General features: G+C 70.5%; 30 protein-coding genes and 1 riboswitch. Of the genes, 7 read left to right on the forward strand and 23 right to left on the reverse strand.

Annotation, left to right across the window (positions count from 1 at the left end; all coding sequences use genetic code 11):
* Positions 1-68: 68 nt before the first annotated feature.
* The 3 genes from ACFP2V_RS21885 to ACFP2V_RS21895 form a co-directional block, all read right to left on the reverse strand.
* Complete coding sequence (locus ACFP2V_RS21885; protein ID WP_381215016.1) at positions 69-842, reverse strand: M23 family metallopeptidase; 774 nt, start codon at positions 840-842, stop codon at positions 69-71.
* Positions 843-854: 12 nt separating this feature from the next.
* Positions 855-1,017, reverse strand: a riboswitch (cyclic di-AMP (ydaO/yuaA leader).
* Positions 1,018-1,261: 244 nt separating this feature from the next.
* Positions 1,262-2,650 carry a M16 family metallopeptidase gene (locus ACFP2V_RS21890; RefSeq protein WP_381215018.1) on the reverse strand — a complete coding sequence of 463 codons (1,389 nt, stop codon included), beginning with the start codon at positions 2,648-2,650 and terminating at the stop codon, positions 1,262-1,264.
* On the reverse strand, positions 2,647-4,041 hold the full coding sequence (locus tag ACFP2V_RS21895) for a M16 family metallopeptidase (RefSeq protein ID WP_381215021.1): 1,395 nt from the start codon (positions 4,039-4,041) through the stop codon (positions 2,647-2,649). The genes ACFP2V_RS21890 and ACFP2V_RS21895 overlap by 4 nt, the downstream gene beginning before the upstream one ends.
* Positions 4,042-4,458: 417 nt before the next feature.
* Between ACFP2V_RS21895 and ACFP2V_RS21900 the strand changes: the two genes are divergently transcribed.
* On the forward strand, positions 4,459-6,915 hold the full coding sequence (locus tag ACFP2V_RS21900; RefSeq protein WP_381215024.1) for a DNA gyrase/topoisomerase IV subunit A: 2,457 nt from the start codon (positions 4,459-4,461) through the stop codon (positions 6,913-6,915).
* Here the strand turns inward: ACFP2V_RS21900 and ACFP2V_RS21905 are convergent.
* Complete coding sequence (locus ACFP2V_RS21905; RefSeq protein ID WP_381215026.1) at positions 6,912-8,006, reverse strand: CobW family GTP-binding protein; 1,095 nt, start codon at positions 8,004-8,006, stop codon at positions 6,912-6,914. The genes ACFP2V_RS21900 and ACFP2V_RS21905 overlap by 4 nt on opposite strands.
* Before the next feature lie 406 nt (positions 8,007-8,412).
* On the opposite strand from ACFP2V_RS21905, the gene ACFP2V_RS21910 reads away from it, so the two are divergent.
* Entirely contained in the window at positions 8,413-9,351 is a 939-nt protein-coding gene (locus ACFP2V_RS21910; RefSeq protein WP_381215030.1) for a sucrase ferredoxin, read from the forward strand.
* A 377-nt stretch (positions 9,352-9,728) separates the two neighbouring features.
* Here the strand turns inward: ACFP2V_RS21910 and ACFP2V_RS21915 are convergent, their stop codons facing one another.
* The 3 genes from ACFP2V_RS21915 to ACFP2V_RS21925 all read right to left on the reverse strand — a co-directional run bounded on the left by ACFP2V_RS21915 (position 9,729) and on the right by ACFP2V_RS21925 (position 14,176).
* Entirely contained in the window at positions 9,729-11,321 is a 1,593-nt protein-coding gene (locus tag ACFP2V_RS21915; RefSeq protein WP_381215033.1) for a solute symporter family protein, read from the reverse strand.
* A complete protein-coding gene (locus ACFP2V_RS21920) occupies positions 11,318-11,950 on the reverse strand; it encodes a DUF485 domain-containing protein (protein WP_381215035.1) in 633 nt (210 codons plus the stop codon). Before ACFP2V_RS21920 ends, ACFP2V_RS21915 begins: the two co-directional genes overlap by 4 nt.
* Positions 11,951-12,052: 102 nt before the next feature.
* Positions 12,053-14,176 carry a DNA gyrase/topoisomerase IV subunit B gene (locus ACFP2V_RS21925; RefSeq protein WP_381215038.1) on the reverse strand — a complete coding sequence of 708 codons (2,124 nt, stop codon included), beginning with the start codon at positions 14,174-14,176 and terminating at the stop codon, positions 12,053-12,055.
* Between the two features lie 443 nt (positions 14,177-14,619).
* Here ACFP2V_RS21925 and ACFP2V_RS21930 point away from each other — a divergent pair, with 443 nt between their 5' ends.
* Positions 14,620-14,850 carry a DUF7455 domain-containing protein gene (locus ACFP2V_RS21930; RefSeq protein WP_381215041.1) on the forward strand — a complete coding sequence of 77 codons (231 nt, stop codon included), beginning with the start codon at positions 14,620-14,622 and terminating at the stop codon, positions 14,848-14,850.
* A gap of 176 nt (positions 14,851-15,026) precedes the next feature.
* Here ACFP2V_RS21930 and ACFP2V_RS21935 read toward each other — a convergent pair whose 3' ends face one another.
* The 7 genes from ACFP2V_RS21935 to ACFP2V_RS21965 all read right to left on the reverse strand — a co-directional run bounded on the left by ACFP2V_RS21935 (position 15,027) and on the right by ACFP2V_RS21965 (position 26,298).
* Entirely contained in the window at positions 15,027-15,899 is an 873-nt protein-coding gene (locus ACFP2V_RS21935; protein WP_381215043.1) for a S1 family peptidase, read from the reverse strand.
* Between the two features lie 146 nt (positions 15,900-16,045).
* Positions 16,046-17,569: an RNA polymerase sigma factor gene (locus tag ACFP2V_RS21940; protein WP_381215046.1), complete on the reverse strand. Its 1,524-nt coding sequence runs from the start codon at positions 17,567-17,569 to the stop codon at positions 16,046-16,048.
* Between the two features lie 429 nt (positions 17,570-17,998).
* Positions 17,999-18,877 (reverse strand): FadR/GntR family transcriptional regulator, encoded by an 879-nt coding sequence (locus ACFP2V_RS21945; protein WP_381215049.1) that lies wholly within the window; start codon positions 18,875-18,877, stop codon positions 17,999-18,001.
* Between the two features lie 163 nt (positions 18,878-19,040).
* A complete protein-coding gene (locus ACFP2V_RS21950) occupies positions 19,041-20,909 on the reverse strand; it encodes an ABC transporter ATP-binding protein (RefSeq protein ID WP_381215052.1) in 1,869 nt (622 codons plus the stop codon).
* A 170-nt stretch (positions 20,910-21,079) separates the two neighbouring features.
* A complete protein-coding gene (locus tag ACFP2V_RS21955; RefSeq protein WP_381215055.1) occupies positions 21,080-21,838 on the reverse strand; it encodes an NUDIX hydrolase in 759 nt (252 codons plus the stop codon).
* Between the two features lie 351 nt (positions 21,839-22,189).
* The gene (locus ACFP2V_RS21960) at positions 22,190-23,851 is read right to left on the reverse strand and encodes a DUF4192 domain-containing protein (RefSeq protein WP_381215058.1); all 1,662 of its coding nucleotides are present in this window, start codon (positions 23,849-23,851) and stop codon (positions 22,190-22,192) included.
* Positions 23,852-24,138: 287 nt separating this feature from the next.
* A complete protein-coding gene (locus ACFP2V_RS21965; protein WP_381215061.1) occupies positions 24,139-26,298 on the reverse strand; it encodes a RecQ family ATP-dependent DNA helicase in 2,160 nt (719 codons plus the stop codon).
* A gap of 883 nt (positions 26,299-27,181) precedes the next feature.
* Here ACFP2V_RS21965 and ACFP2V_RS21975 point away from each other — a divergent pair.
* The gene (locus tag ACFP2V_RS21975) at positions 27,182-27,796 is read left to right on the forward strand and encodes a hypothetical protein (RefSeq protein ID WP_381215064.1); all 615 of its coding nucleotides are present in this window, start codon (positions 27,182-27,184) and stop codon (positions 27,794-27,796) included.
* A 149-nt stretch (positions 27,797-27,945) separates the two neighbouring features.
* Here the strand turns inward: ACFP2V_RS21975 and ACFP2V_RS21980 are convergent, their stop codons facing one another.
* The 3 genes from ACFP2V_RS21980 to ACFP2V_RS21990 all read right to left on the reverse strand — a co-directional run bounded on the left by ACFP2V_RS21980 (position 27,946) and on the right by ACFP2V_RS21990 (position 30,050).
* Positions 27,946-28,575, reverse strand: a complete 630-nt coding sequence (locus tag ACFP2V_RS21980; RefSeq protein WP_381215067.1) for a hypothetical protein — start codon at positions 28,573-28,575, stop codon at positions 27,946-27,948.
* A 68-nt stretch (positions 28,576-28,643) separates the two neighbouring features.
* Complete coding sequence (locus ACFP2V_RS21985) at positions 28,644-29,345, reverse strand: ribonuclease HII (protein WP_381215070.1); 702 nt, start codon at positions 29,343-29,345, stop codon at positions 28,644-28,646.
* Positions 29,346-29,426: 81 nt separating this feature from the next.
* Positions 29,427-30,050, reverse strand: coding sequence for a TetR/AcrR family transcriptional regulator (locus tag ACFP2V_RS21990; RefSeq protein ID WP_381215073.1), 624 nt, complete (start codon positions 30,048-30,050; stop codon positions 29,427-29,429).
* Positions 30,051-30,238: 188 nt separating this feature from the next.
* Here ACFP2V_RS21990 and ACFP2V_RS21995 point away from each other — a divergent pair, with 188 nt between their 5' ends.
* Positions 30,239-31,786, forward strand: a complete 1,548-nt coding sequence (locus tag ACFP2V_RS21995) for an MFS transporter (protein WP_381215076.1) — start codon at positions 30,239-30,241, stop codon at positions 31,784-31,786.
* Positions 31,787-32,164: 378 nt separating this feature from the next.
* Here ACFP2V_RS21995 and ACFP2V_RS22000 read toward each other — a convergent pair whose 3' ends face one another.
* The 3 genes from ACFP2V_RS22000 to ACFP2V_RS22010 all read right to left on the reverse strand — a co-directional run bounded on the left by ACFP2V_RS22000 (position 32,165) and on the right by ACFP2V_RS22010 (position 34,454).
* Positions 32,165-33,070, reverse strand: coding sequence for an ADP-ribosylglycohydrolase family protein (locus ACFP2V_RS22000; RefSeq protein WP_381215079.1), 906 nt, complete (start codon positions 33,068-33,070; stop codon positions 32,165-32,167).
* A gap of 12 nt (positions 33,071-33,082) precedes the next feature.
* Positions 33,083-33,742, reverse strand: coding sequence for a histidine phosphatase family protein (locus ACFP2V_RS22005; protein ID WP_381215081.1), 660 nt, complete (start codon positions 33,740-33,742; stop codon positions 33,083-33,085).
* Between the two features lie 106 nt (positions 33,743-33,848).
* A complete protein-coding gene (locus ACFP2V_RS22010) occupies positions 33,849-34,454 on the reverse strand; it encodes a YdbC family protein (protein ID WP_381215084.1) in 606 nt (201 codons plus the stop codon).
* 159 nt (positions 34,455-34,613) lie between these two features.
* Here ACFP2V_RS22010 and ACFP2V_RS22015 point away from each other — a divergent pair, with 159 nt between their 5' ends.
* Positions 34,614-35,147 carry a TerD family protein gene (locus ACFP2V_RS22015; protein WP_381215088.1) on the forward strand — a complete coding sequence of 178 codons (534 nt, stop codon included), beginning with the start codon at positions 34,614-34,616 and terminating at the stop codon, positions 35,145-35,147.
* Between the two features lie 159 nt (positions 35,148-35,306).
* On the opposite strand, the gene ACFP2V_RS22020 is transcribed toward ACFP2V_RS22015, so the two are convergent.
* Both ACFP2V_RS22020 and nrdR read right to left on the reverse strand, forming a co-directional pair.
* A complete protein-coding gene (locus ACFP2V_RS22020; protein ID WP_381215090.1) occupies positions 35,307-38,204 on the reverse strand; it encodes a vitamin B12-dependent ribonucleotide reductase in 2,898 nt (965 codons plus the stop codon).
* 162 nt (positions 38,205-38,366) lie between these two features.
* A complete protein-coding gene (nrdR, locus tag ACFP2V_RS22025) occupies positions 38,367-38,915 on the reverse strand; it encodes a transcriptional regulator NrdR (protein WP_381215094.1) in 549 nt (182 codons plus the stop codon).
* Between the two features lie 707 nt (positions 38,916-39,622).
* On the opposite strand from nrdR, the gene lexA reads away from it, so the two are divergent.
* Positions 39,623-40,402 carry a transcriptional repressor LexA gene (gene lexA / locus ACFP2V_RS22030; RefSeq protein ID WP_381215098.1) on the forward strand — a complete coding sequence of 260 codons (780 nt, stop codon included), beginning with the start codon at positions 39,623-39,625 and terminating at the stop codon, positions 40,400-40,402.
* Positions 40,403-40,610: 208 nt separating this feature from the next.
* On the opposite strand, the gene ACFP2V_RS22035 is transcribed toward lexA, so the two are convergent.
* Positions 40,611-42,617, reverse strand: coding sequence for an ATP-dependent DNA helicase (locus ACFP2V_RS22035; RefSeq protein WP_381215101.1), 2,007 nt, complete (start codon positions 42,615-42,617; stop codon positions 40,611-40,613).
* Between the last annotated feature and the right edge of the window lie 607 nt (positions 42,618-43,224).

Consider the following 43,224-nt stretch of genomic DNA (forward strand, 5'->3'; position numbering starts at 1 on the left):
ACTCCTGGGGCGTCAGGAAATCACGCGGACACCGAGGTGCACACGGAGGCCAGGGGGCACGTGCCCGGTCAGAGGTTCGCGCCGTGCGCGCGGAGGTACGCGACGGGGTCGATGTCGGAGCCGTACTCGGCGGTGGTGCGGACCTCGAAGTGCAGATGCGCGCCGGTGACGTTGCCGGTGGCGCCGGAGACACCGATCTGCTGCCCCGGGGTGACCTGCCGGCCCACCGAGACACCGACGGACGACAGGTGGCCGTACTGGGTGTACGTGCCGTCGTGCATCTTGATCACGACCTGGTTGCCGTAGGCGCCGCCCCAGCCGGCCTCGACGACGGTGCCCATGCCGACCGAGAGCACGGGGGTGCCGCTTGCGGCGTGGAAGTCGACACCGGTGTGGCTGCCAGAGGACCAGACGGCGCCGCCGGACAGGTAACCGGTCGAGACGTAGGAGCCCGCGATCGGGGACACCAAGGTGGTGAGGCGCTTGCGCTCGGCCTCCCGCGCGGCGCGCTCCTCGGCTTCGCGTGCCCTCTCGGCCTCGTCGGCCGCCCTCTCCCGCGCGGCTTCTTCGGCGGCTTCGCGGGCGGCGGCCTGGGCCGCCTCGCGTGCGGCCTCGTGCTGGGCGGCCGCCTGGGCGTCGACCTGGGCGGCGGCCTCGTCGCCCAGGGTGATCACGGGGGTGAGGCCGGTCTGTTCCGCAGCGGATTCGGCGGCGAGCGCCGGAGCCGTGAGGGAGCCGATGACACCGGTGGTGGTGAGGGCCGCGACGCCCGCCGCCCTGGCGGTGCCGCGGTGCACACGGCTGGGACGACGGTGCTTCCCGGGGGCGCGGGTGAACGCCATGTACAGGGTGGTCCTTTCCTTCCCTCTCGCCTACCGGGTTAGCTGACAGGTTCGGAGCAGGAAGGTCTCCTACGGGCCCCCTCGCGGCACGCGCGGGCGTCCGATTCACCTCAGGGACGGTTGGGTCCCCGGCTCCCCTGGCTCGCGCCGTACGGGGACTCGGCGATGACTGTCCGGTGCCGCGGGTGCGGCGCACTGCCCGACGAACAGACCGCATGACGCTAAGCGGGGCGTGTTTCAATTCCCAAACGAATCCCGGCTTTTGTAGCGCATCCCACAGGGCAGACGGGTATCTCCCGTTCCAATTCGGGCATAAGTGGACCCTGGTGACGTTCCCGTCACCAGGGTCACGCGCGTGTGCGCTTCGCCGGGGGACCGCCGACTGCCTCTCAGTGGTTTCCCGGCCTTTGACGGGCCGCCTACTCGGCGGCCACGACGGTGACTTCGCCGATGCCGAGCGCCTCGACGGGCTCCTTGATCTTCGCCGCGTCACCGACCAGGACGGTCACGAGACGGTCCACCGGGAAGGCGTTCACCACCGCCGCGGTCGCCTCCACGGTGCCGGTGGCGGCGAGCCGCCGGTACAGCTCGGCCTGGTAGTCGTCGGGCAGGTGCTGCTCCACCTGGTCGGCCAGGGTGCCGGCGACGGCTGCGGCGGTCTCGTACTTGAGCGGCGCCACACCCACCAGGTTCTGCACGGCGACGTCGCGCTCGGCGTCGGTGAGGCCCTCGGCGGCGAGGGTGCGCAGCACCGTCCACAGGTCCTGCAGGGCGGGGCCGGTGTTCGGGGTGTCGACGGATCCGCTGATGGCGAGCAGCGACGCGCCGGTGCCGTCCGGGGCGGACCTCAGAACCTGGGCGAACGACCGTACGCCGTAGGTGTAGCCCTTCTCCTCGCGCAGGACGCGGTCCAGCCGGGAGGTGAGGGTGCCGCCGAGGCAGTAGGCGCCGAGCACCTGCGCGGCCCACACACGGTCGTGCCGGTCCGCTCCGACACGGCCGATGAGCAGCTGCGTCTGCACGGCGCCGGGGCGGTCCACGATCACGACCCGGCCGGAGTCGTCGGCGACCACCGGCGGAACGGGCCGCGGCTGGGCGGACGATCCGGTCCAGGCACCGAGGGTGTCGCCGAGCAACTCGTCCAGGTCGGTGCCGGTGAGGTCGCCGACGACCACCGCGGTGGCGGTCGCGGGGCGGACGTGCTTCTCGTGGAAGGCGCGTACGGCCGTCGAGTCGATGCCGGCGACGGTCTCCTCGGTGCCCTGGCGCGGGCGGGACATGCGCGACGTCGCCGGGAACAGCTCCTTGGAGAGTTCCTTGGCCGCGCGGCGGGACGGGTTGGCCAGCTCGTGCGGGATCTCGTCGAGGCGGTTGCGGACGAGACGCTCGATCTCGCTGTCGGCGAACGCGGGTGCCCTGAGGGCGTCGGCGAGCAGCCCGAGCCCCTTGGCGAGCCGTGAGGCCGGCACCTCGAGGCTCAGGCGGATGCCGGGGTGGTCCGCGTAGGCGTCCAGGGTGGCGCCGCAGCGCTCCAGTTCGGCGGCGAACTCCTCGGCGGAATGCTTGTCGGTGCCCTCGGAGAATGCCCGCGCGGTGATCGTGGCAACACCGTCGAGCCCGGCCGGCTCGGCCTCCAGGGGCGCGTCGAGCAGCACCTCGACGGCGACGATCTGCTGGCCGGGGCGGTGGCAGCGCAGCACCGTCAGACCGTTGCCGAGGGCGGTGCGCTCGGGGGCCGGGAAGGCCCAGGGCCGGGCCTCGCCCGCCTGCGGCTGGGGGTGGAAGTCCATCGTGGCGAGCTCGGTCACTTCGCCGCCTCCTCGTTCTCGTCGGTGCCGGCGGCCGCGGCTTCTTCGGTGCCGGCGGCTGCGGCTTCTTCGGACTCCCCGGCCCCGGGGGCAACGGGCTCGTAGACGAGCACCGCGCGGTTGTCGGGACGCAGGCGGGCCTTGGCGACCTCCCGGACGTCCTCGGCGGTCACGTCGAGGATGCGCCCGACGGCGGTGAGGGCGAGCTGCGGGTCGCCGAACAGGACGGCGTACCGGCACAGCTCGTCGGCCCGGCCGGCGACGGTGCTGAGCCGGTCCAGCCACTCGCGCTCCAGCTGCGCCTGGGCGCGCTCCATCTCCTCGGCCGTGGGGCCCTCCTCGGCGAACCGGGCGAGCTCCTCGTCGATCGCGGCCTCGATGACGGGTACCTCCACGTCACCGGACGCCTTCACGTCCAGCCAGCCCAGGGAGGGCGCCCCGGTCAGCCGCAGCAGGCCGAATCCGGCTGCCACGGCCGTACGGTCCCGTCGCACCAGCCGGTTGTAGAGCCGCGAGGACTCACCGCCGCCGAGGACGGTGAGCGCCAGGTCCGCCGCGTCGCTCGCGCGCGTGCCGTCCTCGGGCAGCCGGTAGGCGGCCATCAGCGCACGCGCGGGGACCTCCTCCTCGACGAGCTCACGCAACTCCTCACCGATGATCTCGGGCAGCGAGCCGTCGCGGGGCGCGGGCTTGCCGTCGTGGGACGGGATGGAGCCGAAGTACTTCTCGATCCAGGCGAGCGTCTGCTCCGGGTCGATGTCACCGACGACGGAGAGCACGGCGTTGTTCGGCGCGTAGTACGTGCGGAAGAAGGCGCGGGCGTCCTCCAGGGTGGCCGCGTCCAGGTCCGCCATCGAGCCGATGGGCGTGTGGTGGTACGGGTGGCCCGCCGGGTAGGAGAGGGCGGTCAGCTTCTCGAAAGCCGTGCCGTAGGGGACGTTGTCGTAGCGCTGGCGGCGCTCGTTCTTGACGACGTCCCGCTGGTTCTCCATGGACTCCTCGTCCAGGGCGGCCAGCAGGGAGCCCATGCGGTCGGCCTCGAGCCAGAGGGCGAGTTCCAACTGGTGGGTCGGCATGGTCTCGAAGTAGTTGGTCCGCTCGAAGCTGGTGGTGCCGTTGAGCGAGCCTCCGGCGCCCTGGACCAGTTCGAAGTGACCGTTGCCCTTCACCTGCCCGGACCCCTGGAACATGAGGTGCTCGAAAAGGTGAGCCAGGCCGGTGCGGCCCTTGACTTCGTGACGCGAACCGACGTCGTACCAGAGGCACACCGCCGCGACGGGGGTCAGATGGTCCTCGGAGAGCACCACGCGCAGGCCGTTGGACAGCCGGTGCTCGGTCGCTGTCAGGCCGCCGGTGCCTGCCTGGGCGGTGGCCGTGTGACCCATGGGCATGTACGTCCCTTCGATCGCGGAGGCGGTCGTCGCATCCGCCGTTTGTGCCGGTCCTGCCACTGTATGCAAGCGTGCGGAACACTGGCGAAGTTCCCGGACGGGACCGGGTACGCCGAGAGCGAGAACCGCGGGTACGGATGGGACGGCACGGTACGCACGGGGTTCGTGGGGCGTACGGGACCACGGTACGTACGGAATCACGGGGCGTACGGAATCACGGGGCGTACAAGGTGCGCACCCGGTGCCGGCCCGCCCCGCCGGAGACGCTGGCGGGAGGTGCGCGTAGCCTGCCGGCACCCCGCGCCCCGGCCCCCGACGGAGGGCGGCGGCGGGGGTCATGGTCCCGGTTGTCGGTGCGGCGGTCCACAATGGTCCGCGTCAGATCCCGTCCCACGCTTCAGCAAGGAGCCGGCAGCGATGGCCCGCCGCAGCACGAAGACCCCGCCGCCCGACGACTCGTACGAGGAGCGGATCCTCGACATCGACGTCGTCGACGAGATGCAGGGCTCCTTCCTCGAGTACGCGTACTCGGTCATCTACTCCCGCGCCCTGCCGGACGCGCGCGACGGCATGAAGCCGGTGCACCGCCGCATCGTCTACCAGATGAACGAGATGGGCCTGCGCCCCGACCGCGGCTATGTGAAGTGCGCGCGCGTGGTCGGCGAGGTCATGGGCAAGCTGCACCCCCATGGCGACGCGTCGATCTACGACGCCCTGGTGCGCATGGCGCAGCCCTTCTCGATGCGGGTCCCCCTGGTCGACGGCCACGGCAACTTCGGCTCCCTGGGCAACGACGACCCGCCGGCGGCCATGCGGTACACCGAGAGCCGGATGACCGAGGCCACGAGCCTGATGACCGAGTCCATCGACGAGGACACGGTCGACTTCGCGCCCAACTACGACGGCCAGGAGCAGGAGCCGACGACCCTGCCCGCCGCGTTCCCGAACCTCCTGGTGAACGGTGCGTCGGGCATCGCGGTCGGCATGGCCACCAACATGCCGCCGCACAACCTCCGCGAGGTGATCGCGGCCGCCCGCCACCTGATCCGGTATCCGAACGCGGACCTCGACGCCCTGATGCGCCATGTGCCGGGCCCCGACCTGCCCACCGGCGGCAGGATCGTCGGCCTCCCGGGCATCCGGGACGCGTACGAGAAGGGCCGCGGAACCTTCAAGATCCGCGCGACGGTCACCGTGGAGGAGGTGACCGCCCGCCGCAAGGGCCTGGTCATCACCGAGCTGCCGTTCACGGTGGGCCCGGAGAAGGTGATCGCCAAGATCAAGGATCTGGTCGGTTCGAAGAAGCTCCTGGGCATCGCCGACGTCAAGGACCTCACCGACCGCGCCCACGGTCTGCGTCTGGTCGTCGAGATCAAGAACGGCTTCGTGCCGGAGGCGGTCCTGGAGCAGCTCTACAAGCTGACGCCCATGGAGGAGTCCTTCGGCATCAACAACGTGGCCCTGGTGGACGGCCAGCCGCTCACCCTGGGCCTCAAGGAGCTGCTGGAGGTCTATCTCGACCACCGCTTCAACGTGGTCCGCCGCCGCTCGGAGTTCCGCCGCGGCAAGCGGCGCGACCGTCTGCACCTGGTCGAGGGCCTGCTCACGGCGCTGCTGGACATCGACGAGGTCATCCGTCTGATCCGCTCCAGTGACAACTCCGCGCAGGCGAAGCAGCGTCTGATGGAGCAGTTCTCGCTGAGCGAGATCCAGACCCAGTACATCCTGGACACCCCCCTGCGCCGCCTCACCAGGTTCGACCGCATCGAACTGGAGGCGGAGCAGGAGCGGCTGAACACGGAGATCGAGGAGCTGACCCGCATCCTGGAGTCGGACGCGGAGCTGCGCAAGCTGGTCTCGTCCGAACTGGCAGCGGTGGCCAAGAAGTTCGGTAACGACCGCCGTACGGTCCTGCTGGACGCGTCCGCCACCCCGGTCGTCGCCGTGCCGCTTCAGGTAGCGGACGACCCGTGCCGGGTGCTGCTGTCCGACACGGGCCTGCTCGCCCGTACGGCGGACGCGAAGCCGTTCCCCAAGGGCGCGCACGCCAAGCGGGTCAAGCACGACATGATCCTCTCGGCGGTGCCGGCCACCGCCCGGGGCGAGGTGGGCGTGGTCACCTCGACGGGACGTCTGCTGCGGGTGAACGTCGTCGACCTCCCGCAGCTGCCGGAGTCGATGCCGACCCCGAACCTCTCGGGCGGGGCGCCGGTTTCGGAGTTCGTCCCCCTGGAGGAGGGTGAGCGGGTGATCTGCCTGACGACGCTCGACGAGTCGTCGCCGGGCCTCGCTCTCGGCACGGAACAGGGCGTCGTCAAGCGGGTGGTGCCCGACTATCCCTCCAACAAGGAGGAGCTGGAGGTCATCACCCTCAGGGAGGGCGACCGGATCGTCGGTGCCGTCGAGCTGCGCACGGGCGAGGAGGACCTGGTCTTCATCACCGACGACGCGCAACTGCTGCGCTATCAGGCCTCGCAGGTCCGTCCGCAGGGGCGTCCCGCCGGCGGCATGGCGGGCATCAAGCTCACCGAGGGCGCGAAGGTCATCATCTTCACGGCGGTCGATCCGGGGGCGGACGCGGTGGTGTTCACGGTCGCCGGCTCGCGCGGCACGCTGGACGAATCCGTCCAGACGACGGCCAAGCTGACCCCCTTCGACCAGTTCCCGCGCAAGGGCCGGGCCACCGGCGGGGTGCGCTGCCAGCGGTTCCTCAAAGGCGAGGACTGCCTGTCCCTGGCCTGGGCCGGCCCCACCCCGGCCCGCGCCTCCCAGAAGAACGGGACGCCGGTCGACCTGCCGGAACCCGACCCGCGCCGCGACGGCTCGGGAGTGTCCCTGCCGAAGACGGTGGCGGTGGTGGCGGGGCCGATCTAACCCTGCTGGTCCTCCCGGCCCGGCGGATCCTCCCGGCCCGGGTCGTCGGGCTCCTGTACGTACCGCAGCACGCCCCACATGCCCTGCTCGTCGGCGTGTGGGGCGCCGGGGACGCCGTCGGCGCAGGCCCCCTCCAGCTCCTTGCGGAGGGCGGCGGTGTCGATGCCGGTCCCGATGAGCACCAGCTGCGTGAGCCGCTCCGCACCGGCCGGCCAGGGCTCCGGGTAGAACCGCAGGAACCGCCCGACGGCATGCACGGCGTACCGGTTCCCGGTGTCGTAGGGCCCGAAGTCGACGTATCCCTTGATCCGGTAGAGCCCTTCCGGGCGGCTGTCGAGGAACCGGATGAGCCGCCGAGGATCGAGCGGCACGGCGGAGGCGAAGGACAGGCTGTCGTACCGGGCGTGCAGATGCCCGGCGTGCTCGTCCGCGTCGGGGCCGTGCCGGTGCAGGTCGTCGAAGGAGAGCTGCCCGACGCGCTCCTCACCGGGCCTGCGGTCGAAGAGGAACGTCGGATCGACGCGGCCGTGCGTGGCGGGAACGACGGCGGCCCGGTCGACGAGCGACCGCACGACGTCGAGCACACCGTCCTCGTCCGCCACCCGGTCGAGCTTGTTCACGACGACCAGATCGGCGAGGCCGAGGTGCCGGTCGATCCCGGGGTGCCTGGCCCGGATCTCCCCGAACTCGGCGGCGTCCACGACCTCGACGAGCCCGCCGTACACGATCCGGGGATGTTCGCTGGCGAGCACCATCCGCACGAGTTCCTGCGGCTCGGCGAGACCGCTGGCCTCGATGAGGATGACGTCGATCCCGGCGGACGGCCGCGCCAGCCGCTCGAGATACACGTCCAGCTCACTGCCGTCGACGGCACAGCACAGGCACCCGTTGCCGAGCGAGACGGTCGAGTCGCCGAGCGCTCCGGCCACGGCCATGGCGTCGATCTCGATGGCACCGAAGTCGTTGACGACGGCCCCGATACGGCTGCCGCCGCTGTGATGAAGGAGGTGGTTGAGCAGGGTGGTCTTCCCGGATCCGAGGAATCCGGCCAGGACGACGACCGGAATCTGCCGACCGCTGCTCCACTCCACCGCGCGACCCCTCTCACACCTACGCGTACCCCGGCTCACGCCTCGGCGTACGTCCGGGAATTGACCGACTCCCCAGGATACGAGCGGTGAGAACCATGGCGAAGTGAACGATTGTCAGCAGCATGCGCGGGGCAGACGTTGGACAAGGCGCCGGATTGTGCGACCCTCGCTTCCCTCCGTGCGCCGCCTCTCCGCCTTCCCGTCGAGCAGAGCCGCTCGGCACCCTGGAAGGCGGCAAGCGCCGCCCACCGCTCGCCGGTCCTCCACCGTCGATCCGCGCCCCGACGACCGGCGGAGGGCTGCCTGGGGGAATCGATGATCAGGAACGTTTGGGGTCGCTTACGGCGGATCACACCACGGGCATGCCGCTCGGCACTCAGGAGCAACTCAGGTTAGGCTCACCTCTGTGAGTACGTGCTCAACCGCCTCCCGCGAGCTCGACGAGCCCATCACGGGAACAGCGGCCACCGCGAGGACCTGGCTCCTGCTGGAACAGCCCGGTCCATGGGGCCCCAAGGCGCTCACGTCGAGCCACCTCGACCCGGCGCTGGGCCGCGCCCTGGAAGCCGCCGCGTCGGGCACCGGGGTGCGTATCGCCCTCATCAGGCGCCCCGGACGTCACGCGGACCGCCGGACGCCCGTCACCCGCCAGGTGTACGCGGCCCACACCGTGCCCGGCAGCACATGGCTGCACGCCGCCACGACCACGGACCCGGAGTCCCTGCTCGGCCTCGACTTCGCCGCCCTCGGCAGGGGACACAGCGGCTCCTTCGCCACGGCACTCGGCGGGCGGCCGTACGAGGGCGACCCGCTCGCCCTCGTCTGCACCAACGGCAGGCGCGACCGCTGCTGCGCGCTCCTCGGCCGGCCCCTGGCGGCCGAGCTCGCCGCCTCCGGCGTCGAGGGCGTCTGGGAGGTCACTCACCTGGGCGGACACCGCTTCTCGCCCACGGTGCTCGTGCTGCCCCACGGCTACGCGTACGGCAGGGCCGAGGCACATACCGTCCAGGAGGCGCTGCACGGCGCGCAGGAGGGCCGGATCGTTGTGGAGGGGTGCCGCGGGAGCTCCGCCTGGGAGCGCCCCGGCCAGGCGGCCGAGCTGGCCGTGCGCACCTCGGTGGGCGAGTACGCCGCCGAGGCGCTGACCGTCGTACGGACGGACGGCGCGGCCCCGCGCTGGGAGGTGCTCGTCGCGCACACCGACGGGCGCCGCTGGCGGGTGGAGGTGGCCCAGGGGTCGTCCCTGCCGCCCCGCGCGGAAAGCTGCGGGTCGGTGCTGGGCTCGCCCGCGCGGATGGACGTGGTGGCGATCCGCGAGGTGACCATGGCGGCGCTCGCGAGCTGACCGGCCGCGCGCGATCCCTCGCGGGCACCGGCTCCTCCTCGCGTGTGCGAGGCGGCACACGGCACGGCCGGGGCACTCGGCCCGCCAAAGACGCTGCTCCGGGCTGGATCCGATGCTCCTGGACCACTGTCCGCCCGACCGGACGGGGCTCGCGGTCGTCCAGGGGAGCGCCGAGCGCACGGGGGTGAGCCGCCAGAGCGCCCCGCACTGCCCGAAGCTTCCGGAGCGCACGGGCCGGGCCACACTGACCCTGAAGTACGGCGACGACCCTGAAGTACGGCGACGCGGGCCGACCGGAACACCGTTACGTGTCGGCGGCCCGCACCTGAACGTCGTCGCACGGCCCACGCCACACGACCCGAGTCACACGACCCGAGTCACACGGCCCCCGCGCCCGTCAGCGACCGCACCTCGGCCTCCGCGTGCTTGGCCTCGTCGGGGACCTCTGCCGAGGTGACCGTGCCGAGCCAGCCGGCGAGGAAGCCGAGCGGGATGGAGACCAGGCCGGGGTTCTGGAGCGGGAAGAGGTGGAAGTCGACACCGGGGAGCAGGGATTTCGGGTTGCCGGAGACCACCGGGGACAGCATGACCAGCACCATGGCCGGGATCAGCCCGCCGTAGACGGCCCACACGGCGCCCCTGGTGGTGAATCCGCGCCAGAACAGGGAGTAGAGCAGCACGGGCAGGTTGGCGGAGGCGGCCACGGCGAAGGCCAGCCCGACGAGGAAGGCGACATTGAGATCCCGGGCCAGCAGGCCGAGCGCGATCGCCAGCACGCCGATACCGAGCGCGGCCACCCGGGCCACGGCCACCTCGCTGCGCGGCTTTCCACCGCGGCGCCGCAGGGACGCGTACAGGTCGTGGGCGACGGACGCCGACGAGGCGAGCGTGATCCCGGCGACGACGGCGAGGATCGTGGCGAAGGCGACCGCGGCGACGATCGCGAACAGCACCGTTCCACCGGTGGAGCCGGCGCCGCCGCCGAGGTCGAGCGCCAGCAGCGGAACCGCCGTGTTCCCGGCCGCGTTGGACCCGCGCACGGCATCCGGTCCGACGACGGCGGCGGCACCGAACCCGAGCACGATCGTCATCAGGTAGAACCCGCCGATGAGCCCGATCGACCAGACGACCGAGCGCCGGGCCGCCCGCGCGGTCGGGACGGTGTAGAAGCGGGACAGGATGTGCGGCAGTCCGGCCGTGCCCAGCACCAGCGCGAGCCCCAGGCTCATGAAGTCGAACCGGGACGTCCAGTCCCCGCCGTAGGCGAGTCCGGGGGCCAGGAACGCCTCCCCGTGACCGCTGCGCTCGGCAGCCGTGAGCAGCAGCCGGTTGAAGTCGCCGTGGAACCGCAGCAGGACGAGGACGGTCAGCGCGATGGTGCCGCCGAGCAACAGGACCGCCTTGACGATCTGGATCCAGGTGGTGGCCCGCATCCCTCCCATCGACACGTAGATCACCATGAGCGCCCCGACGCCGACGACGGTCCAGGCCTGCGCCGCCTCGCTCCGGCCGCCGAGCAGCAGCGCGACCAGGCTGCCCGCACCCACCATCTGCGCCACCAGGTACAGCACGGACACGGTGACCGACGACGTTCCCGCGGCGATGCGGACGGGCCGCTCCCGCATCCGGGCCGCCACCACGTCGGCGAGGGTGAACCGGCCGCAGTTGCGCACCAGTTCCGCGACCAGGAGCAGCACCACGAGCCAGGCCACCAGGAAGCCCACCGAGTACAGCATCCCGTCGTAGCCGAAGAGGGCGATCAGTCCGGAGATGCCGAGGAAGGAGGCGGCGGACATGTAGTCGCCCGCGATGGCAAAACCATTCTCCATCGGCGAGAAGAGCCGGCCGCCGGCGTAGAACTCCTCGGCCGAGCCCTGCCGTCGGCGGCTCACCCAGGTGGTGATCCCCAGAGTGACCGCGACGAACGCGCTGAACAGCAGCAGTGCCAGTGCCTGGTGATCGACCGTCATGAGGCACCGTCCCGGCCGCGCGCCAACTCCTGTGTGTCCCAGCGCAGTTCCAGCGCCGCCCGGTCCCTGCGCAGTCGCGCGTGCCGTGCGTAGGCCCAGGTGAGCAGGAACGTGGTCAGGAACTGACCGAGCCCGGCGAGCATCCCCACGTTCACGGCGCCGGCCACTGGCTGCGCCATCAGGTCCGGCGCGGTGGTGGCGGTCACGACGTACGCCACGTACCAGGCGCAGAAGACGACGACCGCCGGGACCACGAACCTCCGGTAGCGGCTGCGCACTTCCTGGAAGGCGGCGCTGCGCTGGACCTGGAGGTACACGTCTGCCACTGCCACGGCGCCTTCCCGCCCGCGCGCGGCCGGTACGACCGCGGCCTGCGCCGGCGGTGTCCGCACCGCCGTGGGTGCTCCGGTGCCCTTGCCTGTGCCCTCGCCCCAGCCCGAGGCCAGGGCGTCGTACCAGGGGTCGTCGTAGCTCACGACGCCGGACGGTCCGCCGGGGGGCGGGACATGGCCGCCGACGAGCTGTCCGGGAGAGCTTTCCCCGGGAGGTGCGGAGCGTCTTTCGGCATATCCGGCGGGACTCTCGGGACCGCCTCCGCCCGGGTGGGGGCGGCCATCGCTTTGCTGCATGCCCAAGGATGGACAGAACGGGAAGATCCCCGGCTCTTCTTCCCGTTCTGCTTCACTCCATCAGGTGACCGCGGGGCCCCCTACGCGTCGATCACACGGCGGTCACGCGTCGATGCGCGACCGGTCCAGTGTCGCCGCCGAGCTGGAGATGAACTCCTTGCGCGGAGCGACGTCGTTGCCCATGAGCAGATCGAAGACCTGCTCGGCGGCCTCCAGATCGGTGAGGTTGATCCGGCGCAGGGTGCGGTGGCGCGGGTCCATGGTCGTCTCGGCCAGCTGGTCGGCGTCCATCTCGCCGAGGCCCTTGTAGCGCTGGATCGAGTCCTTGTAGCGGATGTTCCCGGTCTGGAACTCCATCAGCTTGTCGCGCAGCTCACGGTCCGAGTACGTGTACACGTACTTGTCCTGCCCCTTCTTGGGCTGGACGAGCTCGATACGGTGCAGCGGCGGCACCGCGGCGAACACCCGGCCGGACTCGACCATGGGCCGCATGTAGCGGTGGAACAGCGTCAGGAGCAGGGTGCGGATGTGGGAGCCGTCCACATCGGCGTCGGTCATCATGATGATCTTGCCGTAGCGAGCCGCATCAATATCGAACGTCCGTCCGGACCCGGCCCCTATGACCTGGATGATCGCCCCGCACTCCGCGTTCTTCAGCATGTCCGTCACGGACGACTTCTGAACGTTGAGGATCTTGCCCCGGATCGGCAGCAGCGCCTGGAACTCTGAGTTCCGCGCGAGCTTCGCCGTACCGAGTGCGGAGTCCCCCTCGACGATGAACAGCTCGCTGCGCTCGACGTCGTCGCTGCGGCAGTCGGCCAGCTTGGCGGGCAGCGAGGAGGACTCCAGGGCCGTCTTGCGGCGCTGAGCGTCCTTGTGCTGACGGGCGGCGATGCGGGTCCGGGCCGCGGCGACCGCCTTCTCCAGGACCACACGGGCCTGCTGGGCGGCGTCGCGCTTGGTGGAGGTCAGGAAGGCCTTGAGTTCCCGGGAGATCACGGTGTTGACGATGCGGCGGGCCGCCGAGGTGCCGAGGACCTCCTTGGTCTGGCCCTCGAACTGCGGCTCGGCCAGGCGGACGGTGACGACCGCCGTGAGGCCCTCCAGGGCGTCGTCCTTGACCACGTCGTCCTCGGCCACGCGCAGCATCTTCTTCGTGCGCAGCACCTCGTTCACCGTCTTGGCGACGGCCTGCTCGAAGCCGGCGACATGGGTGCCCCCCTTGGGGGTGGCGATGATGTTGACGAACGACCGGAGCGTCGTGTCGTAGCCGGTCCCCCAGCGCATCGCGACGTCGACGCCGAGCTCGCGGGTCACCTCGGTGGGTGTCATCTGTCCGTACTCGTCCAGGACCGGGACCGTCTCCTTGAAGGTGCCCTGCCCCGTGAAGCGGAGGGTGTCGCAGACGGCCTTGTCGGTGGCCAGGAACTCGCAGAACTCGCTGATGCCGCCGTCGAAGCGGAAGGACTCCTCGCCCTTGCTGCCACCGTCGCCGAGCCCGAGCTCGTCACGGACGACGATGGTCAGTCCGGGCACCAGGAACGCGGTCTGGCGGGCGCGCTGGTGCAGGTTCTCCAGGGACGGCTTGGCGTCCTTGAGGAAGATCTGGCGGTCGGCCCAGTAGCGCACACGCGTGCCGCTGCGGGTCTTCGGGATCTTCTTGGCCCTGCGCAGTCCGCTTCCGGCCTCGAACTTCGCGTCGGGACCCAGGGCGGCGAAGGCGCCGGGGACGCCGCGGCGGAAGCTGATCGCGTGGGTGTGCCCACCGCGGTCCACCTCGACGTCCAGCCGCGCGGAGAGCGCGTTGACGACGGACGCGCCGACGCCGTGCAGTCCGCCGGAGGCGGCGTACGAACCACCGCCGAACTTGCCGCCGGCGTGCAGCTTGGTCATGACGACCTCGACACCGGAGAGGCCGGTCTTGGGCTCCACGTCGACCGGGATACCGCGGCCGTTGTCCCGGACCTCCACCGAGCCGTCGTCGTGGAGGATCACATCGATGTGGTCGCAGTGGCCCCCGAGGGCCTCGTCTACCGAGTTGTCGATGATCTCCCAGAGGCAGTGCATCAGACCGCGGCTGTCGGTTGATCCGATGTACATCCCGGGGCGCTTCCGCACGGCCTCGAGCCCCTCGAGGACGAGCAGGTGCCGCGCGGTGTAGTTGGAACCGTCCCGGTCTGCTCCTGCCAGCAGCGCTGTGGACGGCACGGACGTCTCGGCGGTCACGCGGTTCGCTCCTCGCTGAATTTCAGATGGGGCCCTCATGGGTAAGGGCGCGTCACTTGTCACCGGTGAGAGAGTACCGAGGCCTGGTAGAGCCGTTGTCACGCCACCCTCGCCTGAAACCTAGACTAGTCGAGAGTCGCATGTCTGTTCGATCCCTCGATGGAGTGAAGCACACATCACGTTCCCTTCCAGGCATGAACCATTTAGGCTCCGGGCACGTCCTCAAGAACAACCGGCAACCAGCCGGGAGGGCCGACCACCACCGATCCGACGCGAATCCGTACGACGACACAGACACGTGATACGGCACATTCGCCGCCAACCGGCAACACCCAGCCGCCTCGGAAAGATTTTTTCGAGAAGAAGCCACGAGCGGGAACGTTTTGGGGCTGGTTGGATGTTGACCCTGGTACGACAGCTCGTCGAGCTAGAGAAGAGGCGACGTGACTACTGTTCTGACCCCCGCGAGCCCCATGACGGCCGCCGACCGCTGCGACCGCTGCGGCGCCCAGGCATATCTGCGCGTCGTCCTGCTGAGCGGCGGAGAACTGCTCTTCTGCGCCCACCACGGCCGCAAGTTCGAGCCGGAACTCAAGAAGATCGCCGCCGAGATACAGGACGAGACTCAGCGGCTGACCTCCCCGTCGGCCCCTGCCGCCGAGGAAGAGCGCTGATCACGGGGACACGCTGACATCTCGCGCACGACGACGAGCCAGACCGGCACAGGCCGGCGGGAGAGGCGGTTGCCTCCACTGCGGAGACAGCCGTCTCTTTCTCGTGCGCTCTCACTCCTGGGCCTTCGGTCCCTGGAGAGGCCCTGGAGCGGCCCGGGAGAGGCCCGGGAACCTGCTCAGGGCCCGCCGGGCGCCTTTCTGGTCTGTCGGGCCGGAGCCCCGTCGAGCGTTCGCATGACATCGGACACGCGCGTGTAGACCCCGGGAGTGTCCGCCCAGCCGCATCCGCTGCCCCAGGACACCAGGCCGATCAGTCGCCCCTGGGCCACCAGTGGGCCGCCGCTGTCCCCCTGGCAGGCGTCTGGCCCGCCGGCCTGCTCACCGGCGCACAGCATGGTCCCGGCGCGGTACGTGCCCTCATTGCCGCCCGGATAGGCGTCCTCGCACAGGGTGTCGCGCAACACATGCACCCGCGCCGCGTGCAGGCTGCCGGCGTAGGTTCCTGAGCCCGTGGTGTCCCCCCAGCCGTAGACGGTCGCGGGGGTGTCGGCACGGTACCCGGGGTCGCCTGTGCCGGCCATGTCGATCACCGAGCCGGAGGGCAGCGGTGCGGCCAGGGTGAGCACGGCGAAGTCGCCGGAGTTGCTGAGCGGGTCGTAGCCCGGATTCACCCAGGTCTCGCGCACCTCTATCTCTTCGCCCTGACCCGAGAGCAGATCCGTACGGCCCGAGATCACTCTGAGGTCGGGCACCCGCTCCGGTGGCGCTCCCAGGACCTCCTCGTTCATGCAGTGGGCGGCGGTGAGCACCGTGGTCCGGCCGACGGCCACACCCCCGCAGAACTGTCCCGCCCTGGTACCCCCGAACCGGTCACGGCTGGACAGCGCCACGGTCCACGGACTCTGGGCCACATCGACCGGGAACCCGCCGACGACGATGCGGTCCGCGACCGCCGGAGCCGCGGGAGCGGCCGCTGCCAGCGGTATCGCGGTCGTGGCGGCGGCGAGGACCAGTGGCCGGGCCAGGACCCGGGCTAGGCGACGACGCATGCGCCCTCCTCACACTGAGGCGTTGACAGGACACCCAGAGTGATCCACCCCGTCGCGCCCCGCACCCGCGGAGCAGCACCGAGGCCCGGCCCCGCGAAGGGGACCGGGCCTCGGTTCGGCCTTGTGGGACTGTCGTGATCGCCGTCCTAGTCGAGGTAGTCGCGCAGGACCTGGGAGCGCGACGGGTGACGCAGCTTCGACATGGTCTTGGACTCGATCTGGCGGATGCGCTCGCGCGTAACGCCGTACACCTTGCCGATCTCGTCGAGGGTCTTCGGCTGACCGTCGGTGAGACCGAAGCGCATGGAGACGACGCCCGCCTCGCGCTCGGACAAGGTGTCCAGGACGGAGTGCAGCTGCTCCTGCAGAAGCGTGAAGCTGACCGCGTCGGCCGGGACGACCGCCTCGGAGTCCTCGATGAGGTCACCGAACTCGCTGTCGCCGTCCTCGCCCAGCGGGGTGTGCAGGGAGATGGGCTCGCGACCGTACTTCTGGACCTCGATGACCTTTTCCGGGGTCATGTCGAGTTCCTTGGCCAGCTCCTCCGGGGTGGGCTCGCGGCCCAGGTCCTGGAGCATCTGGCGCTGCACACGCGCGAGCTTGTTGATGACCTCGACCATGTGCACCGGGATGCGGATGGTGCGGGCCTGGTCGGCCATCGCGCGGGTGATCGCCTGACGGATCCACCAGGTGGCGTAGGTGGAGAACTTGTAGCCCTTGGTGTAGTCGAACTTCTCCACCGCACGGATCAGACCGAGGTTGCCCTCCTGGATGAGGTCCAGGAAGAGCATGCCGCGTCCGGTGTAGCGCTTGGCCAGGGAGACCACCAGACGGAGGTTGGCCTCCAGGAGGTGGTTCTTGGCGCGGCGCCCGTCCTCGGCGATGATCTCCAGCTCGCGCTTGAGCTTCGGCGCCAGCTTGTCGGAGTTGGCCAGCTTGTCCTCGGCGAACAGACCGGCTTCGATCCGCTTGGCGAGTTCGACCTCCTGCTCGGCGTTGAGCAGGGGCACCTTGCCGATCTGCTTGAGGTAGTCCTTGACCGGGTCGGCGGTGGCACCGGCGGCGGCCACCTGCTGGGCGGGCGCGTCGTCCTCGTCCTCGTCGGAGAGGACGAAACCGGCGTTCTCCGTGCCCTCCGGCTCGTCCGTCGCCTTGGTCTCCTCGACGGCCTCTTCGTCCGTGGCCTCGGGGTCGTCCTTCTTGGCCGCGGTCTTCTTGGCGGCCGTCTTCTTCACCGCGGTCTTCTTGGCGGCCGTCTTCTTCGCGGTGGTCTTCTTGGCAGCCGCCTTCTTGGCGGGTGCCTCCTCCTCGGCGGCTGCGTCGGGTGCGGCCGGTGTGGCGCTGGCGCTGGCCTTCCGGGTGGTCGTCGCCTTCGCCGCGACCGTCCTGGTCGCGGTGCGCTTGGCGGGACTCTTCGCTGCGACGCTCTTTCGGGTGCGCTTGGGCTCCGCGGCACTGACCATCAGCGTCACACCCTCTTCCTCGAGGATCTGGTTGAGGCTGCGCAGTACGTTCTTCCACTGAGTGGCCGGAATCTGGTCAGCTTCGAAGGCCCGACGCACGTCATCGCCGGCGATCTGCCCCTCAGCCTTTCCCTGCTCGATGAGCGCCATGACAGAGACGGATTCGGCGATCTCCGGCGGGAGCGTACGGGATGTGCTGGCCGACACGAACAACCTCTCGGGACGTTGAGAAAACGGCTTCCGGCCCCGTCCACGACGGACAGGAGCCGACCGCCGGCTTGGGGATGGGCCGACGATGCGGGCGGGGGCCGGGGAGTTCCACAGCGCCGTGAACGGCGTCCGTATTCCCTCCGCGACTGCCACCTCTTAGGTCATCGCGTTCTTTCCAGGAGCGTTACGCCCAATCCACGTGGCCCGAGTCACACCCCGTAAGTGTCCACAATCGATCAGATCGGCACAAATAAGGTCACTCGGGGGTGACAGCGGCATCATGCCGGACGTTACGGCCCCTTCATCACTGTAGGACCCCGCGGGATCGAAGGCGATCCCGCGGGGTCCTACAGCGGGCGGCTCACCGGTCGAGGATGCCACAGGAGGGGGATGGCAGGCCGGGCCGTCCGCGGAACGCGGTCGGCGCTAGCGCGGGCCGGGCACCACTCGCTCGACCTCGGGGTGGATCATCAGCAACTGACGCATGGCCGCCTCGGCCGCCGCGCCGTCGCCGCCGGCGAGCGCGTCGACGATCCGGCCGTGGTGCGTGAGCGACGCTTCGTTCGGCCGCTCACAGCCCGCGACCGGCCCGCCCGAGACCTGCAGCGCGGCGGACACGATCCCGGAAAGATGCTCCAGCATGCGGTTGCCGGCGATCTGAGTCAGCAGCGAATGGAATTCGGAGTCGGCGCGGGCGAAGGTCAACGCGTCCCCCTGCCCCATGGCGTGCCCCATGATCTCCACCATGTCGGACAGACGCTGCTGGACGTCCTCGCGCCCGTGCCCGGCGGCGAGCCGGGCGGCCAGCGGCTCGATCGTCCAGCGCAGCTCGCTGAGCTCACGGCGCTGGTCGTCGCGCTGCGGTCCGAAGGCCCTCCACTCGATGATGTCCTGGTCGAGCAGATTCCAGTCGCTGACCGGGCGCACGCGCGTGCCGACATTGGGCCGGGCGCTGACCAGACCCTTGGCCTCCAGGACACGGAGCGACTCGCGGACGACGGTGCGGGAGACCTCGAAGCGCTGGCCGATCTCCTCGGGAACCAGGGGCCGGTCGGCGCCCAGATCGCCCGAAACGATCATCTGACCCAGCTGCTGGACGAGTTGGCCGTGCAGCCCGCGGCCGCGGTTGCCCGCGCTGCGGCGGCCCCCACGGCCCAGCTCGGGATCGGCGTCCCAGACAGGGGGCCCGACACGGCCGCCGACGGGCGCGTCGGCATAGGGGTAGCGGTCGAGTTCGCCCGGACCCGCGAGGCCGGAGTCTGCGGAGCGGGCGGTGGTCATCATGGTGTGCGCAAGGGTACTCACGCATCTTTTGTCGGCGCGGCTCCCAACCCCCTTGAGGAGTTTGGTGAAAAGCACACGAAAGGGTGATCGCTCACCCCGTCGCAATTGACGCCTTATCGGAAAGAAGCGGGCTTCCTCCGGGGAGTTGCAGGCATGGACGGACCGATCGAGACACCGTCGGTCATCATAGGGTCCTGTTCCGCAAAGATGTGAGCAGATACGCGCAGAGCAGCACCACGAGGGACAACGCCAGCGCGCCACCCACCGGTTGGGCGATCATCCGTAGCGCCCCCTCCAGATACCGTTCGCCCCCGAAGGACCGGAGCGGGAGTACCTCACGCATCCGCAGGGGCGCCCCGGCCGCGGTCCGTACCGACGGCCCGTCCGTCAGCTTGCCCACGAGGGGCACGACGAGGAGCGGAACGGCGACGACCGCGGCGAGACCGGCGGTGGTGGACCGGAAGATCCCTGCGGCCAGCACCCCCACCCAGGCGCACCCGGTCACGAGTCCGAGCCAACTCGCTCCGAGCGGAAACCAGTCGGCGGGGACCTCGACGAGCTCCCGCCCGTAGACGAGATGGAGCAGCTCGGCATCGCACCCGATCGTCAGGACGGCCAGCACGAGCGCGATGACCGAGGCCACGAGGAGTTTGGCGGTGAGCAGCCCCAGCCGCCGGGGCACACCGCCCCGGTCCGCCGCCAGGGCGGGGTAGCGGAACTCGTCGCCGAAGGCCAGCGCCCCGAGCAGCCCCGCCCCGATCGCCACGGGCGGCAGGGGCAACTCCCTGGGCCACGCGGCCAGCAGGCGCGGTTGCGGGGTATGTCCGGTCCGGGCCAGCAGTACGGCGGTGAGCGCGGACACCGCGAGCACGGCCGCCCCGACGAGAAACCCGGTCCCGACGCCGGTGACCCTGCGGACCTCGTAGCGCAGCGGGTGGAGGGGACGGAGGGCGGGGCGAATGGAGATGGGAGGCGGCAGCCCGGTCGAGGACTCGGACTCCAGGACCCGGGTCTCACCTCCGGCGCGGGGGCCGGCCGGCGGGCGGTCGGCGGGACGGGAGTCCAGGGGGCCGTCGGGACGTCCGGCGTCGGGGGTGGTGGCGGTGGACGACGGCGCGGTGGGCGGCGTTCCCCCGCCCGAGGCAGTCGGCCCCTCGGTGCGGGACGCACCCGCGCCGGGCCCCATGTCCCCGATCTCGTCGGCGAGTTGGTGGACGACGATGCCGTGCCGGAAGGCGGTCTCGCCGATGTCCGCGCAGGTACTGCCGTAGACGGAGATACGGTTGCCGCCGTCCTCGGCCACCTCCACGGAACGCCGGGCGGTACGGGCCTCCTTGGTGAGCAGCGCCGAGAGCCGGGCGGCATGCGGTGTGCGGACGGCGACACGGGGGCGCAGCCGGGTGCGCGAGAAGTCCGCGGCCGGCTGATCGGCGACGAGCCGGCCCTGATCGAGGGTGACCACCCGGTCCGCGGTGCGCGCCGCTTCCTTGGGGTCGGCCGTGGTGCTCAGGACGGTGCCGCCCTGCGCCGCGTAGGCCCGGAGCATGCCGTGCAGCCAGCGGTTCTCACCGATGGAGAGCCCGCGCGCGGGTTCGTCGAGCACGAGGGTATGCGGGTTCGCCAACAGTGCGCAGGCGAGCCCGAGTCGTCGGTCCATGCCTCGGGAAAGTGTGCCGAGGCGCTTCTCCCGCAGGCTCACGAGCCCGACGGCTTCAAGAACTTCGTCCCCGCGACGCACCGGAACTCCCGCCGCGGCACACAGCATGCGGACGTGCCCGCGCACGGTGCGTGCGGGGTGGCCCGGCACATCACCCAACAGTACGCCGACTTCGCGGGACGGATGGCCGATGTCATGCAGCGGACGGCCTCTGAAGTAGGTGATGCCACGGCCCGGTTGAAGTCCGAGCATGAGCCCGAGCGCTGTCGTCTTGCCCGCGCCCGGCGCTCCGAGCAGCATCGTGACGCAACCTGCGTGCGCCTCGAAGGAGACGTCGTCAACGGCGGGCGGTAGCTCTTTGCGCGGGTTGCTGGTCAGTCCGATGGCCTGGATCACCCGAAGCAAGATAGCGCGCCATATAGGATTTTTCGGTCACCGCAAGGCCTGTAGACCACGGGGAATTCAGTCGCACGGGATCCATGTCCGCGACCCGCACTTGCCAGGGCCGGACGCCTCTTCCGCAGCCTCCGCGTCACCACCCGCTCCCGCCGCTCAGGCCGGCGTTCTCACACCTCGGGGCGCAGCATCGGCGGATTGAGCAGGGTGGCTCCGCCGGCCCGGAAGAGCTGAGCGGGACGGCCGCCCTGCCGGGTGGTCGTGCCACCCGTCGGCACCAAAAAGCCCGGTGTGCCCGTCACCTTGCGGTGGAAGTTGCGCGGATCCAAGGCCACACCCCACACGGCCTCGTAGACACGGCGCAGCTCGCCGACGGTGAACTCGGGCGGGCAGAAAGCCGTGGCCAGCGACGAGTACTCGATCTTGGAGCGGGCGCGCTCCACCCCGTCCGCCAGGATCTGCGCGTGGTCGAAGGCGAGCGGCGCCACCGGCTCGCCGTCCCTGCCGCAGTCCGCCTGTTGCAGCAGTTCCCCGACCTGGGCCCAGCGCGCGTTGCTGGCGTCGCCGCCCGCCCTGGGCGCGGGCAGGTCGGGGGCGAGGGCGAGGTGTGCGACGCTGACGACCCGCATCCGCGGGTCGCGCTGGGGATCGCCGTAGGTGGCGAGCTGTTCCAGGTGCGCGCCACCGGCCCGGGCGGGGGCTACGGGGTCGTGCACGCGCAGCCCGGTCTCCTCCGCCAGTTCGCGTGCCGCCGCCTGTGCCAGGTCCTCGTCGGCCCGGACGAATCCGCCGGGAAGCGCCCAGCGTCCCTGAAACGGCGGTTCGCCCCTGCGTACCGCCAGCGCACACAGGGCATGGCGGCGCACGGTCAGCACGACCAGGTCCACGGTGACGGCAAAGGGCGGAAAGGCTGACGGGTCGTAGGGCATGCGGCGATCATAGTCGTCTGCCTGACGATAAACACTCTCTTCGCCGACGGCATCGACGGCTGATCCGCTTCGGTCCGGCACCGCTCCCGGCACGGGGGTCCGGTGGCCGGCGCATCCCGCGATGCGGAACCGCTGCGGTGCTCTTCCTCACCAGTTCCCTCCCCCTTGGCCCCTTGGCCCTTGGCCCCTTGGCCCTTGCCCCCTCGGCCCTGCCGTCCCTTCTCCCCTTCCGTCTCCTTGCCCTCGGTCGGCCACGGTCATCTCACTTGCGGGGCGAGCCCTGGGGAGAGCGGCGCCCCGGCCCTCGCCGCTCCCTTCGCCCAGCCGGCAGCCGCCTCTCCTCCCGCCCGGTCACTCCTCTCCGGCGCTGCCCCGGCTCCGGATCTGTGGACGTCCCCGACGCGAGGCAGCGCGACGACGGCGTGCGGCACCCGGCCCCTCGATGCCAGGACGCACGCCGCCCGGACCCGTACCGCCCACCGCCGTACGGGGATGCGGAATCCGCACGTTCGGGCGGCTGCCGTCCGTCCGCCCCCGGCGCGGGAGCGTCTCCCGCTCCATGGCAGCCCCGGGCCCGAAGGGTGTGGCCTCCCCCGCCGCACCGGGCTCCGCGTCAACGGACTCCCCGTCCCGCGGATCTTCGCTGTCCGGATCCTCGTGGCCCGCCTCGCTGCCCACACCGGTGGCCGGCCCCTCGCCGTCCGCCTTCCCGTGGCCGTCGCGTTCCGCGCGCAGGCAGCGGCGGATCGATTCCGGGTCGAGGCCCTCGTTGCAGGCCTGGTGCAGCAGGCGGGCGAAGAGATAGTCGGGATCGGCGCCCAGGGCCATGGCGAGTGCTTCCCTGGCCTCCAGCTCGTCGCCGGTGGACCAGGCGACCCAGCCGGCGAGCGTCAGGGGGGCCGCGGCGTGTTCGCCGTACGATCCGACGCAGCGGCGGGCCAGTGCCCGCCACAGGCGAAGTGCGGGGCCTGCCTCCTCGCCCTCCATCCACTCCGCCGCCCGGTCCCGGGTCGTGCGGTCCTGCAGGCCGAGGATCAGTGTGGCGGCCTCGTCGTGCCGGAGCAGTTCGTCGTCGCGCAGGTCCGCGGGGAGCATGCCGGACACGGAGGGGGCGCCGGCCAGCCGGTCCATGATGCGCGCGGCCAGTTCCCGTGTCTGCCGGGCGACCTCGTTCCGTCCCGCCGCGTCGAGGATCTTGGGGACCAGCGTCCGGTGGGCGGCGTCCAGGGCGGCTTCCTGTTCGAGGGCGGCGGCGTTCTCCCACGGGAGGAACCTCGCCCGCAGTTCGCGCAGCGTGCCCCGGACCTGAAGTCCGGCGTAGGTCGCGGCGGCGGCCAGCACCGAGGTGCCCGGCAGCCCCATCGGCGTGCCGACCGCGGGACAGCACCCCTCGTCGTCGCAGCAGTACGACCAGAAGCGGCCGCCCGAGAGGCACAGGGCCTCCACCACGGGGACGTCGAGAGCACCGCATTCCAGGCGCAGCGCGTGAGCGAGCGGGCCCAGCCGCTCCTTGACCTGCCGGCCGGGCTCGCCCTCCCCCGGTTCCTGACAGAGGAAGACGACCATCTGCTCGGGCTTGGCGCCTCGGCGCTCGCTGCCCGTGACCAGCCCCTGGGCCAGCTGCCGGGCGGCGGCGGGCCAGTCGTCCCGGTTCGCGGGGATGCCGAGCCTGGCCCGGCCGCCGAACCTGCCCCGTCCGTCCTTGTCGTACAGGGCGACCAGGACGATGCTGTCCTCGGGGTGGTAGCCGAGCAGATAGGGCAGGGCGTCGGCGAGTTCGGCGGGCGTGCGCAGTGTGACCTGCTGTTCGCCGCCATGGCTGCCGTAGGCGGTGCAGGCGATACCCTTCGCACGCCCTGCGTGCGTGCCCGTGCCCTGGTGCGTCCTCGGCCCCGGGATTTCGGCGCCGCGGGCGATGTCGTCGCGTCCCAAAAGGCCGGCGTGCTCGTCCCGCTCCCGGCCGGTGGTGTCACCGTTTTCGGGGGATCCGTTCGTTTCGTTGCTGTTCGTCATGGCAGGACGATTTCGCGGATCGGGAGATTCTGCTCACCCTGTGGACAACTCTGACCAGGAACACGTCACGCGCCTCGCCTGACCTGCACTTTCGCTTCCACTGCGATGCGATTGCCACATGATGTCCGCACTCTCGTCCTCTCGTGTCGGCACCCGACCGTCCGCCGTCCTGTGGTGCGGAACTCATGGAGCACACGACAACGCGGCTCTCCGAACGGCCGCTGACGCCGTCCTCGCGCCCGGCTGGGCGAGGACGTCTCGGGGGAAGACCGGCTGTGCGCAAGTATTCAGGCTGTCACCGCAAGGACCAGCGGGAGGACCTGCTCCGCGCCCGCCTGGCGCAGCAGACGCGCGGCCACCGCAAGGGTCCAGCCGGAATCGGAGTAGTCGTCCACGAGCAGGACCGGGCCGCGGGAAGCGGCCAGAGCTCCGGCCAGCTCCCCAGGAACGGTGAAAGCGGCGGACAGTGTGTGCAGCCGTTGAGCCGAGTTGCTCCTGTGGACCCGGTTCGCCCCACTGTGCCCGGTGTACCCGAGGGCGCCGAGGAAGGGGAGGCGCCCGACGGTGGCCACCCGTTCGGCGAGGGAGCCGACGAGCTGGGGCCGGCTCAGAGAAGGCATGGCGACGACTCCCACCGGCCGGGCCGACGCGTCCGGGCCCTTGGCCCCCCACCCGCCCGGGGAACGCGCCCAGTCGGCGAGGACCGCCACCGCCGCTTGGAGGACGTCGTCGGGGACCGGACCGTCGGGCGCCTGCTCCGCCAGGAGCGGGCGCAGGCGGTTGCCCCAGCCGATGTCCGAGAGGCGGCCCAGAGCCCGCCCGGGGGAGCACTGGTCCTTCGCCGGAATGCGCCCCTTGAGGTCCACGCCCAGGGCGGGCATCCCTGTGGGCCACATGCGGCGCGGTTCGACCTCCACCCCTGGACGCTCCAGTTCGCCGGCGGCGCCGGCCAACGCCTTGGTCGAAACGCCAGGATCCGCCCAGGCTCCCGCGCAGTTGTCGCAGCGGCCGCACGGGGCGGCCTTCTCGTCGTCCAGTTGGCGGCGCAGGAACTCCATCCGGCACTGGGACGTGCTGACGTAGTCGCGCATGGCCTGCTGCTCGGCGGCACGCTGGCGGGCGACCCAGGCATAGCGCTCGGCGTCGTAGACCCAGTCGGCACCGGTAGCCGTCCAGCCGCCCTTCACACGCCGCACGGCGCCGTCCACGTCCAGGACCTTCAGCATCATCTCGAGCCGAGTACGCCGGAGGTCCACCAACGCCTCCAGGGCGGGCACGGACAGCGGTCGACCCGCGTCGGCGAGGGCGGCGAGGGTCTGGCGGACCTGCGCCTCGGGCGGGAAGGCGACCTCGGCGAAGTAACGCCAGATCGCCTCGTCCTCCTTACCGGGAAGCAGCAGCACATCGGCGTGCTCCACCCCGCGGCCCGCACGGCCCACCTGCTGGTAGTACGAGATGGGTGAGGACGGGGAGCCGAGATGGACCACGAAGCCCAGGTCCGGCTTGTCGAAGCCCATCCCGAGGGCGGAGGTCGCCACCAGGGCCTTCACCCGGTTCGCCAGCAGGTCGGCTTCGGCCTGCTGGCGGTCGGCGTTCTCCGTCCGACCGGTGTACGAGGCCACGGCGAAGCCACGCGCGCGCAGGTAGGCGGTGACCTCCTCGGCGGCCGAGACGGTCAGCGTGTAGATGATCCCGGAGCCCGGCAGGTCGTCCAGGTGCTCACCGAGCCAGGCCAGACGGTGGGCGGCGTCCGGCAACCGGACCACGCCGAGCCGCAGACTTTCCCGTTCCAGCGTGCCGCGCAGCACCAGGGCCTCGCCGGCTCCGGTGCCCAGCTGGTCGGCCACATCCGCCGTGACGCGAGCGTTGGCCGTGGCTGTGGTCGCCAGCACCGGAACCCCCGGGGAGAGCTCCTGCAGCATCGTGCGGAGTCTGCGGTAGTCGGGGCGGAAGTCGTGGCCCCAGTCGGAGATGCAGTGGGCCTCGTCGACGACCAGGAGGCCGGTCGTGGCTGCGAGCCTGGGCAGCATCCGTTCGCGGAAGTCGACGGAATTGAGGCGTTCCGGGCTGACGAGGAGAACGTCGACCTTTCCGTGCTCGACCTCCTCGTGGATGGCATCCCACTCCTCGGGGTTCGCCGAGTTGATCGTGCGCGCCTGGATGCCGGCCCGCGCGGCCGACTCGACCTGGTTGCGCATCAACGCCAGCAGCGGCGAAACGATCACCGTGGGGCCGGAGCCACGTCGGCGGAGCAGCGCGGTGGCCACGAAGTACACCGCAGACTTGCCCCATCCGGTGCGCTGCACCACCAGGGCACGGCGATGGTCCACCACCAGGGCCGCCACCGCCTGCCACTGGTCCTCCCGGAGCCGTGCCGTGCCCCCCGGATCACCGACCAGCTCGGCGAGGATGGCGTCGGCTTCGGCCCGCAGCTCCAGATCGTTCATGCCCCCATGCAACCGCACGGCTCGGACAGTCGGCCAATCCCGCTCCGTGACGGGGTCAGGGATCCCTCGGCCCCGCAGCCCCAAGAGCGAAGTCGTGAGCCCCTCGACCGGCTCCCGCTCGAGACGTTTGCGCAGGCAGGACGCCAGGAAGCCGCAGATGTCGAGGTCCTCGGTCCCGTTGCCGGGGCGAACCACGGGGCATGTGGTCCACGGAGCGTGTGACCCACGGCGCATGTGACCCACCGGCCTTCCGTCGATCGGCATGGACCTCGAGGGGTGTGTCCCGACCGGGGAGCGGACGGCGCAGGGTCGGGCGTTGGGGTGGCTGTCGGACATCGGCCGGGGTCACCGGCTACGTCGATGCCCGCACCCCGGGCCTCGGACGGGCCGGCGTCCGAGGACGCGGCGAAAGCCGTGCCGTCCTCTCCCGCCGCCGCCCCGGCCGAGGCTCAGGGGCCGGTGCTTGCCGTGGACGACCGCACGGACACGGGTGGGACCCTCGCCGCCACGGCCCGCCTGCTCCGGCGGGCGGAGCCCAGGGGTGCCGCCTTTCGTCCTGATCGCGCAGGGCTGACACCCCGCCGGACACCGCCGCCCGGGTTTCCACGCCGCCCTTGTGGGCACCGGGCACTCGTGTCCCGTACGAACTGCCTTCACCGAGCGCTTCAGGTGTGTCCAGAGGACACACCGGGCAGGGATATAACTCTCAATCATTCGATACCGGTCGGCTCGCACGATTGCTCGTTGCCGCATCCAGGTTCGACAGGAAGAATTGAGGTCCGCACCCGCACGGCTCGTCCGCCGCTCAGGTTGGGCTCCGTTGCGTGCGCGCTCCCCTGAATCCGACCCCGCCCGCAGTCCGGGCGTAGCCGAAGGGAGGACCGTGACCTTCGGATTCGCTCCGTCCTCGGCGGCATCGCTGTCGACGCCCGCCGCTTCCGCCACTCGTCTGCTCGAACCCGCGGAGTGGGCTGCCGCGGGAATCCCGCTGCTGCGCAACCCGCGTGAGGTTGTCAGCGGGCTGTATGTCCGGCACCACCCGGGGCCGGCGACCGCGATCGTCGCCGTGCTCGACCAGGACGAGCGAGTGCGGGCGAGTGCTTCGTTCACCCGCCACCCCGCCCCGGCGGACGGCTGGATGTTCCGCAACGCGCTGCTGTCCCAGCTGCGCCGGGTCATCCCGCACGACCTGCGGCGCCGCACGCCGGTCCGTACCGCTGTCCTGCTCTACTGCCGCGACGGCGACGCGCGCTGGACGGAGGAGGACGGCGCGTGGATGTGGGGGCTGCGGGACGCCTGCACGCTGCACGGGCTGCGCTGCGGGGCGTACATCACGCTGACCCGTGACGGCTGGCAGGTACTCGGCGAGGGGCGCGGTGGGCGGCGGCCCAGCACCGGCTCTGCGCCGGAGCCGTTCGCCACGGCCGAGGCGCCGCCTCGAATACCGCGCACCGGCGGTGTCGCGTCCGACGTCCTGCGCCGCGCGGCAGCGCGCTGAGGGCCGGCGGGACGCCTCGGAACCAGGGGCTTTCAGCGGCCTCGCGCGCTCCTGCGGGCCGCGCACCCCACCGCCGCGCCGGCTCCGCCGCCCGCGCGGTGGAACGGCGGCCACATGGCGCCCGTACGGACGGGCGCCATGACATCGACTCAGACGCCCGTACCCATCACCGAGTTGATCCGCTGCGGGTCACCGCAGACGATCAGCAGGGCGGTGGCCTTGCCGCGCGCCGCGGTCAGGGCCGACGCGGACACCGGCTCGGACCCTCCGTTGACGGCGACCACGACGACGGGGCGCGCTCCGGCACGGTCCGCGACAGCGGCGTCCGCGTAGAAGACGTCGTCGGCGGCGTCGTGCAGGGCCCAGTAGGAGGCCTCGCCGAAGGAGAGTTCGTGGGTGGCCCACGGGTGCGGCTCGCCGGTGGTGATCACCAGCACGTCGCCCGGGGCACGGCCCGAGTCCAGCAGCAGGTCCACGGCTTCCTCGGCGGCGTCGAGCGCCCCCTGGACGGTTGCCGGGATCAACTGGACCTGGGTGCCGGCCGCGGCGGGAGCGGTCGGCTTCGAAGGGACAGGTTCGGCCGCCGCAGTGGCATCACGCGGCGTACGTTGCGCCGGAGGCGCGGGCCGGACCGGGCCGGGCCGACCGGGGCGCGGCGGAGCCGCGGGGCGGGGACCGGGTACGGGGCGGGGGGTCGGCGCGGTACGGCTGCTGGCCGGAGTGACGCGGGGACCCTGGGCACTCTCGTGAATCTGAGGCTCCTCGGGAATGAGAGGCATGGGCTGATTTTTATCAAACACTGGTGCGGCTCGCGCCGCCGGGTGGCACATGAGTGCGAACGGAACCGTCAGAAATCGAAGCCGAGCTGACCCTCGATCGCCGGAACACTTCCGTCCGCCCAGCTGCGGACCTTCTTGAGATGCCGCCACTGGGGCAGCGCATCAAGATACGCCCACGACAGCCGGTGGTAAGGGGTGGGTCCCCGGATCTCCAGCGCGGCCCTGTGCACGGGTGACGGGTACCCGGCATTGTCCGCAAAACCGAAGTCTGCATGCTCGGCACCCAGTTCGGCCATCATTTTGTCGCGGTGCACCTTGGCGATCACCGAGGCCGCCGCGACCGCCACACACGACTGGTCACCCTTGATCACGGTTCGGACCCGCCAGGGCGCCCCGAGATAGTCGTGCTTGCCGTCGAGTATCACCGCGTCGGGCCGGACCGGCAGTCCTTCGAGCGCGCGCACCGCCGCCAGCCGCAGCGCGGCCGTCATGCCCAGCTGGTCGATCTCCTCGTGGGACGCGTGGCCCAGGGCGTACGACGTCACCCAGTCCCTCAGCGTCCGGTCGAGTGCGTCCCGCCGCTTGACGGTGAGGAGCTTGGAGTCGGTGAGACCCTCGGGGGGCCGGCGCAGTCCGGTGACCGCCGCACAGACGGTGACGGGGCCGGCCCAGGCGCCGCGCCCCACCTCGTCGACACCTGCGACGATCTTCGCCCCGGTCGTGGCGCGGAGGGAGCGCTCGACAGTGTGAGTTGGTGGTTCGTACGGCATGGCGCCCTTAGCGTACGCCGCCCGGAACGGCCCGCGACACCCAGGTTCCCCGAGCGATGCCAGGGTCTCGGCGGCCTCGGGTCAGGAGCCTGCCGGCCGCAGCAGCGGGACCATCAGCAGGTCGATCATCTCCTCCACGTCGACGTCCGCCCATTCGCTTCCACACATCTTGGACCGGTACATCATCATCGCCGGAACAGCATCGAAGACGTAGCCGTTCGCCGCGTCGGTACGCACCTCTCCACGCTCGATACCGCGCTCGATCACCTCTCGGAGCATCGCAATGGTCGGCTCCACGACCCCTTCGAAGATCACCGCATGGAATCGCTCGGCCTGCATGGAATCGCATTCGTGAATGACCGAGCGCAGGGCGACGCCCGGCCTGGAGAACATCGCGTCACGCGCTCGCAGACACAGGGTCAGCAGGTCGCCGCGGACATTCCCCACGTCCGGCGCCGCGTCGAAGGACGGCAGCCCGGCCCGCAGGGCGTCCGCGACCAGGTCCTCCTTCGAGGGCCAGCGGCGGTAGACGGCAGCCTTTCCGGTCTGGGCGCCGGCGGCGACGCCCTCCATCGTCAGGCCGTTCCAGCCGACCGTGCTGAGCTGCTCCAGGGCGGCATCGAGGATCGCGCGTTCCAGCACGGCGCCGCGACGACGGGAAGCGGCCGTCTGAGCCTGGGCCTCCGCCCAGCTCGAAGTAACCATCCGACTCTCTCCAACGAGCAGTGGAAGCGGGCATTTCGGGGATGGGGCGCGCACCGCACGGCATCTGCGGGGGGACGTACCGAGCGACTGCGCATTTCAGTGAACGCTTGCGTTCACTGTCAAGGACTCCTAACGTTGGCGCAACAGTGAACGCGAGCGTTCACTGACACACTCATGGGGGATCCATAGTGGCAACCTCTCCATTGATCCAGGACCGGAAGCCAGGTGCGGCTCGCCGGGACGGACACCCCGGCATCGCACTCACCGTCATCGCGGCCTGCCAACTCATGGTGGTACTGGACGCGACGATTGTGAACATCGCGCTTCCGCACATTCAGAACGCTCTCAGTTTCAGCACCACCGACCTCACCTGGGTGGTCAGCGCCTACACGCTGACCTTCGGCGGCCTGCTGCTCCTCGGCGGCAGGGCCGGTGACATCCTCGGCCGCCGCCGCGTCTTCATGACCGGCATCCTGCTGTTCACCCTCGCCTCGCTCCTGGGCGGGTTCGCCCAGGAACCCTGGCAGTTGCTCGCCGCGCGTGTACTGCAGGGCGCGGGAGGCGCGATCGCCTCGCCCACCTCCCTGGCGCTGATCACCACCACATTCCCCGAGGGCCCCGAGCGCAACCGGGCCTTCGGTGTCTTCGCCGCGGTCTCCGCGGGCGGCGGTGCCATCGGTCTGCTGGCGGGCGGCATGCTCACCGAGTGGCTCGACTGGCGGTGGGTGCTCTTCGTCAACGTGCCGATCGGCCTGCTGATCGTCGTGCTCGCACCGCTCTACATCAACGAGTCCGAGCGGCACACCGGCCGCTTCGACATAGCGGGCGCGGTGACCTCGACGGCCGGTATGGCGTCCCTCGTCTACGGCTTCATACGGGCGGCGGAGAAGGGCTGGGGGGACAACCTGACCATCGGTTCCTTCGTCGCCGCGGTCGTCCTGCTGGTGTTCTTCGCCGTCATCGAGTCGCGGGCCAGGGAACCGATCACCCCGCTGCGGATGTTCGCCGACCGAAACCGCTCCGGCACGTACGTGATCATGCTCAGTCTGGCCGCCGCCATGTTCGGCATGTTCTTCTACATCGTTCTCTTCGTACAGAACGTGCTCGGGTACACCCCGATCGAGGCCGGGCTCGCCTTCCTGCCGGTGACGGTCGTGATCGCGCTCGGGGCAGGCCTGTCGCAGCGGTTCCTTCCCGTGTTCGGCCCCAAGCCGTTCATGCTCGTCGGCTCGGCGCTCGCGGCGATCGGCCTGGCATGGCAGACGCTGATCACTCCCGAGAGTTCCTACGTGGGCGGCATCCTCGGCCCCCTGCTCATCTTCGGCTTCGGCATGGGCCTGAACTTCGTGACCCTGACCCTCACCGCGGTCTCCGGCGTGGCCCGGCACGAGGCCGGCGCGGCGTCCGGACTGCTCAACGCGATGCAGCAGGTGGGCGGATCGGTGGGACTGGCCCTCCTCACCACGGTCTTCGGCACGGCCAGCAGGAACGAGGCGGAGAAGCAGCTCCCGGCCTTCCTCGCCGAGGGGACGCCGGCACAGAAGGCCGAGTTCGCCCAGACCCACCAACTGCCCGCACCCTGGGGACACGAGGTACTCGCGCAGGGCATCGCGACGGCCTTCATCCCGGCTGCCGCCCTGGCCGTACTCGCGCTGGTCACCGCCTGGTTGGTGATCCGGGTGCGCAAGAGCGACCTCGAGTCCCTCGCCGGCTCCGCCGCACCGGGCGTCGGCTGACGAGGGCGCACCCCGGACCACGGGACGGCCCGGTGCCTCTCCGGCCGACCCCAGCGGGACGGCCCAAAGGGCGCCGGGCCGTCCCGCGGCCGCCAGAACCGCGGTCACGGAACCAAGCAGCACAGCGAGCAGTGCGGTGAGCTGCACGTCCACGATCACCTCCGGCAGGACAGGGACTCACACAGCAGCCGCCCCGTCTCGAGCCTCATGTCTCACACGGCTGATGTCTCGACAACGAGTGATCGGTCACGGAGAGTTCCCATGCCACACGGAGAGTTCCTGAAGCCCGCGCGCCCGCGTCCGTACCGGGACGGCCGGCAGCGAGCCCCGCCACGCACACCTGACGGACCGGCCCTGGCATGGCCGGATCGGCTGGAGCTAAACCGCCATCCAGCTCGGGAGCGCCTCGACCCGCTCGACCCACCCGGCGGGCGGCGTCCCGGCCTCCCCCGCCGCGATCACCCCGCCCACGATGGCGCAGGTCGTGTCGACGTCCCCGCCCGCCTGAGCCGTGGTCCAGAAGGCCTGTTCGTAGTCGCCCAGGGCTCGGGCGGCCGACCACAGCGCGAAGGGGACGGTGTCGTGGGCCGTCGTCCGCCGTCCGCACCCCAGTACGGCGGCGACGGTGGCCGTGTCGCCGTAGTCGAGCATGTCCCGGGCCCGCCGCAGCCCCGCACCGACCGCGCTCTTCCCGGGCACCAACGCGACGACCCCGTCGAGCAGGGCTTCGGGGCCGGGCGGCCCCCCGGGGGCGGCGGCGAGTGCGGCCGCCGCGGCGACGGCCATCGCACCGACCACGGCCTCACGGTGCTGGTGGGTGGGGTAAGCCGAGATCTCGGCCTGGTGGATCGCCTGCTCCGGATCGTCCGCGTACCAGGCGCCCAGTGGCGCGATACGCATCGCGGCGCCGTTGCCCCAGGAACCCCGGCCGTCGAAGAGGTCCGCGGCGAGCTCGCGCCAGTCACCGCCTTCGCGGACCAGCCGCAGCAGCCGACCGACCGCGGGGCCGTAGCCCCGGTCGAAGTCATGGCGCCGGGCGAAGGACTGCGCGAGGGCGTCCTGGTCGATCCGCCGATGGGCGGCGAGGACGGCGACGACCGAGCAGGCCATCTCCGTGTCGTCCGTCCACTGCCAGACGCCCGGGGGCAGCTCGCGGCGCTTGAGCAGCGGATAGTTCACCGGGACGAAGAACTGCGAGCCCAGCGCGTCCCCCACCGACAGTCCGCGCAGGCTGGCCAGGGCGCGGTCCAGGCGCCCTGCGGAGGTGGAGTCAGCGGTCGTCATCGCCCTGCCACCCTATCCGGTGATCCCGTACGGTTCCGGCTGCCGCCACTGTTCGAAGGGCCGGTCGAGCGTGTATTTGCCGTCCTCTCCCAGGACGAGCACCCGCATCTCGGCGTTGCCCGGGTTCGACAGGGATTCGAACTCCGCAACGGTCCAGTGGAACCACCGCATGCAGAACAGCCGCATGGCAAGACCATGCGTCACGATGAGGACGTTCGGCGGATGGTCGGGGGCATCGAAGCTGCGGAACAGACTCTCCAGGAAGCCGTCGACCCGGTCGTAGACATCGGCGCCGGACTCGCCCTGGGCGAAGCGGTAGAAGAAATGGCCGTACGCGTCCCGGTACGCCTTCTGCAGGCGGACGTCCTTCAGGTCCTGCCAGTTGCCCCAGTCCTGCTCGCGCAGTCTCGGCTCCTCACGCACACGTATGAGCGCCGGGTCGAGGCCGAAAGCGCTCAGTGTCTGGTGTGTACGGCGATAAGGGGACACGTACACGCTGACGTGCTCCTGGCCGAACAGGTCGTGCAACCGCTTGCCCGTCTCTTCCGCCTGCCGTCGGCCCCGCTCGGTCAGGGCCAACGCGTGATCGGGTTCGCGCTCATAAACGGAGTCATCAACATTGCCCGTTGATTCACCGTGCCGGACAAGGACGATGCGCCGTGGTCGTGCCATGCTGAAACCCTAGAACGGGTGACGGCCGACCGAGCACCCGCACGCGCCCCATACGGCACAGGTCACACATGTCCTGCGGTTCGAGACGGTTCCGTGCGCTGGGACGTCAGACCGTCCACACCGGCTCCATGTCCACGATGTCCCCTGTGAGCGCCGCGATGTCCGCCTCCGTCTGCGCCCGCAGGGCGAGACGTTCCACGCGTTCGGTGCGGTACTTGCCGTGCTCGGCCGCCGACCACCACATCGACAGCACCAGGAACTCATTGCCGGGGGCTTCAGCGAACAGCCCCCGGACCATGCCGGGGGAGCCTGCCATCGCCGGGTTCCAGACCTTCTCGTGCATCAGCACGAAATGCTCCGCCCGCTCCTCGTGGACACGGCACAGTGCCACTCTCAGCAGGTCGACGTCCGTGAAGCGCGGCTCGAAGCCGGTCTTCACGTCGAAGCGGTGGTCGAACAGCCTGACCTGGGCTTCCTTGAAGGTGCCCGACTGCGCGGAGGCGAGCCGATCGTGGGACCGCGCCATGAAGGAATCGTAGAAGGCGCGGCTCTCCCAGAAGGAGAAGATGTGCGCCACATCCTGCCGCCCCCGGCTCCAGCCCCCGCCCTGTCCACGAAATCCCGGCTCCCCCAGAAGCCCCGCCCACTTTCGCTGTCCCCGTTCGAACCCGCGGCGGTCCACCACGGTGCAGCGAATCCACTTGACCAGCACCGCGCCATCGTAAGGCCGCGGAGCACGGCCCCGGCCACCCTCGGCAGGACTGCTTCGCCGCACTCGCCCGGTCCGGCATGACAAGATGGACAACCTGCCGGGTCTGCACGGCAGTTGGACTTAAGGAGCAGGACGGTCGTACGGGGAAGGGGAAGACTGGTGAACGGCGTCAACAAGGGCATCGGCAAGGTCGAGATCGCGCTGAGGTGGGACCCGAGTCCTGCCGGACAGCCGGCCACCGACCTGGATCTCGTCGCCGCGCCCTACCCGGCAAGCGATCCGCACGGCGATCCCTCCTACGTGGTGCACTTCGACAGCCGCTCTCCCGACGGCACGATCATCCTCGACCGGGACAGCAGGGACGGCAAGGGCTTCGGCTTCGACGAGATCATGACGCTGGAACTGAACCGGCTCGACGCGCGGTATGCGCGCGTGGTGGTCGGGGTCGTCATACAGCAGCATCAGGAGCCGCGTACCTTCGCCGGCGTGCGGCACCCCGGTCTGCGCATCCGCGAGGGGTACACCGTCCTGGCCGAGGACGACTTCGGGGGTGTTCTGGGATCCACGGCGGCCACAGTCGCCGAGTTCACCCGGGACAGCACCGGGGCCTGGGACTTCCACCCCGGCGTCCAGGGCTTCCAGGAGGACCCGGTGGCCTTCACCCGCGCCATGGGAGCCGCCCGCCGCCCGTGAGCCGACCCCGGCGACGGCCCGGCACCTCAGCGGGAAACGGCAGCAGGACGGGAAGAACGGAAAAAGAGGGGCGCCGGCCGAAGCCGGTGCCCCTCTCCTCATTCCCTCAACCGATCGCACCGGGCGGACCCGCCCGTACGAACGGGGTCACACCCTGCCTCAGCTGCAGCCGCTGGTCGAGCCGCAGCCCTCGCAGATGTAGCAGGAGCCGGCGCGCTGCATCTTCGTCCCGCAGGAGAAGCAGAGCGGGGCGTCGGCCTGGATGCCCAGCTGCATCTCGACCAGCTCGGCGCTGGTGTGGGCCTGCTGCGGAACGGGCTTGGGCGCCTCGGCCTCGGCCTTCGGCGTGGCGATCGCCTTCAGCTCCTGGGCCCGCGGCGCGGACTGGGCGAGACCCTCGACGTCGAGCTCGTCGTCGGTCGGCTCGTAGGAGCCGGTCTCGAGGTGGCGCTGACGCTCGTCGGCGGAGTGGATGCCGAGCGCGGAGCGCGTCTCGAAGGGCAGGAAGTCCAGTGCCAGCCGACGGAAGATGTAGTCGACGATGGACTGCGCCATCCGCACGTCGGGGTCGTCCGTCATACCGGCCGGCTCGAAGCGCATGTTGGTGAACTTCGAGACGTACGTCTCCAGCGGGACGCCGTACTGCAGGCCGACGGAGACCGCGATGGAGAAGGCGTCCATCATGCCCGCGAGGGTCGAGCCCTGCTTGGACATCTTCAGGAAGACCTCGCCGAGACCGTCGTCCGGGTAGGAGTTGGCGGTCATGTAGCCCTCGGCGCCGCCGACGGTGAAGGACGTGGTGATGCCGGGACGCCCCTTCGGCAGACGCTTGCGGACCGGGCGGTACTCGACCACCTTCTCGACCGCGGCACGGATCGTGTCCTCGGTCTTCCCGGTGATCTCGGCCTTCTCCTTCTCCTTGGTCTTGGCGGAGAGGGGCTGGCCGACCTTGCAGTTGTCGCGGTAGATGGCGAGCGCCTTGACGCCCATCTTCCAGGCCTCGAAGTAGACCTCCTCGACGTCCTCGACGGTCGCCGACTCCGGCAGGTTGACCGTCTTGGAGAGGGCGCCGGAGATCCACGGCTGGATCGCGGCCATCATGCGGACGTGGCCCATCGCGGAGATGGAGCGCTCGCCCATGGCGCAGTCGAAGACCTCGTAGTGCTCGTGCTTGAGGCCGGGGGCGTCGAGCACATTGCCGTGCTCGGCGATGTGGGCGACGACCGCCTCGATCTGCTCCTCGTGGTAGCCCAGGCGGCGCAGGGCCTGCGGGACGGTGCCGTTGACGATCTGCATCGAGCCGCCGCCGACCAGCTTCTTGAACTTGACCAGGGCGAGGTCGGGCTCGAGGCCGGTGGTGTCGCAGGACATCGCGAGACCAATGGTGCCGGTCGGGGCGATGACGGACGCCTGGGAGTTACGGAAACCGTTCTTCTCGCCGAGGCTCAGCACGTCCTGCCAGGCCTCGGTGGCGGCCGTCCAGATCGGCGTGTCCAGGTCGTCCATGCGGACGGCCTTGGTGTTCTCGTCGGAGTGCTGCTTCATGACCCGCAGGTGCGGCTGCGCGTTGCGGGCGTAGCCGTCGTACGGGCCGACGATCGCGGCCAGTTCGGCGGAGCGCTTGTACGACGTGCCGGTCATCAGGGAGGTGATGGCGCCGGCCAGGGCACGGCCGCCGTCGGAGTCGTAGGCGTGGCCGGTCGCCATCAGCAGGGCGCCGAGGTTGGCGTAGCCGATGCCGAGCTGGCGGAAGGCGCGGGTGTTCTCGCCGATCTTCTGGGTCGGGAAGTCCGCGAAGCAGATGGAGATGTCCATCGCGGTGATGACCAGCTCGACGACCTTCGAGAAGCGCTCGACGTCGAAGGACTGGTGGCCCTTGCTGTCGTCGTCGAGGAACTTCATCAGGTTCAGCGACGCGAGGTTGCAGGACGTGTTGTCCAGGTGCATGTACTCGCTGCAGGGGTTCGAGCCGTTGATGCGGCCGGACTCCGGGCAGGTGTGCCAGTTGTTGATGGTGTCGTCGTACTGGATGCCCGGGTCGGCGCAGGCCCAGGCGGCCTCGGCCATCCTGCGGAAGAGCGCCTTGGCGTCGACCTCCTCGATGACCTCGCCGGTCATGCGGGACGTCAGGCCGAACTTGCCGCCGTCCTGGACCGCCTTCATGAACGTGTCGTTCACGCGGACCGAGTTGTTGGCGTTCTGGTACTGGACGGACGTGATGTCGTCGCCGCCCAGGTCCATGTCGAAGCCCGCGTCGCGCAGGGCGCGGATCTTCTCCTCCTCCTTGACCTTGGTCTGGATGAAGTCCTCGATGTCGGGGTGGTCGACGTCGAGGATGACCATCTTGGCGGCACGTCGGGTGGCGCCACCCGACTTGATCGTGCCGGCGGAGGCGTCGGCGCCGCGCATGAAGGAGACCGGACCGGAGGCGTTGCCGCCGGAGGACAGCAGTTCCTTGGAGGAGCGGATGCGGGAGAGGTTCAGGCCGGCCCCGGAGCCGCCCTTGAAGATCATGCCCTCTTCCTTGTACCAGTCGAGGATCGACTCCATGGAGTCGTCGACGGACAGGATGAAGCAGGCGGAGACCTGCTGCGGCTGGGGCGTGCCGACGTTGAACCAGACGGGGCTGTTGAAGCTGAAGATCTGGTGCAGGAGGGCGTAGGCCAGCTCGTGCTCGAAGATCTCGGCGTCGGCGGGGGAGGCGAAGTACTTGTGGTCCTCGCCGGCCTTCCGGTACGTCTTCACGATGCGGTCGATCAGCTGCTTGAGGCTGGTCTCGCGCTGCGGGGTGCCCACGGCACCACGGAAGTACTTGCTGGTAACGATGTTGACCGCGTTCACCGACCAGAAGTCGGGGAACTCGACGCCGTACTGCTCGAAGTTGACCGAGCCGTCGCGCCAATTGGTCATGACGACGTCACGACGCTCCCAGGCCACCTCGTCGTAGGGGTGGACTCCGGGAGAGGTGTGGATGCGCTCGACCCGCAGCCCCTTGCCGGCCTTGCCGCTGCCCTTGGCCCGGGAACTCCGTGTCGGACCGCTCGCCGTCTCTGTCATGCCGCCTCCCTGGTACGGGCAAAACGCCCTGAAGTGCCCCGGTGTTCCCGTGGCACGGTGTTCGTCTGATGTTGCGGGCGCCCACTCTCATCGCCCGCAACAGGTCTTCTCATCGCCGCAGTCCGGCCGCCCCCGGCCGCAGGGCCGGGCAGGGCCCGCCGGTCAGTCGGCGGCCTGGGTGGGTTGCGGGACCTGGGCGGTCCCGCTGTCGCCTTCCCGGCCCCCCGCAACGGCCCCCTCACGGTCTCCGTCGTCCGCGGCGGGGTGCTCCACCTGCCTGAGTTCCGTGATCGCGGCCTCGAAGTCCTCGAGCGACTCGAACGCCCGGTAGACGGACGCGAACCTCAGATAGGCGACGAGGTCGAGTTCCTGCAGCGGACCGAGGATGGCCAGTCCCACGTCGTGGGTGGTCAGCTCGGCGCTCCCGGTGGCCCGCACCGCTTCCTCGACGCGCTGGCCGAGCTGCGCGAGCGCGTCCTCGGTGACCGGACGCCCCTGGCACGCCTTGCGCACACCGTTGATGACCTTGGTGCGGCTGAACGGCTCGGTGACGCCGGAGCGCTTGACCACCATGAGCGAGCACGTCTCCACGGTCGTGAAACGACGGGAGCAGTCGGGGCACTGGCGGCGCCTGCGGATCGACGTGCCGTCGTCGGTCGTACGACTGTCGACGACACGGCTGTCGGGGTGCCTGCAGAAGGGGCAGTGCATGAGATCCCAACCCTCCCTCGCAGCCGACTCCATGACCTCAAGGAGCCCGTTCGGCCCCATGAAGCTGCTCCAGCATAAGCGATCTCTGAAAGCCTCAGGACCGCGGGACCACAACTTCTGGGCAGCTGGTGCAATCCAACCACTAGATGTGGTGATTGGCTCATTCATGCACTCCAGTACGCGTGTCGCTCGAATCGGGACCGAAGGCCCCTGCCCGACCCTCCTCGCAGCGCACTCACGCGACGCGACAGAGCGGACTCACCGAGTCTCGCGCGGGCCCCGAAGAGCCCGTGCGAAACCTCCGGGAGACCGCGCGAGGAACCTCGCGCGGGGCCGGCAGCCACCGATCCGGCAGACCCCGGACAGGCCGGGTCGGCGCGCGCGTGCCGCCGGCCGCGCATGGGGAGATGTCGTGCACGCCCAAGGGGGACGGCGTGCGATTCCCGAAGAGACCCGAGGAGGATCGAGCCGTCCCCCGTGCCACGGGGCACCGAATGACAGACTGACCCACGGCCGGGAGGTCGCCGTCCCGGCGGTGAAGAGTACGAGAATGGGAGCCTTTGCCCGACGGGGAGAATTGCGGCTGATACACCCCGCCGGGCGATCACAGAAGGTAATTCGCGTTTTTTCACTCGAACGTGTGTTTGGCGCAACCTTTCGAAAGCTACTACCGTTGTCCTGCAGGGAGACCATCGAGAGGGGCCGACGTGACCACCACCGCAGACAGCGCCAGCATCACTGCCCAGGACCGCTCCCAGGGCCGGCTCGAGCCGGTGCATGCGATGAGCGAAGCCGCGCATCCCGAGGGCCAAAAGCGCTCCTTGCCGGGCCGACCTCCCGGCATCCGGGCGGACAGCTCGGGACTCACCGACCGCCAGCGTCGGGTGATCGAAGTCATCAGGGATTCGGTGCAGCGACGCGGATACCCGCCGTCGATGCGCGAGATCGGTCAGGCGGTCGGCCTCTCCAGCACCTCCTCGGTGGCGCACCAGTTGATGGCGCTGGAGCGCAAGGGCTTCCTGCGTCGCGACCCGCACCGTCCCCGCGCGTACGAGGTGCGCGGCTCCGACCAGGCCACCTCCGTGCAGCCCACGGACACCGCGGGCAAGCCGGCCGCGTCGTACGTGCCGCTGGTCGGCCGTATCGCCGCCGGCGGCCCCATCCTCGCCGAGGAGTCGGTCGAGGACGTCTTCCCTCTCCCCCGTCAGCTCGTCGGTGACGGGGAGCTGTTCGTCCTGAAGGTCGTCGGCGACTCCATGATCGAGGCCGCGATCTGTGACGGCGACTGGGTCACGGTCCGGCGCCAGCCCGTCGCCGAGAACGGCGACATCGTCGCCGCGATGCTCGACGGCGAAGCCACCGTCAAGCGCTTCAAGCGCGAGGACGGCCATATCTGGCTCCTCCCGCACAACGCGGCCTACGAGCCGATCCCCGGCGACGACGCGACCATTCTGGGCAAGGTGGTGGCCGTTCTGCGTCGCGTCTGAGTCCGCCGCGGGGACCGGCCGGTCCGGCCCCGCCCCTGGTCCGGGCCCCGGAACCCCTGCGCCGGTTCCGGGGCCCTGTGCTGTCCGGCCCTGTGCTGTCGGGGCACGGCCCGGCAGGGCCCTTCATGGCCCGGGACGGCCCCCACCGGGCCCGGCGCGCACTCCGTCCGCGCCGGGGCATACTCCTCGGCCTCGGTCCGCTTTGTCCTCAGTCCGCTTCGTCCTCGGCCTGCCTGGCTGCCGCGTCGATCGCGGCCAGGGACTTCCTCGCCTGGTTCCGGTCCGTGGTGAACCAGAAATCGGGCAGCGAGGCCTTCAGATAGCTGCCGTAGCGCGCCGTCGCCAGTCGCTGGTCCAGGACGGCGACCACACCGCGGTCACCCGTGGCCCGGACGAGCCGGCCGGCGCCCTGCGCCATGAGCAGCGCGGCATGGGTGGCGGCGACCGCCATGAAGCCGTTCCCTCCCGCGTCCTCAACGGCCTTCTGGCGGGCGCTCATCAACGGGTCGTCCGGGCGTGGGAACGGGATCTTGTCCATGACGACCAGCTGGCAGCTGGGACCGGGGACGTCGACGCCCTGCCAGAGCGACAGGGTGCCGAAGAGGCAGGTCTTCGGGTCGGCGGCGAAGTTCTTGATCAGCTCGCCGAGGGTCTCCTCGCCCTGGAGGAGGATCGGGAACTCCGGAACGCGGGAACGCAGTTCCTCGGCAGCGAGCTGAGCGGCCCGCATCGAGGAGAACAGGCCCAGAGTACGGCCGCCCGCGGCCTGGATCAGCTCGGTGAGTTCGTCGAGCATGTCCGCGCGGTCGCCGTCGCGGGCCGGGCGCGCCAGATGCTTGGCGACGTAGAGGATCCCCTGCCTGGGGTAGTCGAACGGAGAGCCCACGTCGACGCCCTTCCACTGCGGAAGGTCGTCCCCCTCGGCGCCCTCGGGGCCGAGGCCCAGGGAGGCGCCCACGCCGTTGAAGTCGCCGCCCAGCTTCAGGGTCGCGGAGGTCAGGACCACCGAGCGGTCGGAGAAGAGCTTCTCCCGCAGGATGCCTGAGACCGACATGGGGGCGACGCGCAGCGAGGCTCCGCTGTGTCGATATGCGGCTCCGCCGCGGGGCTCGTGTCGCTCGTACCAGACGACATCCCATTCGGAGCCGTTGGTGATGCGCTCCGCCACGTCGTGCACGCTCTCCACCGAGGCCAGCGCCTGTTTGCGGACCGCGTCCTCGTCCTGGACGGACTTGTCGCGGGTGCTCCCGATGGCGGAGATGACGGTCCGGCAGGCGTCGCGCAGCGCCATCAGCGCGTACCCGAGATCCTCCGGGATCTCCTCGAGACGGCCCGGAAGGGCCAGCTCCATCAGGCGTTCGAAGCCTTCGGCCGCGGTCTGCAGCTGGTCGGCCGCCTTCTCGTCGGCGAGCTTCGCGGCCCGGCGCACCGCGCGGTTGACCTGGCCGGGGGTGAGCTCTCCCGTGGCGACCCCGGTGACCCGGGAGACCAGTTCGTGGGCCTCGTCGACGATCAGCACCTCGTGCTGCGGCAGCACCGGAGCACCCTCGATCGCGTCGATCGCCAGGAGCGCGTGGTTGGTGACGACGACCTCGGCGAGCTTGGCGCGCTCGCGGGCCATCTCCGCGAAGCACTCTGCGCCGTAGGCACACTTCGTGGCGCCCAGGCACTCCCGCGACGACACGGACACCTGGGACCAGGCCCGGTCGGAGACGCCCGGGGTGAGGTCGTCCCGGTCGCCGGTCTCCGTCTCGTCCGCCCAGTCGCGCAGGCGCAGCAGGTCCTGCCCCAGCTTGCTGGTGGGGGCGGCCGCCTCGAACTGGTCGAAGAGGCCCTCCTCCTCGTCCTGCGGCACGCCTTCGTGGAGCCGGTGCAGACAGACGTAGTTGGACCGGCCCTTGAGCATGGCGAACTCCGGGCGGCGGCGCAGCAGCGGGTGCAGCGCCTCCACCGTGCGCGGAAGGTCGCGCTCGACGAGCTGGCGCTGCAGGGCCAGTGTGGCCGTCGCCACGACGACTCTCTCCCCCTGAGCGAGCGCGGGCACCAGATAGCCGAGCGACTTTCCGGTGCCGGTGCCGGCCTGGACCAGCAGATGAGAGGCGTCGTCGATCGCTTCGGCGACGGCTTCGGCCATGGTCACCTGGCCGGGGCGCTCCGTGCCGCCGACGGCGGTGACGGCAGCGTGCAGGAGTTCAGGGAGTGAGGGCTTCGTCATAGCGCGACCACCCTACGGCCCGGCACCGACAACCGTGCGCCGACCTCGAGGGTCGAGGACGCGACGGAGAGCCTGTGGGGCCTGCTGACCACGCCCTGCGCCCTGTTTCCTGCGCCTCAGCCCAAGGGGTGTGCACGAACACATCTCCGATCGGATTCGCGTCGTCGGGCACCAGGCCCGGACAGGAGGAGTCGAGGACGGCGGTCGACTCGTCCGCGCTCAGTGCCGCTCCCCGACGGTGACGGGCTCGCCGTCCTGTCCCGGTGCCGGGAGTTCCTCATGGCCGGTGCGCAGATCGCGCAGGATCAGTCCTGTCGTCCTGCGGTCCGCGTCCGCCATGTTCGGGAGCGGTTTCGAGCCGTTCACCGACAGGTCCGAGACCAGGGTGAGATCCGTGGGATGCGGCCCGCTTCCCGGCCGGATACGGCTGATCGGCGTGCCCGTTCCGCAAAGAGGGCCGAGGCGACGAGTGGCCGCTCCCGTGTGAACGGCTCCTCGACAGGTCAGCCGCGCGAAGGCGTCACATCTGTAGGCCTCTTGAGGATGTCCAGGTCAGTCTCCCTGTTCCCTTCGGGTACGCCTTGCTGGCGTGAAAACATGGCTGCGG

The sequence above is a fragment of the Streptomyces incanus genome (assembly GCF_042656345.1).
In the GTDB taxonomy this organism is placed as follows: domain Bacteria; phylum Actinomycetota; class Actinomycetes; order Streptomycetales; family Streptomycetaceae; genus Streptomyces; species Streptomyces incanus.

Bases quoted from the DNA above. Each gene is read 5' to 3' on its own strand.
- ACFP2V_RS22020 (WP_381215090.1), bottom strand. From the start codon at position 38,204: ATGACAGAGACGGCGAGCGGTCCGACACGGAGTTCCCGGGCCAAGGGC.
- ACFP2V_RS22005 (WP_381215081.1), bottom strand. From the start codon at position 33,742: ATGGCACGACCACGGCGCATCGTCCTTGTCCGGCACGGTGAATCAACG.
- ACFP2V_RS21885 (WP_381215016.1), bottom strand. From the start codon at position 842: ATGGCGTTCACCCGCGCCCCCGGGAAGCACCGTCGTCCCAGCCGTGTG.
- ACFP2V_RS21955 (WP_381215055.1), bottom strand. From the start codon at position 21,838: ATGCCCTACGACCCGTCAGCCTTTCCGCCCTTTGCCGTCACCGTGGAC.
- ACFP2V_RS21965 (WP_381215061.1), bottom strand. From the start codon at position 26,298: ATGAACGATCTGGAGCTGCGGGCCGAAGCCGACGCCATCCTCGCCGAG.
- ACFP2V_RS21935 (WP_381215043.1), bottom strand. From the start codon at position 15,899: ATGCGTCGTCGCCTAGCCCGGGTCCTGGCCCGGCCACTGGTCCTCGCC.
- ACFP2V_RS21960 (WP_381215058.1), bottom strand. From the start codon at position 23,851: ATGACGAACAGCAACGAAACGAACGGATCCCCCGAAAACGGTGACACC.
- ACFP2V_RS22000 (WP_381215079.1), bottom strand. From the start codon at position 33,070: ATGACGACCGCTGACTCCACCTCCGCAGGGCGCCTGGACCGCGCCCTG.
- nrdR (WP_381215094.1), bottom strand. From the start codon at position 38,915: ATGCACTGCCCCTTCTGCAGGCACCCCGACAGCCGTGTCGTCGACAGT.
- ACFP2V_RS21915 (WP_381215033.1), bottom strand. From the start codon at position 11,321: ATGACGGTCGATCACCAGGCACTGGCACTGCTGCTGTTCAGCGCGTTC.
- ACFP2V_RS21990 (WP_381215073.1), bottom strand. From the start codon at position 30,050: ATGGTTACTTCGAGCTGGGCGGAGGCCCAGGCTCAGACGGCCGCTTCC.
- ACFP2V_RS21985 (WP_381215070.1), bottom strand. From the start codon at position 29,345: ATGCCGTACGAACCACCAACTCACACTGTCGAGCGCTCCCTCCGCGCC.
- ACFP2V_RS21895 (WP_381215021.1), bottom strand. From the start codon at position 4,041: ATGCCCATGGGTCACACGGCCACCGCCCAGGCAGGCACCGGCGGCCTG.
- ACFP2V_RS21980 (WP_381215067.1), bottom strand. From the start codon at position 28,575: ATGCCTCTCATTCCCGAGGAGCCTCAGATTCACGAGAGTGCCCAGGGT.
- ACFP2V_RS21900 (WP_381215024.1), top strand. From the start codon at position 4,459: ATGGCCCGCCGCAGCACGAAGACCCCGCCGCCCGACGACTCGTACGAG.
- ACFP2V_RS22035 (WP_381215101.1), bottom strand. From the start codon at position 42,617: ATGACGAAGCCCTCACTCCCTGAACTCCTGCACGCTGCCGTCACCGCC.
- ACFP2V_RS21920 (WP_381215035.1), bottom strand. From the start codon at position 11,950: ATGCAGCAAAGCGATGGCCGCCCCCACCCGGGCGGAGGCGGTCCCGAG.